The organism is Neisseria perflava (assembly GCF_019334725.1).
Lineage (GTDB): Bacteria > Pseudomonadota > Gammaproteobacteria > Burkholderiales > Neisseriaceae > Neisseria > Neisseria subflava_A.
In genome coordinates, this window is sequence record NZ_CP079818.1 from 2,070,511 (window position 1) to 2,128,181 (window position 57,671).

Sequence of the window (57,671 nt, forward strand, 5' to 3'; positions counted from 1 at the left end):
TAAAGGTTCATAAAGTCAGAGTGCACACCATCACCATGGATAACGGCAAAGAGTTCTACCAACACACCAAAATAACCAAAGCATTGAAAGCGGAGACTTATTTTTGCCGCCCTTACCATTCTTGGGAGAAAGGGCTGAATGAGAACACCAACGGACTCATCCGGCAATACTTCCCCAAACAAACCGATTTCCGCAACATCAGTGATCGGGAGATACGCAGGGTTCAAGATGAGTTGAACCACCGACCAAGAAAAACACTTGGCTACGAAACGCCAAGTGTTTTATTCTTGAATCTGTTCCAACCACTAATACACTAGTGTTGCACTTGAAATCCGAATCCAAGGCCGTCTGAAATCTATCTTTCAGACGGCCTTTTGAAATCAAGCAATCAATTAAAACACGGCTTGCAAAACCAAATAGCTGACAACAGACAAAACGGCAGCAGCAGGCAAGGTAATAACCCAAGCAAGGCCGATCGGTTTCATCAATTTCCAGTTGGCATTGCGGTTAACCAAGCCGATACCCAAAACTGCACCTACCAAGATATGGGTACTGGAAACAGGCAAGCCCATAAATGATGCGGCCATCACGACGGCGGCGGCCGAAAGCTCTGCTGAGAAGCCGGAGGCAGGGTGCATTTCTGCCAAGCTGGTGCCTACGGTTTTAATCACTTCTTTACCGACAAACCACAAGCCGACGATCAAAGCGATACCGAAAGTCAACATAGCAATCGGCGGCACGGCGTTTTGAGCAGTAATGCTGTTGGTACGCAACACATCCATAATCGCGGCAAACGGACCAATCGCATTGGCAATATCGTTCGCACCATGGCTGAATGCAAAACCGCAAGCGGTAAATACCTGCATCCATGAGAACATTTGGAAAGTCGATTTATCCAAATCTTTGCGTTTCAAACTTTTGGCAAATACAAACGTACCCATCCAAATAGCCGCGCCGATCATGAAAATGGTCAGGAAGCTGTTTACATTGCTCATGCCCAAATGCAGATTTTTCAGACCTTTGAAAATCAACATGGCCGCAATCATCATGCCGCCGACAGAAGCAATAAACGGTACCCAGGAATGCAGGGCTTTGTAAGAATCAACTTCACCCTTACGGCTATCAAAGCGGTGCAGACCGCGATAATACTCAGACTGCAATTCTTCAGGATCAAAGTCCGGCTCATCATAAATTTGGGCATCGTGCGCCATTTTGGTGGCGTATTCGACTTTTTCAGATTCACTTAAGGCTTCAAAAAACAGGCGATGCTCTTCTTTATAGGCTTTCTTCTCCAGCTTGATGCCTTTAAGCGTATTATCAGCCCAAGAGTTGTAGTCCAAAACGTTTTTCTTAATTCGTGAAAACAACAGATAGGAAACGATACCGCCCAATACGGGAGACAAAATCCAAGACAAGGCAATTTCGCCCAACTTGTCCCATTGAATCAACGCAACGGAATCCACACCGTTCAATGCCGCCATACACAAGGCGCTACCGACGATACCGCCGATAATGGCATGTGTCGTGGAAACCGGCAAGCCTTTGCGCGATGCAAAAAGCAGCCACAATGCGGCAGCCAAAAGCGCAGACATCATAATAAAGACAAACTGCATCGGATCCAGATGCATGCCATTCAAATCGACAATACCCTTACGGATGGTATCTGTTACCTCGCCGCCAGCAATCACTGCACCGCTGACTTCAAATACTGCCGCAATCAACAAAGCTTGAGGAATGGTCAATGTGCCGGAGCCGACACTTGTACCGAAAGAGTTGGCAATATCGTTACCACCCACATTAAACGCCATAAAGACGCCGAAAAAGGTAGCAAGGATAAACAGGCCGGAGTGGTTGTAGTGGGTATAACCCAAGCCCCAATAAATAAAATAGCCGACCATGCTCACAAGCATAGCGGCAAAAACCGTATTAATCAGCTTCAAGTTCGCACTCGACTGAGTTTGAGCCATGGAAAGTTTCCTTTTGGAAAACATGTTGAGTCGCGTTATTTTAACCTCTTTGTAATCTTTCTTGCACCAACTATTTACATTAAATGCCGAAATTCCCGTAAAAACGTCAAAAGGCGTTAAAATGTCGTTTTACCTTCTCTTTCTGTAACCGAAATGCAACCCCAATACTATATCGGCATCATGTCCGGAACCAGCATGGACGGTGCCGATGCCGTACTGATTCAAATGCAGGGTAAGCAATGGCAACGCGCCGTTGCTCATAGCTTTCTACCCTATTCAGACGGCCTGCGCCAAGAATTGTTGGCACTGCAAGACATAGGCGAAAATGAATTGCACAGAAGCAATATCCTGGCGCAAACACTCAGCCGCCTATACGCCCAAACCGTCCAACAACTATTGGCAGAACAAAACCTGTCGGCCAAAGACATTGCCGCGATCGGCTGCCACGGACAAACCATCCGCCATGCGCCTGAACACGGTTACAGCATTCAACTGGTCAACCTCTCCCTGTTAGCTGAACTGACCGGCATTTTCACTGTCGGCGACTTTCGCAGCCGCGACCTTGCCTGCAACGGCCAAGGTGCACCCCTCGTTCCAGCCTTTCACGAAGCGCTGTTTCAAGATGCGAATGAAACCCGCGCCGTACTCAACATTGGCGGTATTTCCAATATCAGTATCCTCCCACACGACAGCCCTTCTTTCGGCTTCGATACCGGCCCCGGCAATATGCTGATGGATGCATGGATGCAACATATTTGGCAGCAGCCTTACGACAAAAACGGGGAAAAAGCTGCACAAGGCAAAATCCTCCCTGATCTGCTCGCTTCCCTGCTCGACCATCCTTATTTCAGCCGCCCTTATCCCAAAAGTACAGGCCGAGAGTTGTTTTCCCTAAGCTGGCTTCAAGGCCATCTGAAAGGTAATGAAAAGCCGGAAGATGTGATACGTACATTGGTCTTTTATACCGCACAAACCATTTTTGACGCGGCCAAACAAGCTGCTCCGGTGATTCATCATCTTTATATCTGCGGCGGCGGCATCCGCAATCCTGTTTTGATGCAAGACTTGGAAACCCTGTTTTCTCCCGACACCAAATTGCACAGTACAGCCAAGCTCCATCTTGACCCGCAATGGGTGGAAGCCGCCGCTTTTGCCTGGCTTGCAGCCTGTTGGTGCAATCAAGTCCCGAGCAATCCCCACCATGCAACCGGCGCACATTCACACCGAATTTTAGGCTCAGGACATTACGGCAACTAAAGTTAAATCAATAAAAAGGCCGTCTGAACATTTTCAGACGGCCTTTACTATATTAGCCTTTCCTTATTCTTCTTCCGGCAAACGATTGATTTTCACACGGGCAATCCGTTGTCCGTCCTTCTCAACCACTTCAAAACGCCAGCCATGATAATCGATGAAGTCGCCCACATCAGGAATACTTTGCAATTCTTCCATAATCAAGCCGGCAACAGTATGGAAGTCCGCATCTTCTTCTTGAGCAGGCAGATTTAACTGGGAAGCCAATTCCACATACTCCAATGCACCATCCACAGACAGCGTTTCATCCTGGCTGGCTGGAGCAGCTTCTTCTTCCTCACGCTCGAATTCCTCTGGGAACTCACCGGCAATGGTTTCCAACAAATCTTTCATGGTCACCATACCCAACACCGCGCCAAATTCATCCACCACCAACGCATAATCCGCGCTGCTTTGACGGAACAATTCAATCGCATTTAACGCCGTCGTACTGTCCGGCAAAATCAATGGCTGGCGCAAGGCCGTCTGAATATTGATTTCTCCCGATTCAAGCAGCTGGTTCAGCAAATCTTTTTTACTGATATAGCCCAAAGGCTCATCTACACCTGCCTTACCGACAACCAACAAACGGCTATACGGCGTATTTTTCAACTGCGCATTTTGTTCTTCCCGACTTTGGGAAATATCCAATTTCTCGATTTCCCGACGCGGAATCATCACGCCCATAATCGGGCGTTCCGCCAAAGTCAGCACGCTGCGAATCATGGATTTTTCGTTTTCTTCAAAATGCTCGTCATCGCCGCCGTTGTCGCCTGCTTTTGCCAAAATGCTTTCGCGGATACCCATCATGCCCAACACATTTTCAGCGGTACGCTTACGCCAAGAAGTGCTGATATAGTCATTTTTACGGGCATTCTTTTGCGAAACCTGATTAAACAGTTCGATCAAAATCGAGAAGCCAATCGCCGCATACAAATAGCCTTTCGGAATATGGAAATGGAAGGCTTCTGCAATCAGGCTGAAACCAATCATCAACAAGAAACCCAAACACAACATCACAACGGTTGGATGCTTGTCCACAAAGGCAGTCAACGGTTTGCTGGCAGAAATCATCACCGTCATCGCCACAACAACCGCACCCATTGCCACCACAATATGATCCACCATCGCCACTGCCGTAATAACAGAATCGATAGAGAAAACTGCATCCAAAATCAAGATTTGCGCCACAACGCCCCAAAAAGAAGAATGCTTCTTCTGTCCTTCAGCAACCGCAAATTGATTGTGGCCCTCAAGGCGTTCGTGCAGCTCAGTAGTCGCTTTATAAAGCAGGAAAATACCGCCGGCAAACATAATCATGTCTTTGCCGGAAATCTCCAAGCCGCCCAACTCAAACAAAGGTCGAGTCAGCGTCATGATGTGCGCCATGAAGCCCAACATGAAAATCCGAATAACGACAGCCAAACCCAAGCCCGTTATCCGCGCCCTATCCCGTTGCGACGGTTTGACCTTGTTTGCCAAAATTGCTACGAAAACAAGGTTATCAATACCTAAAACAACTTCCAAAACCAGAAGCGTGGCAAAGCCTATCCAAGTATGCGGCTCTGCCAACCAACTGAAATCCATAATGATTGTGTTCCTTTAAAATACAAAAAGGCAGCCGTTCCGCTTAAAACGGACAGACTGCCAAAGTTCGGGCATAAATAAAGGGAAAGAAGCGGTATAACAACTACTCTGCTCTGCGTCTTTCATGAAAAATTTATGCCTCGGTCAACAATAATGGCAAACAGTTTATCAGTTTGAAGAAAGAAAGGCAAAGTCTAACAGCATATTTTCTTTTAAAAACAGCCTATACCAGCACTTACCAGCTTTCAGACGACCTTTTCTTACTTGATAAAACCATCAATCGGCGCATAACCCAAAAAATCTGCCTGCTCATTCAATATCACAACCCATTCTTTACTTCGCGCACTGGTAAATGGCAAGAAATACAACTCTTTCCCATCATTTCTCAGCGAAGCCTGTTCCAAAATTGACTCCTCATTCATGCCACGGGCTTTTGCCAAGACAGACAACGGTTTCATTGCTTTACGAATTTTCTCACGTTCCTGCTGCGAATCTGGCAACCACCAAGAAGGCCTCATACTTGGTTCAACACCTTTCAAAGACAAATCAAGACCTTGGTTAGCTTCGTCCGGGCTCATCGCTTCACGCAACCCAACACGGCGTACGCCAAACCAAGATAAATCCTGCAAATCCTTCGGAGCATGGCTCAAATCATTTACATCAATTTCTGCAGCAGTTACCACATTTATCCTATCGGTTTCGAATGCGGAAACCACTGGACGCGCCAAAGATACGTTGCACAAACCATAAATTAAAGCAGCCAGCTGAATCATGCCGATTAAGGAAAAATCAACAATCCTCTCTTTAAGTTTTTTGCTCGGACTGGCAAGAATCAAAGTCAGCAACGGGCCGCAAACAATATCTACTGAAATGACCAGTTTATATAAAGCCAATCCGCCTGTCAGCTCGGCATACGGATAAGGATACCAAACTCCAAATACTAACAAAGCGGCCAATCCTGCCAAAATCAGACTAATCAACAAATGCCATGCCGCATTTTTTAATGCGAACCGAAAGCGTGGTGAAGAATGTAATGTATGTGCGTTTTCCATAGATAACAATAAGATATTATTTCTTCTATAAATATTATGTAGCTAAAAAAATAAATGAGATATTTAAATATGCTGGTAGGCCGTCTGAAAATTGAAGCATTAACTGCAATCATCTCACCACGCATTATCAATATATTAAAAATACTAATAAATAGATAAAATAAAAACCACCATGTAACATGGTGGTTTTAAAATTTGGCTCCCCGACCTGGGCTCGAACCAGGGACCTGCGGATTAACAGTCCGTCGCTCTACCGACTGAGCTATCGGGGAATTAAAGATGGAATTATATAGAAAATATCAGAAACCTGTCAAGCAACAATCTATATAAAACAAAAATATTTTTATATCTTTTTAATTTATAAAAATTTTATAAGATTTCAGCAATTTGTTTGGCTGCACGTTTCGCATCCAACAAAATCAAGCCCAATTTACCGCTTTCTTTTGCCATCAATACCAACACTGCATTTTCACCTGCTTGACTCAACAGAATATAGCCATTTTTACCTTTAACCATTACCTGATCCAACTCACCGCAAGCCAACTCATGTACGGAACGATTGCCCAATGCCAAAAGCGTTGCCGACATCGCACCTACACGGTCTGCATTCAAGTGGGAAGGCAGCATGGTTGCGATCGGCAGGCCGTCTGTAGAAATAACTGCAGAGGCAGTGATATCCGCAGAAGTATTGTTCAAATCGCTTAATACAGAGATTAATAGTTGTTGCATAGTCGCTCCATTCTAAAATAAATATCGGTCAGGCAAAAATCAACGGCTGCCGTATCGGTGATACAGCACTTTAACCAAAGTAACAAAAGCCTCTTTATTTAAGTCAGGCATTCCACCAATTACCAAAATCAGCTTGGTCATGCCAATATACAGGGGGAAAAAGGTCAATTCACTTTGGCCTGAAGGATCACAAATACCCCATGCGCTATTATTGATATGTAGGTTATTGCGAATCAAAAGACGGTGTTTGTCTTCCATTTTGGCCACTTCACTCGCCAAAAGGCCCAACTCTTCCGCAGCCTCGTGATGGAAATTAGCATTGGCAAAATACAAACCGTTTTCATCAGCCAATAAAGCTTTGCCAGAATTAGACAACTGTTCCAACAATGTAGGCAATTGCTCGTCAGTCAAATGGATATCGTCTGTGCTGATTTCTTCATCACCATACAAAAATTCCAAGCGTTGGAGGCGATACAGTAGGTTCAAAGCGGTATTGATGTCGCTGGTATCCGCCCATGCCAAGATTTTTTCGCTGCTGATGGTTTCAGACGGCTCTGCACGCAACAGGCCATACAATAAAGTTCTGCTGGCACTGGGCGTATCATTTGAAACAGCATAATACGCACCCGCCGGTGTAATCTTAGGATATAAATTTGCTTGTAAAGAAAGTGTCGCTTCCATCTTATACCTCTAATCCGGGGTCAATTGAGAACAACATGGCAGTAACCAATTGTTTTACATCGTCTTCTCGACGCGCATCAATCTCAAAAACCGGTACATTAAAATTATTCTGTGCTAAATATTTTTGATAAACATCCACGCTTGGTAAGGATCGGATATCCATCTTTGTTACCCCTACAACCAGAGGCGCTTTTTTCAGCAACTCCCGAAATGCATCCAAGAAGAATTGCAGGTCTTTCAATGGATTGCTTCTTGTATTATCCAAAAGAAGCACCAAGCCCATACTGCCTTGGCTCAGAATTTCCCACATGAAATTAAAACGCTCCTGACCAGGCGTACCATACAGATGAACCTTGGTTTCCTCATCCAAATGAATGACACCGTAGTCCATCGCCACAGTCGTGTACCCCTTGCGGACAAGTGTCATATCGGATGCGGATGCATCGGTTTGAACCGGTGGTTCATCAGATAAAGCTGAAATTGCAGTGGTTTTACCTACGCCAACAGGACCGGTAAAGATAATTTTATTTTCTTTCATGACGTGTCCTTTACGATTTACCCAGCAACTTACGCATCAGGCGTTGCAACAGACCGCGAGGTTGTTCTTTCGACGGACCGGCAATTTTTTGAGCCTCTTTGCTCATTGCTGTTTCAGGTACGTCTTTGCTATTCACATCAATCTGTTCATTCAACGAAGGCGTATTGTTCGCATCAGTTGCAAACTCTGTATCTGTTGCCAAAAAGCCTGTCATATATGTTGCCGATAAATAATTTAAAATATCAGGCATTTCTAAAGGCATAACTTTATAGAGGATGTTCAGATTAACCGACGTTTTTGTCAGAAATGCCGACAGACGCATAGATTCCGGAACATGTGCCAAACGGGTTAAGTTTGGCCACCGCTTGAGTGTAAAGACAGTTTGCGGCGTCATCGGATAAATCAGACGGCCTGATGCAGTCCAAATAGCCATTTGCCACAAGCATGACATAATGGTGACTTTGGCTTTTTCTTTCCATTGAGGATTATCAGGAACGGCCTTACACACGACAGCCAAGTTATCGTTCTTACACAATTTCTCCAACTCATTGGCGCTGACTGTCAACAGTACTCGCTGGATACTAGGAAACACGATCAATATCGGCTTGCCTTCATGCAAGACGGCAATATCTTGGTGTCCTTGACTGGCAAATTTCAACGCACCCAACAAGCCTTTATTTGGATTAAATCGGCGAATGGTGGCTTTTCTTGCGCCATCAGAATTTGATTGTCCTTTATTCTCTTCAGCCGCTTGTTGTTCAGACGGCTCAAAAACATTCCCGCCCTGAGCCAGGCTGCGCAAAACAGGAAACAAGGTATCGAATTTAACCGGCTTGGCCAAATAAGGAGTCGTTACGGTTGGCAACTCGGAAGAAAACATCGCCACAGGTACTTCCGGATAAGTTTTCTTCGACTCTTTCCAAGCTTCTACACCTGCCGGCGTATCGGTATCAACCAATACCAAATCCGGTTTTTCATCAGAATCAGGAGAAACGATGACGTAATTCGTCGTATTGTGCATTTTAAATGCCATACGGAATACCGCCTGCTGTTGCTCACCCATCTCCTGTAACATAACCCGTATGGTTTTAATTTTTGGTAAATGATTATTCATTACTCGTACTTTCTACGATTATCTTATTTTTTTGAATATTGGTTCATTCGTTGCAAGAGACGGCTCATTGCCAAGACAACCTCTTCAGGCAGGCTGACAACACGCTCGCGCAACAGGCGCAGGAATTGTTCTAAACGTCCCCAGTCTTCGACGCGTTCGTACAAATCAAACAAGATGATGTACAGCTGCGATTCTTGAGGATACTGTAAAACAGCTTGTTCCAGAGTGCTGATAGCCAAATCCAACTGACCGTAAGCCAACAGAGATTCCACTTCTTTCAGAGCTTCATCAGCAGGTGAAGAGCTTGCACTGATGACAGAAGAATCTTTTTGAACCAAATCGCGATATTTGGCTTTCATCTGCAAAGAACTTGGCTGAATATAACCGCGCTTCAAACCAATCTCTTTAATTTGCTGTTCAGACGGCCCTTTTTCCAAATCATCAAAAATTTCGTGATAACCAAGGCTATAACCCCAACCAAGCATACGTTCTTTTACTTGACGGCCATATTGGCCCAAAGAGTGGTAAAGCTTCCACAGATGCTTGGCAAACTGCCCTACTTCTTCATTCTGATAATCCAGACGCAAGGCATCGATAATGAGACCAGCAGGTTTCGCAGAAGTTTGGATTGCTTTGTTGTATTGATGCAAAGCAGTCTCGTAACTAATCTTGTTTTTCAGGATTTTTGCACTACGCTCCGGCTTGGCAAAACCAATCACCGCACCCATCTCTTCAGGGCTGATTTCGCCAAAGTCTTTCTTGCCTAATACGATAGGCGCGCGTTTGCCCATACCTGGCATGACAATGCGTTCGGCCGAATCGTTCTCAAAGGCAATATGCTCATCGGAAGCAACTTCCAAACCGCTTTGTTCGCCAATTTGACGATCCACTTCCTGCATATTCCAACCGAGATGATGTTCGGCAAAAACGCGCAAGCGCAGGTTGGTTGAATCCAAAGCCAGACCGGCTTTCAAGTATTCGGCAACACTGTCTTCAGAAAGGGAAGCACTATGGCGCTCAAGCGTATCTGCGAGCATGTCGATATTGCCGACGCGCAGATTCAAACCGATTAATTCATGAACCAGTTTTTCCGGCGCACCGTCTTCCAAGGTATTGAGATAACCGGCCAAAGACTCTGCAGCCTTACTCTCATAACCGAATTGTTTATAAACCTGGTATTCGGTCAATGGATCGACTTCTTGCGCGGAGACAGAAGCTGTTGCATCGTTTGATCCGCTTCCGCCCCATTCCCAGTCTTGATTATCCGCATTGGAAACTGTCTGGTTGACTTTCTCAATCCAGTCGTTTCCATCCTCAGAGGAGGCTGTATGAGCAGCAGATGTACGGCCGCTTTTTGATGCATGTGCGCTTTGTTTGTCTGAATTGTTACTTTGTTTATGACGAACAAAAACCAACACCAGCAAAAAAAGCACCAGCAAAAGAATAGTTAAAAGTTGATAGTTCAAGAACACCTCCCGGTCTTGTGCTGCAAACTGCATTTATTAACATCTGTTGCTTTACACGCAACTTCAACGCTATTAATTCCCCAAACGAATGATGATAACATGAACGCACCCATTTTCACATTAGAAACCCTACCCCCATAAAGGACTTGATACCAATTTACAACTCAAACACACCAATGGATTCAACATGCGAGGTTTGTGCAAACATATTCATGATTCCTACCGCCTTAAACTTATAGCCCTTATCAACCAAGACACCGGCATCTCGTGCAAATGTTGATGGATTGCACGAAACATACACTATCTTCTGAGGCAAAAACGGCTTGTGTAGCGATTTGACAACAGCATAAGCCCCGTTTCTCGGAGGATCCAGCAACATCTTGTCAAATTGCCCCCACGACTCAACAGTTTTTTCATCGGTATCGAACAAGTCTGCAACAGAAAACGTCATATTCTCGGCACAACGATTCAGGCGTGCATTTTCCCTTGCCCTATCGACCAAATAATCGGCACCTTCAATACCGACAACCGATGCACCACTTTTTGCCAGCGGCAAACTAAAATTGCCCAAACCGCAAAACAAATCGGCAATCCTCTCCCCTTTTTGAGGGTTTAAAAGCCTGACCGCCCTTGCCACCATCACTTCGTTCAATTGCGCATTAATCTGCGTAAAATCACCCGGCTTGTAAGGCATTTCCACATCAAATTGAGCAAAAGTATAGTTCAGGGCAGGCGCGTTCTCAGGGTAAAACGGCAAAGACTCGGCATGATCCTGCAGCCATATTTGCCATGCCTTTTCAGCACCCGACAATATCTTATCAAACCAATTACGCAATTCGCTTAATATTTGTCCAAACGGTTGATTTACGAAACGAATGTTGAATACGGTCACATTTTTTCCGCAATAAAACTCAACAAATTTCACTTTCACACCGTCATCATGCAGCTTTTGCAGCAAATTGCGGACATCAGGCAACCTATCGGACACATGCTTAGGCAAAATATGGCAATGGCGGATATTGACGACATCATGGCTTTTTTTGGCCTGAAAACCGAGTTTCAGACGGCCTTGCTTATCCATCGAAACACTTAAACGTGCTCTATCGCGATAATACCAGGAGTAACCATATAAAGGGGGCAAAATTATCTCAGGCTTGACCTTACCTATCCGTTCCAACTGCTCTTCCAAAATCCGTTGCTTTAATGCAACTTGCGCGCCAAAGGAAACATGTTGAAGCGAACAACCGCCACATGTATCAAAATAGCAACAAGCTGGCTCAATGCGTTCGGAAGAAGGTTTTAAAACCGTTTCGACCTGAGCTTCTGCAAACTGCTTTTTTTCTTTATGAATGGCAAACGTTACACGCTCTCCGGGCAGCGCACCGCCGATGAATACAGTCTTCCCATCGACTCTGGCAACACCCCTGCCCTCATAATCCAAAGAAAAAACTTCCGCCTCTTGATACCGTTCTTTCACACTCATACCGTTTCCGTCAGACAGCCGCTTACCGGCCGTCTGACTGTCTTCCAATACCGAAAGCGCATATTTTCTCACAAAAACACAGAGTTTCAGGTATCATGCGCCAAAAACTTTCATTTCAAACCCTACAAAAAAAGACGACATGAAAAAAATACTGTTCGGCCTGACCGCCGCCCTTTTAACTTCAGCCGCTGCTGCAAACACACTTATTCCAGACGTCTCCCCCGCCTCTTCCGGACAACACGTCGTTATCAATATTACGCAACAGCGTTTGTTCCTCTACGACAACGGTAAACTGAGCAAAATTTATCCTGTTGCCGTCGGCAAAGCCATGACCCAAACCAATCTGGGCGAACATAAAATAGGCGCAAAAGCCTACAACCCGGTTTGGCATATCCCTAAATCCATCCAAAAAGAACGCAATGACGGAGTTAAAAGCGTACCGGCCGGCCCGAATAACCCGCTGGGCCCGGTATTTGTCCGTCTTGGCGACCCTAAATTAAGCCTTGGCATTCACGGCACCAATGCCCCTGCCAGCGTACCCGGCGTCCGCAGCCATGGTTGCGTGCGCATGAAATCGCCTGACGCATTGGAATTCGCCAAAACCATCGCAACAGGTTCTCCTGCCTCCGTTATCTATCAAATGGCAAGTCTGAACGAAGATGCCAACCAAAACTTGTGGCTGGCTGCCTATCGCGACCCATACGACAAGAAAAACCTTGATACGGCTGCCCTGAAAAAAAGCATTACTGCCTGGGCAAAAGCGCACGGCAAAACCATTCCTGCCGCACGTGTGGATGCAATCCTGAAAGGACGCACCGGCGCAGCAAACTGTCTGACCTGCGCCAAAGGTGTGAAACTCAAATCGCCTTTGAAGTCTTTGGCATGGACCAGCGGCACGGATGCTTACAGCAAACCTAAAGTCATGCCGAAACCGGCTCCTGCTAAAGATGTGGTATTGCCTCAAGGAACTGAAATCGAAGTCGATGCTACCGACGATACAAACAAGGCAGCATCCGAACCGAAACAAAGCGTTCGTCCGACTCCGGTGAAACCGGCAAAACCTGCTGCCAAACCGGCAACCACTCCGGCCGATACTCCTGCTTCTGTGCCTAAAGCCGCTTCCGAACCGGCTACTACCCCTGCCTCTTCCCCTGCGAAAGATGCTCCGACAAGCAGCGAACCTGCAGATTTGTTGTTCTAAGCAGAACAAAATACATAGCCAAAGGCCGTCTGAAATGAATTTTTCAGACGGCCTTTTCGTACAACTGGATATTGGAAATATATGCCCCTCTTAATTCAGACGGCCTTTTTACTTTCCAAATATTCCGACAAACCGCACTCGCGCAAAATACAGCTTGGGCATTCATGACAACCACCAACCACGCCGTTATAACAGGTATGCGTGTGCTCACGAATATAATCCAATGCACCCATTTCATCTGCCAGCGCCCATGTTTGCGCTTTGGTTAAATACATCAAGGGCGTATGGATTTGAAAAGCGTAATCCATGGCCAGATTCAGCGTGACATTCATCGACTTGACGAACACATCGCGGCAGTCGGGATAACCGGAAAAATCGGTTTCGCACACGCCGGCAATAATATGGCGTATTCCCTGCCCTTTGGCGTAAATGGCGGCATAAAGCAAAAACAAAGCATTGCGTCCATCTACAAATGTATTGGGCAGGCCGTCTGAAGCTGTTTCAATGGATGCCGTATCATCCATCAAGGCGTTATGTGTAATCTGTTGCATCAGGCTCAAATCGAGTACTGTCTGCTTCACGCCCAAATCTTGGGCAATCCAACGCGCGCGCTCCAATTCGATGGCGTGGCGTTGCCCATATTGAAAAGTGATGGCCTGCACATTTTCACGGCCATATGTTTGAATTGCCTGAATCAGGCAGGTTGTTGAATCCTGCCCGCCCGAAAAAATAACGAGGGCCTGCTGTTTTTCCATAGTAAATTCCTAGTTTTGTTAACGCGGGAGGTTTGCGAACCGCGTGATTCGAAGATTGACGGATTATAACGGATTTCGTCTATAATCACGGCACTTCATTTTCTTTTATATAGCATAATCATGAGCATTTACGCCCTGAAACCAAAATTCCAAAACCTATTGCGCCCCATTGTTAAGCGACTGTATCAAAAAGGTATTACTGCCAATCAGATTACCCTGTTTGCCTGCGCCGTTTCTATTTTGATCGGTTTGCTTTTAGCATTGTTTGCTGGTGTATCCACACTATTCTGGCTTTTACCGATCTGGTTGTTTGTCCGTATGGCGCTGAATGCGATGGACGGTATGCTGGCACGGGAGTTCGGCCAACAATCGGCATTAGGCGGTTATTTGAATGAAATCACTGATATTGCCGCAGATGCTGCTTTGTATCTGCCTTTTGCCTTTATCGCGCCCTTCGGCGGCGTACAAATTGCCCTGTTTATTTGGCTGGCGGCAATGACTGAATTTTGCGGCGTTTTGGGACAAGTCCATGGCAACGGCCGTCGTTATGACGGACCATTCGGCAAAAGCGATCGCGCATTCTTTATCGGCGCATTGGCAGTATGGTATGCAATTGCCGGCAGCTTCCATTCGCTTTTCTATATCCTTATGTGGCTGGCCTGCGCGGCATTGGTTTATACCTGCTACAAACGTGTCATCAATGGCTTGAAGGCCGTCTGAAACTTGTCCACGTTCTTGGGTTAATCATCATTGATTAAAATATTTAAACCCATCACCCCGTTTTACTGAAAACAAAAAAGGCCGTCTGAAACCATAAACTATCGGTTTCAGACGGCCTTTTATTCAGTAGCCAAGATAACTTATTGTTTACCCAGTTGGCTGTAATCTACCAACATATACTTGGCAGTAATTTTCTGCGAAGCATTGCCTTCATCGCCCATCAAAATCATTTGAGGCTTGCCGTTAACGGTAATTGAATCGACGGCTTCAACGTTGGTAATGTGTTGCAGATTAGGCAAAGAGATTTTTTGCGGTTCATCGGTCGGATTACCGCTCCAAGTCCACAGTTGTGAGAATTTCTGTCCATTCTCATCCTTCACTTCATTAGCGATCACGTAGGTTTTCAAAACAGGATCATAGTTGAGGGAACGGATACCGCCGCCATCAATATCAATCACGGCCACTTCGTCAAACTCAGGCTTGGCATTGCGCTCAAATACATCTTTCGGATTGCTGATAAACGCGACCAAAGCCATGTTGTTGAACTCAGGATCACGGAAGCCCAAAACAAGACGTTTTTTCACTGGATCAAACGCCATGCCCTCAATATTGATTTCTTCAAAAGAAACCTCTGCCTTGGTTCGCTCGCGAATCAAATCATGCAGCTTGTGATCGGTTTCCAAAACCTGCGTCAGATTGTCGTAGCTGGTCAGCCCCAACACATTGCCGTCTTGGATTTTAAAGCGCATCAGGTGTTCGCGGTCAGGCGATCGGTTGCCTTTACGGGTGCGTGAGTGTGAAGTCATTGCGTAGATAAAGCCTTCATCGTCGCGCGCCAAAGCCTCCAAGTCGCTGAGACGGCGTTTGAAACCGGTAATCACGCGCGTATCCAATGCCTCGTCTTCTACAAACCTGCCGGTTTTATCAATGCTGATGATACTGAATGCATGGTTGGGTTCGTCTTCCGCGATCAGCAACTTACCGTCCGGAAGCTGTTGTACGGCAGAAGGCTCAAATACGCCGTTAAACATATTGATACCCAGCGAACGCAACTCTGCCGCGTTGTTGGCCGGAGGCATCAGCAATGACGGCAATGTTTTTACGCCGATAAATGCCGCCAGCGAAGCCAGCAAGCCCCAGCGGAATACCGCGTAAGATAAGTTAATGTATTTGAACTGTTTATCCGCCAACAAACCGAGCCAGTAAAGATGGTCGCTCATCTTTTCATAGATTTGTTTACGATCGCCCATAATCTCCTGCATCATTTCCCAATATTGATCTTTTTGCAGTTTCACACGGTCTTCATAAATCAAAATATTGGGTTGGCTGCCGCCAAAAAAGCGCGTTTCGGTACTACTGAGGCGGGTTTTCAAATCCCGCAGTTTCGAACGGCCGCGGATGAAATCCTTAAACCATGTACGCGCCGCCTGCATTTTACCGATACGTTCCGGCGAAGCAGAAAGCAATGCAAACACGATAGATGCTGCGGCAGTAATCATAAACGTACTGGCCGGAATCAAAAATTCGGGCGACGATGAAAAAATAAACGCGCCCGAAATCATCAGCGCAGAAACAATAAAACCATTCAGCGAAATCATAATATTTGCTTTGGTTGCCGCCAGCGCCAACAATTCCATCTCCGAGCGTACGGCATTGCGGAACATGGTTTCCACGCCCTTATTCGTACCCAACAGATCAGACGCATTCAAATCCTCGGCTTTATTTTTTTTCTTTTTCGCCTTGTCTTTTTTGCGTTTGGCCTTCTTCTCGTTTTTTTCAGACGGCATTTCAGGATGTTCAACTACATCCTGACCTTCTACTGCTTCCTGAATTTCTACCGCGTCAGCCACAACCTCAACTTCGTTTTCAACAACACCGTTTTGCTTGTGATCCCACAAATCAACATCCTGTTGGGATTCTGCAGATGTGCCGTCGTTTAAAGGTTTGCCTTGGTCGCCCATCTGCTTCTGCCGGCCATTTTCCTTCCAATCATTCAAATCCATATCATGACTCCCAACATCAAACACTTTGAATTAAATGGAAAATAAAAAACATATTTAGTTCATTTATTTTAGGTAATTTACATGCCGCTTACATTCTTTAAATACCTAAATAGCAAACTGCCGCAGAACCCCAAAGTCCTGCGACAATCCGCCTTGCATCAAAATATTAATAGTCGATGCGTTCTTTAATAATTTTCAAATCAGGATAAGACAAAACAATGTCGTACTCACGACCATCTTTAAAAGCCTCGATATCCAACACAGGCTGGCCTCGACGGCTATCGGCTTCAACATCGTGAACTTGATAGCCGCGTTGCTCCAACATTTTTACGGCTTTAGCACGGTTTTGCTCGAAGTTTTTGTCGCTGTAGATTTTGTGTTCAATGTAATCGCTGGCACCGGCAGTAGCAGCAGACAAAGCAACGATGGCGGTCAATAAGAATTTTTTCATGTTTGATTTCCTTTTCAAATGTGTATTCGGGTTTCGATGGATGTATTAAAACACAGTAAAATTAGCAGTTAATTAGTGCTTGGTTAAACGCAGTAAAGGCCGTCTGAAAACTGTTCAGACAGCCTTTAACCTTAATTATCAAATTTCAAACGTATTGCCCAAGTGTAAATCCGGAGAGTTAGAAACAATGAAAAGCCTGCAGCGAATATTCACCCAACAAACGGACAAATCATGAACAAATTTTGCGAAATCACCTTTTGCCAACAAATCGGCAGCAACAAACAGCACAACCAAGATGCCCTTTTTAACGGCGAACAAGTGTTTCAATATAAACTCAAAACCGCTGAAACACGTCTTGAAACCCGTCCACGCTTTATCATCGGGATAGCCGACGGCATTTCCAATAGCAATCGTCCCGAAAAAGCCAGCAAATCAGCCATGCACCTATTAAGCCATACAACCAAACTCAGCCGTCAAACCATCAATCATGTACAAACCGCTTTATCTAAAGAGTTGGCAGAGGATTATTTTGGTTCCTCAACCACTTTTGTTGCCGCCGAAATCGACCAAACCACCGGCAAAACCGAAATCATCAGCGTAGGCGACAGCCGCGCCTATTTGATTGATACACAAGGAAAATGGAAGCAACTGACCCAAGATCACTCGATACTCTCCGAATTGCTGGATGGTTTGTCGGATAAAAAAGAAGAAGGGTTTGCCACCATATATGGCGGCGTTTCTTCTTATCTAGTAGCAGATTATTCCGATTTCCAAGACAAAATGTGCCATGTCGAGCTTACGCTTAAAGCAGGAGAAAGCCTGCTGCTTTGTTCAGACGGCCTAAGCGACGCTCTTTCAGAAGAAATAAGAGAAAAAATTTGGCAACAATATGATAACGATAAGTCCCGTCTGACTGTATTTCGTAAATTAATTGCGAAACAAAGAGTTTATGATGATATGTCGGTAGTAGTTTGCCGATTGTAGTCTATAATGTTTACCTATTTTTCATACTAAGGGGTATCTATATGAGCATAGAAAAAGCAGAAATACTCAAGATTGATGACATATTTAAATTAAATTTGAGTATCCCTAATTATCAAAGACCATACAAATGGACAATTAAAAATGTACAACAATTAATCGATGACCTGCTCCAAAATTTTAGAGAGGGGAAAAAAATATATCGCATCGGCACAATTGTTTTAAATAAGGATAAAGACTGTTCTGAAATATCTGAAATAGTAGATGGCCAACAACGGCTTATTACACTCTCGTTATTGCTTCATAAACTGGGGAAGGATGATGTGTCTCTTTTAGAAGAAAAACTGAATCATAGCATCAGCAAAAATAATATTACAACGAACTATAATTTTCTCAAAAACTATAATTTCACAAATAAATTTAAGGATTATCTCCTTAACAGGTGTGAAATGGTTTGTATCGAATTAGATGACTTAGATGAGGCTTTTCAATTTTTTGATTCACAAAATGCCAGAGGCAAACCTTTAGAATCTTATGACCTCTTAAAAGCTTATCATTTAAGAGACATGAGAGATAAAGACGAGAAGGTCATTCACCAATGTGTCGAACGCTGGGAAAAATCTGCAATGTCTAACGATATAAATAATTTAGATAAAATTATCAACTATATCTTATTTAGACTTCGCCGCTGGCATTATAAAGAGAATGCAGAAATATTTACATCAGATGAATTAGATACATTTAAAGGCGTTCATGAAAAAGTTGATTATCCTTACTTACATGGAATATTAGCTACTCATGCCATACAAAAATTATCACATGAAAATCCATTTTTATATCGATCGATATCAGCATTTCAAGCCACACAAGTGCTAATTAATGGAAAATATTTCTTTGATTACATTGAAAATTATACGGCCATCTATGAAAAACTATTTAAAGAAAAGGATGGGTTGTTAGATAAAATTCATTCTATTAATGGAATTGATTTAGAAAAAGGAGTAATGGCTTTTTTAAACAATCATAAATACAGTTATCGAACTGGTGATAAATACATTAGAAATTTATTTGAATGTACCGTATTGTTATACTTTGATAAATTTGGAGCAAGCCATTTTGAAGAATTTATAACAAAAGCTTTTCTATGGGCTTATCGTACTCGGGTAGAATCTCAGCGTATTACCTTTAAGACCATTGAAAATAAAGTTCATGATATAGCTGGATTAATTTCTTATATTGAAAAATCCATTACCCCCGAACAAGTCATGCGTTTTATTCAACAAACCGAAAAAGTCAATTTTTCAAAACATGTAGATCCTAAAATAAAAGAGATTTTGGAAATTAAAGATGAAAACAAATAATAATTACGTAAAAACATTAACCATAAATGAATTATTGAATAAAGACAGATATATTATTCCTATTTATCAACGTAATTACGCATGGGGAGATGATGAAATCAGCCTTCTTATCCAAGACCTATGGAATGCATATGAGAAAAATGAGAAAAATAAGAATAATTATTATATTGGCAGCTTAGTCATTTATAAAAGAGGAAATGGAGATTTAGAAGTCATAGACGGACAACAACGATTGACCACACTGACTTTAATCATGCACTACTTAAAATCAATGCACTACTTAAAATCAGATACCTTTGTTAGAAATGTATACTTTGAGCATAGAAATGACTCCGACTATGCCTTAGGACATCTTGACTCTGACTCCATACCTGATATTTTTAAAAATGCTTTAAAATCAATAAAAAAATATTGGGAAACTGAGAGAACAGAAAAAGAAGGAAGGTGTTTGGCAGAGTTCTTACAAGAAAACGTTAAAATTATTAGAACCGAAGTACCCAAAGACACCGACCTCAATCATTACTTTGAAATTATGAATACGCGGGGAGAGCAATTAGAAAAACATGAGATTATCAAGGCTACTTTGATGAAGGTTTTAGACACAGATAGTGAGCGCTCTATTTTTGCCAAAATTTGGGATGCGTGTTCTGACATGAGCCGATATGTTGTAATGGGAATTAACCCTTCACTTAGAGAAAATATTTTTGGCAAGAATTGGGAAAATACTATCCCAACAAAATTTAATGAAATTATTGAGAATATTGCTGATGCAGAAAAGACTCAACATTCAGATACCGGCCCCGCAAATGAAGAACAATCAATTCTTCAATTAATAATAGACGATAAGGAGCATCCCCACCCTTCACAGGAAAAAGAAAACGGGCTGACAGATGGGCGTTTTAATTCTGTTATTGATTTCCCTAACTTCTTAATGCATATCTTGAAAATTTATCTAGAAAAATTTCCTACCGGCATTAACAAAGTTACCTTTAAAAAGATTTCTCTGGATGAAAAAGAACTTTGGCATGCTTTTGACAATGAAGACTGGAACAAAGAAAAGATCGTAAATTTCATAGATACATTGCTATCTTGTCGGTATTTATTTGATAAATATATTATTAAATCAAACTCTTTACGCTCAGAAAATGAGCATTGGTCTTTATGGGAAATTAAAAAAGAAGAATCAAAGAATTATTCCTATAAAAATGTTTTTGGTATCGACAATGGCAATTCCACTGATACTGAAGAAACCAATGACAAAACTAAGAACGCAATAATGTTGCTTTCTATGTTTCATGTTTCTAATCCATCCCGAATATATAAAAACTGGCTATATGCTACATTGCGTTGGTTATTCGAGAATAAGAAAAGTATTACTCAAGAAACATATATTCAGTTTCTTGAAAATCTTTGCGATAAATTTTATTTTGAAAACAACTGCAATGGAAACAGGGATTTTATGAAAATTATCTTAAATGATAATTACACCATCTCTTCAGTACATAAGACTTGGAATGATGGAGTAAACGTCCCAAATTTTGTATTTAATCGATTGGATTATCAATTATGGAAATATCCGGAAAAAGTAGAAGACTTTTCAGACAAGAAACAATCTATCTGGAAAAATTTTAGATTTAGTTTTAGAAGCTCGGTTGAGCACCATTACCCACAAAATCCCTCTCAAGATTCTCGCCTAGATAAATTAGATACAAATGTCTTAGATAATTTTGGCAATCTTTATTTGTTATCTCAAAGTAAAAATTCCCGTTTAAGTAATTTACCTCCAAATTTGAAACGGCAGTATTACGAAAAAGAGGTTGCTTATGATAGTTTGAAACAAGCCATTATGATGAATTATCCAAACTGGACAGAAAGTGAGATAAAAGATCATGAGGAAAAAATGCTAAAAATCTTAAACGAACCACTGACTGACTCATCGTATCAACCATAATCGGCACTTAACACATCTCTTCGTCCGTCTATCGGATAATCATTGCATTTATTCGATATGTCATGATACTGTTCAAAAAATATGACTATTAGGAGTTTCTCATGTCCGAACAACAAAAATTCTTTTCTACCCAAGACGGGACTTCGCTTTTCTACCGCTATCGCCCTGCTGCCGATGGTTCTTTCGATAAAGCCATTGTGCTGTTTCATCGCGGGCATGAGCATTCCGGCCGGATGATGTTTGTTGCCGATGAGCTGGGTTTCAACGATTTTTCCTATTTTGCTTGGGATGCGCGTGGTCATGGTTACAGCCCTGGTGAACGTGGCGATAGTCCGAGTATCGGCACTTCGGTTGCAGACGTAGATGATTTTATCCGACACATTCAAAGCGAATACGGCATCAAACCTGAAAACATCTGCGTGATTGCACAAAGTGTCGGAGCGGTATTGGTTTCTACTTGGTTGCACGATTACGCGCCGAAAATCCGTTGCGCCGTATTGGCTTCGCCTGCGTTCAAAGTCAAACTCTATGTTCCGTTTGCCCGTACCGGTTTGAAAATGATGCAAAAATGGCGTGGCAATTTCTTTGTCAACAGCTATGTCAAAGCCCACTATCTGACCCACAATGTCGAACGTCAAAAAAGCTACGACAACGATCCGCTTATTGCCCGCGCTATTTCTGTGCGCATCCTGCTGGGTTTATATGAAGCGGCCGAACGCGTCGTTGCCGATGCACAAGCGATTACTACGCCTGTACAACTGTTGATTTCAGGCAGCGATTGGGTTGTTCATCACAAACCGCAACACGATTTCTACAACCGTTTGGGCAGCCATATTAAAGAACGCCATATCCTGCCCGGTTTCTACCACGACACTTTAGGCGAGCAAAACCGTGAAATCGCGTTTATCGAAATGCGCCGTTTTATCCGCGAGCGTTTCAATCAGCCTTTGCAACAAGTCGATCTGACTCAAGCGCACTTATTTGGAGACAGCCGTCGCGAAGCTGACGAACTGGCGACGCCTTTGCCTGTTTGTACGCCTCGCGGCGCATTCTGGGCAATATATCGCGCCTCGCTCAAACTGGGTTCGCGCTGGAGTGAAGGCTTGAGAATCGGTCAAGAAACAGGTTTTGATTCGGGCAGCACATTGGATTATGTCTACCGCAATCAACCGCAAGGCAGCAATGCTTTCGGTGTATGGGTGGACAAATACTATCTTAACGCTATCGGCTGGCGCGGCATTCGCCAACGCAAAGTCAATATCGGCAAAGCCATTCAGACGGCCTCAGCCAAACTGCGTGAAGCAGGCAAACCGGTACACGTTTTGGATATCGCATCCGGTCATGGCCGCTATGTATTGGATGCCCTGACTGCCGACACATTGCCTAATTCCGTACGCTTGCGCGATTACAGTCCGATTAATGTCGAAGCCGGTCGCAAGCTGATTGCCGAGCGCGGCTTACAAGACACGGTTACCTTCAATGAGGTCAATGCCTATGACCGCGCCAATTATCACGATTTACAGCCGCGTCCTACCCTGGGCATCGTCTCCGGCCTGCACGAATTGTTTGCCGACAATGATTTGATTTTGAACTCGCTCTACGGCTTTGGAGAAGCCATTGAAACCGGCGGCTACCTGATCTACACCGGCCAGCCGTGGCATCCGCAACTGGAAATGATTGCCCGCGCCCTGACCAGCCACAAAGCAGGCAACCCAAACTGGGTAATGCGCCGTCGCAGTCAGCAGGAAATGGATCAGCTGGTTGAAAAAGCCGGTTTTGAAAAAATCCATCAATGGATAGACGAAGACGGTATTTTCACCGTGAGCTTGGCAGTGAAGAAATAAAAAAATAAAGGCCGTCTGAACAATTCTTTAACTTTCAGACGGCCTTATTTAAACCATGTACCTATCCATGAAACCCTCCCTAAAAACCTCCCTGCTCAAGCTGATTTTAGTTGGCGCACTGTTCTACACCAGCTACGGCCTATCCAACCATTACGCGGCGTCGCTGGACTATGTGCCTGAAATCGCTTTTACATGGGAGAGCAATATTCCGTTTTGGGCATGGACGATTGTGCCTTATTGGTCGCTAAACCTGATGTATACCGCGGCATTTTTTCTTTGCCGTGATACACATGAACAAAACCGATATGTAGCGCACCTTGTAGCCGCCCAACTGATTGCAACTGTTTGCTTTGTACTGTTTCCGCTGCGTTTCGGGTGGCCTAAACCGCCTGCCGATGGGCTGTCAGGCTGGCTGTTTGATTCATTGGCTGCATTTGATTTGCCGTACAACCAAGCGCCATCTTTGCATATCGCGTTGGCGATTATCGTGGGTGCATTTTATTGGACGCGCTTTCCCAAAATCCGCCTGCCGCTTTTCTTATGGCAAAGCCTGATTGCCTTGTCGGTACTGACGACTTATCAACATCATTTTATTGACGTGCCGACCGGAGCATTGCTTGGCTGGCTGGTGTTGTGGGCTTTCCCGCGTCAGATGACTTCGCCGTTAAAACTGGGCTCGATTAATGTACACTCAAGAAAGATTGCGTTGCTGTATTTGCTTGGCGCGTATTTGATGGCTTTGCCTGCGCTGCTGGGTGGTGTGTGGCTGTGGTTGATATGGATTAGCGTGTCTTTGCTGATGGTGGCCTTTGCCTATTTGACTGGGAATGCAAACATATTCCAAAAACAGGCTAACGGTAAATTATCGGCGGCAGCGACGGTTTTACTATTGCCTTATCTGGTGGGCGTACGGCTAAACATGGCGTATTGGTTACGCGGTAAGGCGAAAACGGCACAAGTCCGCCATGATGTATGGATTGGCAGCGTTTTGGGAATTTCAAACCATCTGCCTGCCGTATTGGATGTATGCGCCGAATATCCCTGCCGTAGCTATCAAGGAGAATATCGCTCCCTACCTTTACTGGATATGGTAACGCCGTCTGAAAACGATTTGGTTCAGACGGCCTTGATATTGGAAACCTTGCGCCAAAAACACGGCAAAGTGCTGATATGCTGCGCTTTGGGTTATGGAAGAAGTGCCGCAGTGGTGCTGACGTGGCTGCTGGTCTATGGTGGCTGCAAAGACTTGGCACAAGCGAAGGCCGAACTCAAACAGGCTCGGCCGCAAATGGTATTATCGCCGGCCACTGCCCAAGCAGTCGAAGCTGCGGCCAACCGTTTAAAACAAGGATAATGATGGACAACGCAACCGATAGCCGTATTATTGCCCACCTGCTCTCTACCGCACATTATGTTGCCACCTGTAACGCCTTACTGCTCGCCTTGTCGGTAAAATATGGTGGTGCATGGTTTGCGGTGCAACTTGTCTTGGCAGCGGTTTTGCTGTACTGCCATATCCGCATTCACTTCGACCACCGCGTGTTCCAAGACTTTGCCGACAACCGCTACTCTCCTGAAGACTTTGACTACGCCTTACAGCAAAACGGTTTGCGTCAAATTTCAGGCAGCCGTACGTTGACCCAACGGATAAACGGTGCACTTTCCCTATGGCGCAACTGCTTATACCTGACCGCCGCCCAATTTTTAATTTTGCTTATCCAAAGCATTTGATTATTTTTGCTGATTTACCCAAACCGAATCCTTAGCGGTATCTCACTCCCAAAGGCAGAAACAATGAAAAACTTCCTCAAAAAACAACTTGCCTGGCTGACCGACCAAGCCTTGTGTCTGTCGGTCTCTTTTCTTACGGGCGTACGCCCTAAAAGTCCGCGCGAGCTGACATTCAATCAGCACCAAAAGGTCTATTACGCCAATCACGGCAGTCATGGTGATTTTGTGTTGGTGTGGATTTCCCTGCCCCGCCGCTGGCGCTTGTCCACGCGTCCAGTCGCCGGTTCGGATTACTGGCTGACAAGCAAACTCAAACGCTTCATCATTCAAAACGTTTTCAACGCCTTGCTGATTCCGCGCCATAGCGATAATCCGCAAGCAATTACCGAACAGATGAAAGACGCGCTAAACGCAGGCGACTCCTTGATTATTTTCCCTGAAGGCACGCGTAATACTGACGACAACACTATCCTGCTGCCGTTCAAGTCCGGCATTTATCATCTGGCAAAAAGCAAACCCGATACCGAATTTGTGCCGATTTGGATAGACAACATCAGCCGCGTACTGCCCAAAGGCAAAATCCTGCCTATCCCGCTTTTGTGTGAAGTATATATCGGACAGCCGCTCACCTTGCAGGAAAACGAAGACAAAGACAGTTTTTTGACACGCAGCCGTGAAGCACTGCTGGCACTCAGGCCGTCTGAAAACGACCGCAGCGAGCCTCGCCAAAATGAATCTGAAGTTCATCAAAATAAAGGAGGACAAGCATGAGCCTTTCTACGACTTCCCAAAAAATCATTGTCGAACAAGCCTCCACTCATTTGACTCCGCAAGCCAGCTATATTTTTGTCGGCGTGTTTGTCGTATTGTGTTTTGCCAGCATCATCGGACAATGGCTCAAGCGCAAAAATGGCGCAGATAATGCCACCATCGCCAACCTCAACGCCCGCATTTACGCATGGTGGCTGATGACGCTGGTGTTGCTGGGCGCGTTTTGGTTCGGCAAAATCGGGACGGTTGTACTGTTTTTCCTGATTTCATTTGCCGCACTACGCGAATTTATGACCCTCGTCTATCGCCGCCGCAGCGACTATTACAGCATGGTTGTCTGCTTTTACCTGCTGCTGCCGGTGCAATACTATTTCGTCTATGACGGCTGGTATGGCATGTTCAGCATTTTTATTCCGGTTTACGGCTTTTTGATACTGCCGATTATTGCCAGCCTCAGCGGCCAAACCGCGCATTTTTTGGAACGCGCCGCCAAAACGCAATGGATGGCGATGATTTGCATATTCTGTCTGTCCCATGTTCCGGCGCTGATGTTTCTGGACTTGGACGGCTTCGATAATAGCAACAATATCCTATTGCTGATCTTCCTGATTGGCGTAGTGCAAGTATCGGATGTGTTGCAATACGTTTGGGGCAAACTGATTGGCGGTGCAAAAATCATGCCTTCGCTTTCGCCGTCAAAAACTATTTCCGGCACTGTCGGAGGTATTTTGTCGGCCACAGCCATTGCCGCGCTAATGGCGCCGATTACGCCGTTCTCCCACGGCCAAGCGGCCGTTATTGGCTTTATCGTCTGCCTGATGGGCTTTTTTGGCGGCCTAGTTATGTCTGCCATCAAACGCGATTACGGTGTCAAAGACTGGGGCAATATGATACGCGGCCACGGCGGTATGCTTGACCGCGTGGATTCGATTTGTTTTGCCGCACCCGTGTTTTTCCACATCACCCGTTATTTCTGGAACGGCTAAACTTCAGGCCGTCTGAAAGCTGTTTTCAGACGGCCTTTAATGCATGAAACTGCCAGCCCTGCCGATTCGTTATACAATACGCGACATTGTTATTACATACACACAACATGAATAAACCCTCTCCAATCTTTCCCATTTTTCTTGCTACGATTATCTTTGCCCTCATTGTTTGGTCAGGCATCAATCCCCATGACCGCGCGGTTTGGTACGCCGAAATCATCCCTGTAGCATCCGTATTCTTCCTGCTGGTTGCCACCTACCGCATTTTCCGCTTCAGCAACCTGGCCTACTTATTCATGAGTTTCTGGCTCATCATGCATTCCATCGGTGCATACTACACTTTTGCCGATGTGCCATTTGAATCCATCAACCGCTTTGTCGAGCCAATTTTGGGCGAAAACCGCAATCATTACGACCGTATTGCTCATTACATCATCGGCTTTTATGCCTACCCGATGGCCGAGTGGCTGCTGCGCCGCAAGCTGTGCAATCTGCCGTTGGCCTTATTTTTCTCCCTGTTCTTCATTATGAGCGTAGCTGCCGCCTATGAAATCATCGAATGGCAATATGCCGTTATCGACGGTGGAGAAGCCGGACTGGAATTTTTGGGTTCTCAAGGCGATATTTGGGACGCGCAAAAAGACATGCTTGCCGATACTTTGGGCGCGTTAACCTCGCTGTTTATTTTTGTGTTTACCCGTCCCGATAAACGTTTGGGTTCCTCTTAAATATATCTCTTTAAAATAAAAGGCCGTCTGAAACAGATTTTCAGACGGCTTTTTTTCATTTTTCTATCGGTATTATTGTAAAAATTAATAAATGCGATAGTTAAAAACATAAGCTGATTTTGAAACAAAATCCGTCATCAAAATTTTAAGCACATGAAATATATAAAAAACAACATCTGTTAAGGTTTTGTAAACAATATGCCTACGTCAACCTGAATTTTTCGATTTGATTTAAGTCAGCATATCTTGTGTCATTAATCCATAAAATATTCGGAATTCTACAAAATATTGATTAACCCGATAGAGGTTATCATCAAGACGAGGAACACAAAATGCAAAAAATTCCAGAATTGGTCTGCCCCGCCGGCAACCTGCCTGCACTGAAAACCGCTGTGGACAACGGTGCGGACACGGTTTACATGGGTTTGAAAGATGCGACCAATGCACGAAACTTTCCGGGACTGAATTTCGATATGAAATCGGCACGGGAAGGCGTAGCTTACGCCCATGCGCGCGGACGCAATGTACTGATGGCCATCAATACATTCGCACAAGCCGGCCAAGTGGAGCGTTGGCACGCTGCTGTGGATACGGCGGCGGATTTGGGGGCCGATGCGATTATTGTTGCCGACCCCGCCATCATGGCGTATGCGGCAGACAAACATCCGAATTTACGCCTGCATATGTCGGTACAAGGTTCGGCCACCAATTACGAAGCCATCAATATGATGAAAGAGCTGTTCGGCATCCGTCGTGCCGTTTTGCCGCGCGTGCTGACCATCGATCAGGTCAAACATGTGATTGACAATACTGATGTGGAAATTGAAGTCTTTGGTTTCGGCAGTTTGTGTGTGATGGTGGAAGGCCGTTGCATCTTGTCGAGCTATGCAACAGGCGAATCGCCCAATATGCAAGGTGTCTGCTCTCCGGCAAAATCCGTCCGCTGGGAACAACTGCCCGACCGCATGAACGTACGTTTAAACCAGGTATTGATAGACCAATACAAACCCAATGAACCGGCAGGTTATCCAACCTTGTGCAAAGGCCGCTTTGAAGTCAATGATGAGACCTACTATGCTTTGGAAGAACCGACCAGCCTAAATGTTTTGGAAATGTTGCCCGAACTCATCAAAATCGGTGTATCCGCCATCAAAATCGAGGGACGCCAACGCAGTCCGATGTATACGGCGCAAGTAACCAAATCCCTGCGCCAAGCACTGGATGCAGCCGCAGCCGACCCGTCTCATTTCAAAGTCAATCCGTCCTGGAACAATGCCTTGAGCAAAGTTTCAGAAGGTCATCAGACAACTTTGGGCGCATACAACCGCCCATGGAAATAAGGGGAAAAAAATGAATTCATTGAAATTGTCGCTGGGCCCTATTTTATTTTTCTGGCAAAAAGAAGCACTACTGGAATTTTACGTTTCCATGCTGGATACGCCGTTGGACACTGTTTATTTGGGCGAGGTAGTCTGCTCACGCCGTCAGAAAATGCGCTTTGCTGACTGGTTCGGACTGGCTGAAGACCTGGCAGAAAGCGGTAAGGAGATTATTCTTTCCTCACAAGTCCTGCTCGAAAGTGAATCTGATCTGAAACGCCTACGCAAAATTACGGAGCAGGGAAAGTTTAAAGTTGAAGCCAACGACATGGGTGCGGTCAAATTGGCACGCGAACATGGCATCCCATTTGTTGCCGGTGCAAGCCTGAATATCTACAACGAAACTACTTTGGACGTATTCCGAAAATTAGGGGCATTCCGCTGGATTGCACCGTCCGAGCTGAGCCGCGATAAGGTTGCCGAAATCATCAAGGCTTCAGACGGCATTGAAACCGAACTCTTCGCTTGGGGTAAAATGCCGCTCGCCTATTCATCACGTTGCTTTACCGCCCGCCATTACAATTTGAATAAAGACAGTTGCGAGTTCCGCTGCCTCGACCACGAGCACGGTATGGCCATGAATACGCGCGAAGGCCAGCCGTTTCTCACCATCAACGGCATCCAAACCATGTCTTACGGCTGCCAAAACCTACTGCCCCACCATGAAGACTTAAATAAAATCGGCGTGAATATGCTCAGACTGTCGCCACAAATGCACGGCATGGCTGAAATTATCCAAATTCACCGCAATGTATTGGACGGAAAAGCCACATGGGAAGATGTCCGCCCCGAGTTGGAACGACTGACTACCGGAACACTGGTTGACGGCTATTGGCGCGGTCAGCCCGGTATTGAAACCGTGAAGGAGGCATATTATGGCGCTGCCTGAAATCATATTACCCAAATGGATGGCGAAAATCGGTACCAAACTTCCCGGCAAACCTCCGCGCTTTGTTTTAGTCTCCGTATTGAATACCATGCTGAAAAAAGGTTTACTGCCTGCCGATATGGAACTTTTTGCCGGAAGAAAATTCGAAATCGAAGTTTTGGATGCCGGCATTAAAGTGCGGTTTAGTGCCAATACGGAAAAATTCCTGGATGACAACTTCAGCGGTACCCCCGATCTGAGGCTGGCCGCCAACGGTATAGACTTCATGCGCATGATGATGCGCGAGGAAGATCCCGATACCTTATTTTTCAACCGTAAATTGCAAATTGAAGGCGATACGGAATTGGGATTAATTACCAAAAACTTACTCGACAGTGTCGAGTGGCCTTTCAGCGAATGGTTCCTGAAACGCAGTACATCCACTTTGGATTGATTAATTTTGGTTGAAACAAGAACAAAGGCCGTCTGAATGTTTCAGACGGCCTTATATATTTAGTCTCTTTAATATGTCTTTTCTTATCGGCTTTATCAAATATAAAAAAGCGTACCTTTCTAGGTACGCTTTTTTTCAATCTGACTCAAAATTAGAATTTCGCGCCAGACTCGTTTGCCATAAAGTCTACAGCTGCTTTAACTTCATCATCGCTCAGGCTGCCATTACCGCCTTTAGCCGGCATAGAATTAAAGCCTTCGATAGCATGTTTGTGCAGAGTGTCTTTACCTTGTTTGATGCGAGGAGCCCAGTCTTCTTTTTTACCTACGACAGGAGCACCTGGAATCATACCGCCATGACATGTTTTACAGTTGGCTTCAAAAACAGCTTTGCCATCTACCTTAACCGGAGCCGCTTCTGCTTTTTCAGCAGGTTTGGCTTCAGCAGCCGGAGCAGCTTTAGCATCTGAAGCAGCTTTATCGGCAGCAGGAGCTGAAGCAGCCGCCGGAGCAGAAGCATCGGCAGGTTGAGCTGCAGGAGCAGGCTCGGCTTTTTTAGCAGGAGCTTTTTTACCGTCTTTGTTGGATAAACCCCAAACATAGGCGGTCATGATGTGCAGCTTGTCTTTGTCGAGGAAGTGACCCCAAGCAGGCATTTGGCTGCTGCGGCCGTTGGTAATGGTTTCGGTAATCGCTTTTTGAGTACCGCCCCACAACCATACATCGTCGGTCAGATTCGGGCCGAGGCCTTGGATACCTTGACCTTTGTCGCCGTGACAAGTGAAACAGTTGGCAGGTGGGCCGCTAAACAGGGCTTTACCGCGTTCTGCACGTTCTTCGTCGTATTGACCTTTAGGTTTAGAAAGAGACATAACATACTGTGTTACGTTTTTCACACCTTCTTCACCCAAAGCAGGACCCCATGCAGGCATGGCGGCAGTACGGCCTTTTTCAATGGTTTCCTGAATTTTCTCAGGATCACCACCCCACAACCAGTCGTCGTCAGTCAGATTTGGGAAGCCTTTAGAGCCTTTGGCATCTGAACCGTGACATTGGATACAGTAGGTATTGAAAAGGTTTTGTGCAATAGCACGGGCTTCAGGATCTTTAGCCACTTTTTCAATCGGCATATTGGAAAATTTAGCATACACTTTACCGTATTGCTGATTGGCTTTGGCAACTTCTTCTTCATATTGACCATGGCTACTCCAGCCCCACAGGCCTTTGTAATCGCCGATACCGGGATACATAATCAGGTAGCCGACGCCAAACAGCCATGTGCAGACATAAAGCCAAAACCACCAACGTGGCAGAGGGTTGTTGTACTCCGAAATACCGTCCCACTCATGACCCGTGGTTTTTACTTCTTCGCCTTTTTTAGGGCGTTTCACAACATTTTGCGAAAGCAGAAGCCAAGCCAGGCCGATGAAGCTGAGCACGACGATAACGGCAATATATATACTCCAGAAACTACTGGTAAATTGGGATGTTGTGTTCATTATTTTGCTCCGTGATCACGGACTGACTGAGCTTGATCGTCCTTTTCAGACGGCCTTTGTTCGTCATTATCGAAAATACTGCTGGCTGCATCATCATAGTTTTTCTTATTGCGTCTATTGAACACAATATAGAGGACTAAAATAAAGCTGATGAATACCCAAACAGTAAAGAGCGAGCGAGCCCAGTTAGCGTCCATGATGTTACCTTACGTTTTTCAATGCCAAGCCCAAGCCTTGCAGGTAGGCGATAACAGCGTCCAGCTCTGATTTATTGGCCAGCATTTCAGGTGCTTTGGCAATTTCTTCATCGCTGTAAGGTGTACCCACTTTACGCAGGGCTTTCATATGCGCCACAGTTGCCTCGGCATCGACTTTATTGCGTGCGAGCCATGGGAATGCAGGCATATTGGACTCCGGCACAACGTCGCGCGGGTTCAGCAGGTGGATGCGGTGCCATTCATCGGAATAACGGCCGCCGACACGAGCCAAATCCGGACCGGTACGTTTAGAACCCCATTGGAACGGATGGTCATAAACAGACTCACCGGCAACGGAGTAGTGGCCGTAACGTTCAGTTTCTGCACGGAATGGACGAATCATTTGAGAGTGGCAGTTGTAGCAGCCTTCGCGTACGTAAATATCACGACCGGCCACTTGCAAGGCGTTGTATGGTTTCACGCCTGGCGCAGGTTCAGTAACTGCCTTGGAGAAGAACAGCGGGACGGCCTCGATCAGAAGGCCGACGCTGACTACAAGCAGGGTGAATACAATCAGTACACCGACTTTTTCTTCAGCTAATTGTTGTAATTTCATTTTGGTAGCCTATCTTTCTTATCATTAGTGGTGCTGAGTTTGAGAAACCGCAGGAATCTCAGCATCAACTGCTTTACCACTGATAGCAGTACGGTAAACGTTATATGCCATGATGCACATACCGCTCAGGTACAGAAGACCGCCGGTGAAACGAATCATGTAGTAAGGCATGGTACGTTTTACAGATTCGACAAAGGAATAAGTCAGTGTGCCGTCTTCGTTCAAAGAACCCCACATCAGGCCTTGCATCACACCGGCAATCCACATCGCGGCGATATACAGAACCACACCGATGGTTGCAATCCAGAAATGCGCTTCAACCAATTTGGTGCTGTACATTTCGTTTTTACCGAAGAGGCGTGGGATCATGTAGTAAACGGAACCGATGGTTACGAAGCCTACCCAACCCAATGCACCGGCATGAACGTGCGCAACAGTCCAGTCAGTATAGTGGCTCAGAGCGTTAACTGTTTTGATAGACATCATCGGGCCTTCGAAGGTAGACATACCGTAGAAGGACAGAGATACGATCAAGAATTTCAAAATCGGGTCGGTACGCAGTTTGTCCCATGCACCAGACAGAGTCATGATACCGTTGATCATACCGCCCCAAGAAGGTGCGAACAGGATCAAAGACAATACCATACCCAAAGATTGAGTCCAGTCAGGCAATGCGGTGTAGTGCAAGTGGTGTGAACCAGCCCACATATAAGTGAAAATCAAAGCCCAGAAGTGAACAACGGACAAGCGGTAAGAGTAAATAGGACGGCCTGCTTGTTTTGGTACGAAATAGTACATCATACCCAAGAAGCCGGCTGTCAGGAAAAAGCCCACCGCATTGTGGCCGTACCACCATTGAACCATCGCATCAATCGCACCTGCGTAAACCGGGTAAGATTTCATCAAACCGGCAGGGATGCTGATATTATTGACGATGTGCAACAGCGCAACGGCCAAGATAAAGCCGCCGTAGAACCAGTTGGCAACGTAAATATGTTTGATTTTACGTTTGGCAATCGTACCGAAGAATACGATGGCGTAGGCAACCCACACCAGCGTAATCAAAATGTCGATAGGCCATTCCAACTCGGCGTATTCTTTACCTTGGGTGTAACCCATAGGCAAGCTGATGGCCGCAGCCACGATAACAGCCTGCCAACCCCAGAAGGTAAATGCAGGCAGCCAACCGCCAAACAGACGGGTATTACATGTACGTTGAACAACGTAGTATGATGTACCGATCAAACCGCAACCGCCGAATGCAAAAATAACCGCATTGGTGTGCAGAGGACGCAGGCGACCGAAGTGGAACCAAGGTCCGATATTGGATAAATCGAGGGCCGGAGCAAAAAGCTGGGCAGCGACGATAACGCCGACCAACATGCCCACAATACCCCAAACTACAGTCATGATGGCGAACTGGCGCACCACTTTGTAGTTATAAGTTTGTGTGTCCATGGAAGTCTCCATAAATTATGGGTATAAAAAATTTTTATCTCACCCCAACCCCTGCATTTACGAAAAGCGCAATACGGCCAAGGCTCAAATTTTTCTAAATTTAACATAGACACCACAACATGCCAAGCAAAATTACATTCCACATTGCATAAAATATTTAGTAAGACATAAATTCATTTCTTTTATAATCAATAAATTATTAAAACATACGCATTAAATCAGACGTGGTATTTTTTCAAGCCCCCTTTTTCATACAGTTTTATTGATATAGATTAAGCCCACCCCTTAAACCCCCTTATTCTTAATAAACTTTAGCAAATTAACCAATAGTTATGATTAATTACAAAATTACTCCCAACTTTCTGTCTCATGAATGGCACATCACCTTATCATTCACTCAAACTGATGATTCAGAAACAGAAATCAGCTTACCCAACTGGGTTCCCGGCAGCTACCTCATCCGTGACTTTGCCCGCCATATCACGCACATCAGCGCGCGCTGCAACGGCAAAGCCCAGCTGCTGACACAAACCAGCAAAAACCATTGGCAAACCCCTGCTCTCAGTGGAGAGTGGGAAATTTACTACACTGTTTACGCATTCGACTTATCAGTTCGCGGCTCGTTCCTCAGCACCGAGCGTGGCTTTTTCGACGGCGCATGCCTATTCTTAAAAGTACACGGACAAGAGGAACAACCGCACCAAGTCGAATTTCCTACCCTGCCACACACATGGCAGATAGCCACAACCCTGCCACAAATTTCGGCGACCACTTTTCAGACGGCCTCATATGCCGAGCTTATTGATCACCCTGTTGAAACAGGCATCATCGAATTCCTCGACTTTGAAGCACAAGGTATTCCCCACCGTATTGCATTAAGCGGTATCTACCCCGATTTCGACCTCACCCGCTTCCTCGCCGATATTCAAAAAATCTGCGAAACCGAGTTGGCGATGTTCCCTTCCCCTGCCCCGTTTACCGAATACCTTTTCCTACTACATCTGGGAGACAACCTCTACGGCGGACTGGAACACATCAGCAGCACCGCCCTACTCGCCGACCGCCACAGTCTGCCATCTTACGATATGGGCGAAGCCGACAAAGCCTATACCGAATTACTCGGTCTATTCTCCCATGAATACTTCCACGCATGGAACGTCAAATCCATCAAACCGGCCGTCTTCGCACCTTACAATCTCGACCAAGAAAACTATACCGAGCAACTTTGGGCATTTGAAGGCATTACCTCCTACTACGACGACCTCTTTCTTGCTAGAAGCAAAACCATCAGCCCCGAAGCCTACCTTACCCTGCTTGCACAAGGCATCACACGCGTACAGCAAACACATGGCCGTCTGAAACAAACACTTGCCCAATCCAGTTTCAGCGCATGGGACAAGTTCTACAAACAAGACGAAAACAGCCCCAACGCCATCGTCAGCTACTATCAAAAAGGCGCACTGGCCGCACTTTGCCTCGACCTCATCATCCGTGAGAAAAGCCAAGGCAAATACACCCTCGACAGCGTGATGCAGCAACACTATCTCGATTGGTGCAACACCCATCAAGGCATACCCGAAAAACACTGGCAATCCCGTTGCCAAGAAATGACCGGTTTAGATTTAGAAACCTTCTTTCAGACGGCCTTATACAGTACCGATGATCTTCCGCTCGCAGAATGCCTGCAAAGCGTAGGTGTCAAACTCGACTTTATTCCCCTACCACGCCAGCACGGCGGAGCATTTGCCACCGAACCCCAATCGGTTGCCCCCGCCAACGATTTGGGCGCACGTTTCAAACAAAACAGCGATCATGCCGTCCTGACTCATGTATTTAATGGCGGTAGCGCAGAAAATGCCGGACTCTGCCCGCAAGATAAAATCATCGCCTTAGGCGGCTATGCCTGCAACGACCTTGCAGCGCAGTGGGGCAAACTGCCTATCGGCACGCGCACCACCATCCATTTCTTCCGCCAAGGCCTATTGCGTGAAACCAGCATCACAGTTCAAGCAGCAGAAGCCAATACTGCCCTGCTGCACATTACCGATCGCCAAAAACTCGAAAACTGGTTGTACAATCATTAAATAAAACTTCAAACGGCCTGCCACTTCCTAGGCCGTCTGAAATCAACATATCCATTTAATATAAAGAAAGGAAAAACTATGCCTATCCGTAAACTGACCGACACCCTCTATATCGCCCCTCAGCTGACCGAAGCCGACGTCCAAGAAGCCGTACGTCTCGACATCAAAACCATCATCTGCAATCGCCCGGACGGCGAAGAAGAAAACCAACCGGCTTTTGCCGAAGTACAAAACTGGTTTAAAGAGGCTGGCATCAACCAATTTTCCCACCAGCCCGTCGTTGCGCCTCAAATCACCGTAGCCGATGTTGCAGCCTTCCAAAATCTGTTGCAACAATCTCCGGCTCCCATTCTTGCCTTCTGCCGCACCGGCACTCGCTGCTCCCTGCTTTGGGGTTATCATCAAGTGCAACACGGCGCATCTGTAGCCGAAGTAGTTGCCGCAGCCGAACAGGCAGGCGTCAACCTCAGTAACTTTGAAGCCCGCCTGCAAGAAGCCAAAGATAAAGGTTTGGCTTAATACTTTATTTATATACTAAGTAGCAGCCTTCAAACCAATCAGGCCGTCTGAAACCCATTTTTCAGACGGCCTAATGACTTTTATTCACAATCAAACCTTATTTTTAATTTATTTCCACTATCCTAAAAATATATTTTCTAAATCAAGCCCGAATTGACCTGTATCAATACCCTAACCCTATTTTCATTTATAATGCCTTTCAATGCTTCAGGGTCAAGCCCGAATCATCCAGTTTTCCTCTATAAGAGCCAGCTCTCTTATTAAATGATTTTTCTTTCCTCTTGATGTGTGTGTGTTTGGGTGTGGCCGAAAGCCACCCCCTTTTTTTTATACCTACCCTCTTTAAGGCCGAGACCTTTGCAAAATTCCCCAAAATCCCCTAAATGTCTTGGTTGGAATTTAGGGAATTTTGGGGAATTTTGCAAAGGTCTCAATATGCCTGTGTTGGACGTGATTTCCGCCGGCGCGAAAGCCGCGCTGACAACGACGCGCAACAATAAAATCGGCATTATCGCCACCAATACGACAGTCAACAGCAATGCTTATGCGCGCGCCATCCATAGGAACAACCCTGATACGCTCGTCCGCACGCAGGCTGCGCCGCTGCTCGTCCCTTTGGTGGAGGAAGGTTGGTTGGAACATGAAGTTACCCGCCTGACCGTATGCGAATACCTCAAACCATTGCTTGCAGACGGCATCGATACGCTGGTGTTGGGCTGCACGCACTTTCCCTTGCTCAAGCCCTTAATCGGTAGGGAGGCGGGTAATGTCGCGTTGGTTGATTCTGCAATTACGACGGCTGAAGAAACAGCACGCGTCCTTGCGCAGGAGGGATTTCTCAATACTGACAACAATAATCCCGACTATCGTTTTTATGTCAGCGATATTCCTTTGAAATTCAGAATGATAGGCGAACGTTTTCTAAGTAGAACGATGGAGCAGATTGAAATGGTGTCTTTGGGTTAGTCAAGGTTTGCTCAAACACCCGCATATCCGGAGTAAGGATGTGCGGGTGTTTTTTGTGAAGGTACGTCAGAAAATGTTTGCAAATTACATTTTAAGTTAATAAAATATAAACTATTATCATTTTTAAAAAAGTTGATATGAAAAATTCACTTATTGCCCAAGCAGCCGGTATCCTGCCTGTGCTGCTGCTTTCTGCCTGCGCGGGTGGCGGCAGTTTCGATTTGGACAGCGTGGAAACGAAACAGCACAACCCGCAGTCCGAAGCACCGAAATACCAAGACGAACAGACTGAAAAACCGGCAAAACCCGATGAAGCGCAGGCGGCGGAAAACGACCGTCCGGTTTACGGTTTTGCAGCCAAAATACCGCGTCGGAACTGGCACCCGAAAAATAAAGAAGATCATAAGGCATTATCAGAAGCGGATTGGGAGAAATTAGGTGCGGGTGAGCCGGGTGAGTTTCCCCAAAAGAATGAGATTTTTGCGATGGATAAGGGTACGCTGAACGAATCCATCACAACGGGCGATGGCAAAAGCCGTGTGGAAGGATACACGGATTTCCAATATGTCCGCTCGGGCTATATCTACCGCAACGGTGCCAATAAAATCGATTTCAAAAACAATATCGCCCTTTCCGGCGCGGACGGCTACCTTTTCTACAAAGGCAGCAATCCTTCCCAAGCTCTGCCGATGGGCAAGTCGATTTACAAAGGCACTTGGGATTATGTAACCGATGCCAAGGAAAAACAGAAGTTTTCCCAGTTGGGTAATTCGCAAGCGGGCGATAGGTACGGGGCTTTGTCTGCCGAGGAAGCGGATGTGTTGCGCAATAAAAGCGAGGCACCGGAAGGTCAGACCGATTTTGGGCTGACCAGCGAGTTTGAGGTGGACTTCGCCGCCAAGACCATGACCGGCGCGCTCTACCGCAATAACCGGATTACCCATAACGAAACCGAAAATAAAGCCAAACAAATTAAACGTTACGACATTCAGGCTAACCTGCACGGTAACCGTTTCAAAGGTAAGGCGTTGGCTGCAGATAAAGATACTGGGAACGGTCATCCCTTTGTTTCTGATTCTGATAGTCTGGAAGGTGGTTTCTACGGGCCTCAGGGCGATGAGTTGGGCGGCAAGTTTTTGGCAAACGATAAGAAAGTGCTTGCCGTATTCAGCGCGAAACAGAAAGACGGTGCAGAAAAACCATTGGCTGAAACCTTTATGGACGCTTACCGCATCGGTGCGGATTTTGTGAAAAAACAGATAGACAGCTTTGGCAACGTGGCCAAACTGCTGATTGACGGCGTAGAGCTTGCGCTTGTGCCGTCCGAAGGCACTCAGACGGCATTCCAGCATGTATTTGAGAAAGACGGTGTGAAGGTGTCGGTATGCTGCTCCAATTTGGATTACCTGCATTTCGGGGTGTTGGAACACGGCGGTTCGCACGATATGTTCCTGCAGGGCAGCCGTACGCCGGTTTCCGATATGCCTGTAACGGCGGGAGAGGCGGTATATCGCGGTACATGGTCGGGTACTATTGTTAATGGTACGAGCTGGAGTGCCGAACCTTCCAATAAGGAAGGCGGTAACCGGGCGGAGTTTAAAGTTAATTTTGCCGAGAAAACCCTCAACGGTATGCTGACGGCGAAAGACCGCATTGCCCCCGTATTCACCATCACTGCCACGATTCAGGGCAACGGTTTTTCAGGTGTGGCGAAAACCGGTGAAAACGGCTTTGCATTAGATCCGAAAAATACCATCGATCCGAAACGGACGAATATCCGTGCAGATGTGTCCGGCGGCTTCTACGGCAAAACCGCCATTGAGATGGGCGGATCGTTCTCCGGAAATACATTGGAGGGAGAAAGCGGCAAGGCGGCAGTGGTATTCGGTACGAAACGCCAACAGCTTGTCCGGTAAACTGGGCTGCCGGTTGACAGAGGAAAGTTCTTCAGACGGCATATCGGTTTTAAATGCCGTCTGAAGGCAGTAAGTAGAGAAATGATATGAAACAGCAACATTTGTTCCGATTAAATATTTTATGCCTGTCGCTGATGACTGCGCTGCCTGCTTATGCGGATGTTTTACCGTCTGGACAAGTGTGGGAAAAGCAGCTCGATACCGTGCAGGTCAATGCGAAAAAACAGAAAACCCGCCGTGATAACGAAGTAACCGGGCTGGGCAAGCTGGTCAAATCTTCCGAGACGCTAAGTAAAGAACAGGTTTTGAATATCCGAGACCTGACCCGTTACGATCCGGGTATTGCCGTGGTCGAACAGGGTCGGGGCGCAAGTTCCGGCTATTCAATACGCGGCATGGATAAAAACCGCGTTTCCTTAACGGTAGACGGCGTTTCGCAAATACAGTCCTACACCGCGCAGGCGGCATTGGGTGGGACGAGGACGGCGGGCAGCAGCGGCGCAATCAATGAAATTGAGTATGAAAACGTTAAGGCCGTTGAAATCAGCAAGGGTTCGAATTCATCAGAATACGGAAACGGCGCATTGGCAGGTTCGGTCGCATTTCAAACCAAAACCGCAGCCGACATTATCGGAGAGGGAAAACAGTGGGGCATTCAGAGTAAAACTGCCTATTCTGGAAAAGACCATGCCCTGACACAGTCCCTTGCGCTTGCAGGACGCAGCGGCGGCGCGGAAGCCCTCCTTATTTATACTGAACGGCGGGGGCAGGAAATCCATGCGCATAAAGATGCTGGTAAAGGTGTGCAGAGTTTCAACCGGCTGATGCCGGTCGAGGATACCCATCCGTACGCAAATTTCATTGTCGAAGAGGAATGTTCCAATGGATATGCGGCCTGTAAAGACAATGCGAAAAAAGATGCTTTGGCCAAAGATGAGCGCAAAACCGTCAGCACGCAGGATTATACCGGCCCCAGCCGCTTCCTTGCGGACCCGCTTGAGTATGGCAGCCAATCATGGCTGTTCCGACCGGGTTGGCATTTGGACAACCGCCATTATGTCGGAGCCGTTCTTGAACGTACGCAGCAGACCTTTGATACACGGGATATGACTGTTCCTGCCTATTTTACCGAGGCCGATCTGAATGAAAGTGTCCGGAGAAACGGTACGCCGAGCGGCTTTGGCAAATATTCGGGCAATAATAAGGCCGAAAGGCTGTTTGTTCAGGGAGAGGGCGGTACATTGCAGGGTATCGGTTACGGTACCGGCGTGTTTTATGATGAACGCCATACTAAAAACCGGTACGGGGTCGAATATGTTTACCATAATGCTGACAAGGATACCTGGGCCGATTACGCCCGACTTTCTTATGACCGGCAAGGTATAGATTTGGACAACCGTTTGCAGCAGACGCATTGCTCTCACGACGGTTCGGATAAAAATTGCCGTCCCGACGGCAATAAACCGTATTCCTTCTATAAATCCGACCGGATGATTTATGAAGAAAGCCGAAACCTGTTCCAAGCAGTATTTAAAAAGGCATTTGATACGGCCAAAATCCGTCACAATTTGAGTATCAATCTAGGGTACGACCGCTTTAAGTCGCAATTGTCCCACAGCGATTATTATCTTCAAAACGCAGTTCAGGCATATGGATCGAAAATCCCGGAAGGGGCGCAGTCACCCAACGGAAGCCAAGGCAAACCGTATTGGGTGTCTATCGGCAAGACCACGGTCAATACATCGCCGATATGCCGTTTCGGCAATAACACCTATACAGACTGCACACCGAGGAATATCGGCGGCAACGGTTATTATGCAGCCGTTCAAGACAATGTTCGTTTGGGCAGGTGGGCGGATGTCGGAGCAGGCATACGTTACGATTATCGCAGTACGCATTCGGAAGATAAGAGTGTCTCTACCGGCACTCACCGCAACCTTTCTTGGAACGCAGGCGTAGTCCTCAAGCCTTTCACCTGGATGGATTTGACTTATCGCGCTTCTACGGGCTTCCGTCTACCGTCGTTTGCCGAAATGTACGGCTGGAGAGCCGGGGAGTCTTTGAAAACGTTGGATCTGAAACCGGAAAAATCCTTTAATAGAGAGACAGGTATTGTATTTAAAGGGGACTTCGGCAATTTGGAAGCCAGCTATTTCAACAATGCTTATCGCGACCTGATTGCATTCGGTTATGAAACCCGAACTCAAAACGGGCAAACTTCGGCTTCTGGCGACCCCGGATATCGAAATGCTCAAAATGCACGGATAGCCGGTATCAATATTTTGGGTAAAATCGATTGGCACGGTGTATGGGGCGGGTTGCCGGACGGGTTGTATTCCACGCTTGCCTATAACCGCATCAAGGTCAAAGATGCCGATATACGCGCCGACAGGACGTTTGTAACTTCATATCTCTTTGATGCCGTCCAACCTTCACGATATGTATTGGGTTTGGGTTACGACCATCCTGACGGAATATGGGGTATCAATACGATGTTTACTTATTCCAAGGCAAAATCTGTTGACGAACTGCTAGGCAGCCAGGCGCTGTTGAACGGTAATGCCAATGCTAAAAAAGCAGCATCACGGCGGACGCGGCCTTGGCATGTTACGGATGTTTCCGGATATTACAATATCAAGAAACACCTGACCCTGCGCGCAGGCGTGTATAACCTCTTCAACTACCGGTATACCACTTGGGAGTCTGTAAGGCAGACTGCCGAAGGAGCGGTCAATAGGCACAATAATGTCGGCAGGTATAACCGCTACGCCGCACCGGGACGAAATTACACCCTGACTTTGGAGATGAAGTTTTAACCTAAGCAACCGTGCATCAAGGCAATAGGAGACCTTTGCAAAATTCCCCAAAATCCCCTAAATTCCCACCAAGACATTTAGGGGATTTTTCATGAGTACCTTCTTCCAGCAAACCGCGCAAGCTATGATTACCAAACACATCGACCGCTTTCCACTATTGAAGTTGGATCAGGTGATTGATTGGCAACCGATCGAACAATACCTGAATCGTCAAAAAACCCGTTACCTTCGAGACCACAGCGGCCGTCCCGCCTATCCCCTGTTGTCCATGTTCAAAGCCGTCCTGCTCGGACAATGGCACAGCCTCTCCGATCCCGAACTTGAACACAGCCTCATCACCCACATTGATTTCAACCTGTTTTGCCGTTTTGACGAACTGAGCATCCCCGATTACAGCACCTTATGCCGCTACCGCAATTGGCTGGTGCAAGACGACACCCTGTCCGAATTGCTGGGACTGATTAACCGACAACTGACCGAAAAAGGCCTAAAAGTAGAGAAAGCATCTGCTGCCGTCGTTGACGCCACCATTATTCAGACTGCCGGCAGCAAACAGCGTCAGGCCATAGAAGTCGATGAAGAAGGACAAGTCAGCGGCCAAACCACACCGAGTAAAGACAGCGATGCCCGTTGGATAAAGAAAAACGGCCTCTACAAACTCGGTTACAAACAACATACCCGTACCGATGCGGAAGGCTATATTGAGAAACTGCACATTACCCCTGCCAATGCCCATGAATGCAAACACCTGTTGCCTTTGTTGGAAGGCCTATCCAAAGGTACGACCGTCTATGCCGACAAAGGCTACGACAGTAAGGAAAACCGGCAACATCTGAAAGAGCATCGGCTGCAGGACGGTATTATGCGCAAAGCCCACCGCAAACATCCGCTGTCGGAAGCGCAAACCAAACGCAACCGATATTTGTCGAAAACCCGTTATGTGGTCGAACAGAGCTTCGGTACGCTGCACCGTAAATTCCGCTATGCGCGGGCAGCCTATTTCGGGCTGCTCAAAGTGAGTGCAAAAAGCCATCTGAAGGCGATGTGTTTGAACCTTTTGAAAGCCGCCAACAGGCTAAGTGTGCCTGTTGCCGCCTAAAAGGCGGCCCGGATGCCTGATTATCAGGTATCCAAGGGGGATTAAGGGGGTATTTGGGTAAAATCAGGAGTAATTAGGAGCGGAAATAAACGAAAACCTGTGTTTGGATTTCGGCTGTCGGGGGAAAAGGAATTTTGCAAAGGTCTCAGGCCGTCTGAAAACTTTCAGACGGCCTTTCCTTTCCCCTCACAAAAATAGTATAAAATCTCCTTATCGTTCAAACCACAAACTCAAAATACCATGGTCAACAAACTCACTCCCCCTCCAAGCCTGCCCGATCCGCAAGACCTCCGTGCCGTTATCGCTTACAACATGCGCCTCTACCGCGTCAACCACGGCTGGTCGCAAGAAGAACTCGCACGCCAATGCGGACTCGACCGTACCTACGTCTCCGCCGTCGAGCGCAAACGCTGGAACATCGCCCTTTCCAACATCGAAAAAATCGCATCCGCACTCAAAATCGCCCCTTACAAACTTCTCCTTCCGCCGCAAGAAATGCTCCGCCAAATGACCGAGCCTGCCGACACCCAAGCCTAATTCACAGCCAGACACCATCATGACCGCCGCCCAACAAGCCATCCAAACCTACCGGCAGCAAAAAGCCGCAGCAGAAGCCGCCTACCGCCAAAACAACCGCCCTACCGCTTACTTCCGCGACCATATCGCCGCTGCCGAAACCCTACTGCAAACCCTCTGGCAAATCCACTTTCCCGACAGCGACGACATCAGTCTGATTGCCATCGGCGGCTTCGGGCGTTGCGAACTCTATCCCCATTCCGACTGGGATTTAGCGATTATTTCCTCTACCCCATTTTCAGACGGCCTGCAACAGCAAACCGCCCAATTTATCCAAACCCTTTGGGACGCACGCCTCAATCCCGCCATCAAAAGCGGTAGCATAGAAGAAATCCTCCAAAGCACCCAAAACGACATTACCGGCGAAACCGCCTTTCTTGAAGCACGCCATCTACAAGGCAATCCCAACCTTACCGCCCAACTTCTAAACAAACTCAACACACGCCGCAACACAGCTGCCTTCATCGAAGCCAAACTCCTCGAAATGGAGCAACGCCACACCAAATCCCAAGGCACAGGCGCACAACTCGAACCCAACATCAAAACCTGCCCCGGCGGCCTGCGCGACATCCACACCCTGATTTGGACAGCCAAAGCACAAGGCATAGACAGCAACCCCACCGCCCTCGTTACCGCCGGCGTCCTCACCCGCGCCGAAGCCGGCATGCTGGCCCACGGCTACCGCCGCCTCGCCAACATCCGCATTCACCTCCACCTTACCGCCGACCGCCCCGAAGACAGGCTGCTTTTCGACTACCAGTCCCAAGTTGCCGAAAGCTTAGGCTATACCCAACCCGACATCCGCGGCAGAAGCGAAGCCCTGATGCACACCTTCTACCGCGCCACCAAAGCCATCAAACAACTCAACGGCATCCTCATTCCGATTCTCAAAAACCATCAAACCCCCGGCCGCCTCCAGCACATTCACTCCATCGACAACCACTACAAACGCATCGGCCACCAAATCGCCGCCAACGACCTTGCCCTGTTCGAGCAAAATCCCGAACACATCTTCACTATCATCCAAACCATGCAGGAGCAAAACATCATCACCATCGAGCCGCAAACCCTGCGCGCATGGTGGGCGGCCACACGGAAAATCAACGCCCGTTTCACCCAAAATCCAGAAAACCGCCTCCGCTTCATCCAATTCTTCAAACACGGCACCGGCCTCACCCAAACCCTCCGTTTTCTCAACCTCTACGGTGTACTTGGCCGCTATCTCCCCGCCTGGGAAAAAATCACCGGCCTGCTCCAACACGACCTCTTCCATATTTACCCCGTAGACGACCACATCCTGACCGTCGTCCGCAATATGCGCCGTCTCGCCATCGAAACCCACAGCCACGAAATGCCCGAGGCCAGCGCCATCATGCAGGCCTACCCACGACCGCACATCCTCTACACCGCCGCCCTGCTGCACGACATTGCCAAAGGCCGCGGCGGCGATCACGCCAAAGAAGGCATCAAAGACGCACAACAATTCGCCGCCGACCACTACTACACCGAAGAAGAAAGCCACCTCCTCGCATGGCTGGTTGAAAACCACCTGCTCATGTCCACCGTTGCCCAAAAAGAAGACATCCAAGACCCGCACGTCCTCCAAGCCTTCTGCCGCCGTATTCCCACACGCGAATACCTCGACGCACTCTACCTGCTTACCATTGCCGACATCCGCGGCACCAACCCCAAACTTTGGAACACATGGCGCGCCAGCCTACTCCAAACCCTCTACCACAGCACCGCCGCCGTTTTAAACAGCAAACACCACGATCCCGAACGCCTCCCCAACCGACGCGAACAAGCCTCGACCGATCAGCTCACGCGCGCGGCCGTTCCCCTCAAAAACCAACAAAAACTCCGCCGCATCCTCGGCAGCGCATACTACGTTCGCCATCAAACGCGGGAAATCCTCTGGCACACCGCAAACCTCGCCTACGACACCCAAAGTCCGGCCGTCCGCAGCCGCATCCTTCCCCAAAGCAACAGCCTTCAAGTCATGGTGTTCATGCCCAATGGCGACCGCCTCTTCGCACGCCTCTGCCGCATTTTCAGCAGCCACCGCTTCGACATCCAAGCCGCCCGCGCCTTCATCACCGAGCACGACTACATCCTTGACACCTTTATCCTGCAACTCCCCGACAATCTCCCGCCCGAAGAATATCCCGACCGCCAAAGCGCACTTGAAGCCGAACTCAACAGCTTCATCCACGGCAATACCACCGTCCAAAAACAAAGCGGCCGCCCGCACATCAGCCGCCGCATCCGCCACATCCCCATTCCGCCTACCGTAATCATCACCCCCGAAGAAGATTATCCCGGCTGGCACACCATAGACATCACCGCCGTCAACCGCCCCCACCTCCTCGCCGACATCGCCGAGACCTTCTTCGCACACAACATCAGCCTGCGCTACGCCAAAATTACCACCTTGGATCAGCGCATTGAGGACAGCTTCATCACCTACAGCCCATCCCTACAAGACCCACAAACCCAAAATACCCTAAAACAGGCATTGATCGAAGTCTTGACCCCATAAAGGCCGTCTGAACATCTTAAAAACATAGGGTGAGCATTTTTTGCTCACCCTAATCACACTCAAAAATATAAACATCCTGAATATACCCTTTTAAAACACTCAAGGAATCCAAAGCCTTAAAATTCGAAACCAGAACTTCCTTCTGACATAAAACTACATACCAAAATCATAACCCAAATGAATATAATTCCAATAACAAAATTTCATTCACCTATTACGCCAAATCCTCTTCAAAAATCCTTCCTTCCAAATTTTCTCCTTATCCGTATTCAAACAAAATACGCATCCAAAATAAAACCCATAAAAAACAAAAAAATAAAATCACAAAATATTAAACCCACCGATTAATCCATAAAAACACCGCCCATCTAAATCAATTAACATATTATTAACCAAGCCAAATTTCTGACAAAAAACGTCACATGACCAAACTTGCACACACTCTCTGTCACAAAAAACACAAAACTGACAAAAAACGTCAACCCCCTAATTTCCCTAAAATCCTGAAACTTTCAAACAAAACCTCACAAAATCTAAAAATTAAAAAATAATCCCAATAAAAACAATGAATAAAAAATAAAAAATAAAATTTTTAATCAGTTTTGCGCACTTGGCACACAGACTGCTTGTAACAACACATCCGATAAGGCCCAAGCCTCAAAGCAGCAAGCCCGACGGAAGCTGTATATTCCTTCTTACTTATGGTTTACTCATAATACATAGTGCCAAGCACATTACGGACTTTTTACTTAAACACAATTATTCACACTTTCAAACTGGAGTTTTAAACAATGAAAGCAATCCAAAAAGGTTTTACCCTGATCGAATTGATGATCGTCATCGCCATCTTGGGCATTCTGGCCGTAATCGCTCTGCCTGCATACCAAGACTACACCATCCGCGCTAAAATTTCAGAAGGTCTGAGCTTAGCTGAGCCTGCCAAGTTGGCTGTAGCAGAAACTTCTGCAGCTTTAGGTGGTTTAGATAAGGTTACTGCTACTAATACTGGTTATACTTTTCCTACTAAAGGTACCGATTACGTTAAAAGCATTGTAATTACACCTAAAACTGGTGTAATTACAGTAACTACTCAAAATACTGGTGCTAGTAAACAGCCTGTCTTTACTCTGACCCCTAACCAAGAAAAACCTGAGTTTCCTATCACTTGGAAATGTAAATCTACTGGTGGTGAAACCAAACACGTTCCTGCTAACTGCCGCTAATATTGGTATTGCAGTCTAAATAAAAGCAAATCCCATAAGGCAATTATGGGATTTGCTTTATAAAAATAAAAAAACTTAAAAACGATACACTCAAATGAATACCCCATTTCAAGCCCAAAAAGGTTTTACCCTGATTGAGCTGATGATAGTGATCGCCATCCTCGGTATTCTGGTTGTTGTCGCCATACCCACTTACCAAAACTATATCGGCAGGGCGCAAGCCTCCGAAGCACTATACCTTGCCGATGACCTGAAAACCGAAATCAGCATCGCTTCAGCGGTAAATAACCGCCTGCCCAATGCAGAGGATGTCAGCAAACAAGGCACAATCGGCGTTACCGCTCAACGCATCGGCGGCACATACATCCAAAACGGTGGCGTAACGGTAGAAGCAGATACAGGCAAAATCAGCATTCCTTTCGATAAAGGCCAAAACAAAGGCAAAGTCCTGACCCTGACCCCTTATCGAATTAACAATGACTCGACTTGGTTGTTTAACTGGCAATGCGGCGGAACACTGGATCCGATGATGGTTCCCGCCATGTGCCGTGACAACTCACACGGATAAGAACCAAGCATATACCCTAAGAAAAACACACAAATACATTGCAAAGAAAACACCCCAAACAAAGCCAAATACAAACGCGGAAAGCGAACAAAGCAAAAGAACAAAACTCTCCAAAACAAGGTCCTTAAGAGCCTGAATGATCACATTACGAAAATAAATGCCGTCTGAAATCATTTTCAGACGGCCTCTTTATATCCAATCCTAATATGACATAAAACTTTGGTCTTGATTAGTTTCAGACGGCCTTCATCTTTTCACAACTACATAAAACAAATTCGCAACACCCCTGATAAGACAATTTGTCGCACATCTGAACTCAATATATAATTTAACCATGCAAGTCTTTATTTTTAAGCATTTTTCATTTTCAAAACATATATTATCGACACTGGGAGAACCATCATGCCTCATCTAAACTTGGATAAAACGGATTTAAAGATTCTGCAGGTTTTGCAGGAAAATGGGCGGTTGAGCAATGTTGAGCTTTCTGAAAAGGTGGCGCTCTCCCCTTCTCCCTGCCTGCGCCGTCTCAAACAGCTTGAAGATGCGGGCATTATTCAAAAATACGCGGCCCAGCTTTCTCCTGTATCTTTGGGCTTGGGTTTGCAGGCTTTTATCCGTGTTTCAATTAGCAAGGCAAAAGATGCGCGTGAGGATTTTTCCGAATCTGTCCGCGCTTGGCCGGAAGTATTGAGCTGCTTTGCTTTAACGGGTGAAACCGACTATCTGCTCCATGCCTTTTTTACCGATATGAACGCGTTTTCCCATTTTGTTTTGGACACGCTACTTTCGCACCACGGCGTGCAAGATGCGCAATCAAGTTTTGTGTTGAAAGAAATTAAAAACACGACTGCTCTGCCTTTGGTTCATTTAGTTCAGGATTGATGATTTGAAACTGATAAAGGCCGTCTGTTGTTCAGACGGCCTTTTAAATTCCAATGGTTTGCTTTCACGTCCATACACTTGTATACTTTTTAAGAATAATTCACATAAGCTTTTACTATGACTGACACCGCCCATCTCGATATCAATACTGTTTCAGAACATACCAAACAATGGTTGGAAAAAGCCGTTATCGGCCTGAATCTCTGCCCGTTTGCCAAAGCGCCGCACGTTAAAAACCTAGTTCGCATCGTTGTCAGCGAAGCCCGTCATTTGGATGGTTTCCTTGAAGACTTGGATCGTGAATTGCAGCTTCTGGGCAATACGCCCGCTTCGGAATTGGAAACCACTTTACTGGTTCATCCAACGCTGTTCCCTGATTTTGAAACCTTCAACCAAATGCTGGAAATTGCCGACGATGCCGTTGTAGAAAACGAATTGGAAGGCATTGTCCAAATTGCGCCGTTCCATCCCGATTTTCAATTTGAAGGCACGGAAGCTGACGACATCAGCAACTACACCAACCGCTCGCCCTATCCGACTTTGCACTTGATTCGTGAAGACAGTATTGCCAAAGCAGCTGAAGCATTTCCCGATGCCTCGGCAATTTTCGACCGCAATATCGCGCTGCTGGAAAAAATGGGGCATGAGGGCTGGGATAAATTAGACATTCCGCGTTGTCCATTTCCACATCACAAGCCGTCTGAAAACAAATAATTGGTGATGGGAAGATGGTTCGCTATTTATTGATTTTTTGCGGCGCATTGTCGCTCGTCTTAGGCATTATCGGCATTTTCCTGCCATTACTGCCAACTACGCCTTTCATTTTATTGACCGCCGCCTGCTGGGCAAAAGCTTCTCCGCGCTTTCACAATTGGCTGTATCATCACCGCCATTTCGGCCCTATCATACAGAACTGGGAAAACAACGGCGCCGTGCCGCGCAAGGCAAAGTTCTTCGCTATCGGCATGATGGCCCTTTCTTGCCTGTTTATGTTTTGGCAATTTCCAGAACGCTGGTGGATTGGTGCCGTATCATCAATCTTCTGTAGCTGCGTGGCAGTGTGGATGTGGTTACGGCCGGAGGCATAAAATAAAACAGGTGGGCATTTTCGCTCACCTGTTTTTTATTTTCATACCTAATTTATCCATAAAAACAATCAGTAAGAACCAAAACACCCTATTCAACCCTCATTTTTCAGACGGCCTCCATGTATTCAATCAAATGTAAATTTTAGCTAAAATTAATTTAAAGTATTTTTTCGATAGTATTATTTTCGATATTTTAAACTCCTGTTTCAAAAACATTTTTTTACTACTTCCAACTACGCCCATCGCTTTTATTTCTTTATTTGTATCAACATTTCTTTAGATTCCAACACTCTAAACCGTCCCTTAACACTTGCTTTGCGTTATACTTTCCCCTGGCACAACCGCGCAGTTCGTCTGGATATTTTCAAACGGCCTGAATATTTCACCGCCGTGCTTTCTCAACGAAGTTTCTAACGGCGCAACAGAATAAAAAGGAAATACTATGCGCTCTCTCTTATTTTTACTGCTTCTTGCCGCCTTTCCTGCTGCGGCATCCGATTTTGACGGCTCATCCGCAAGCCTGCTTTGGGGTCTGCCGTTTGCACTTATTCTCTTGTCCATTGCACTCGGACCTCTGTTTTTCTCCCGTATTTGGCACCACCACTTCGGCAAAATTACAGCGTTTTGGACACTGCTGTTTTTAACGCCGTTTATCGTAACCTTTGGTTTCGGAGCAGGCGTGCATACCGTTGCCCATGCGTTGGTTGAAGAATATATCCCCTTTATCCTGCTGCTTTTGGCGCTCTATACCATTTCAGGCGGTATTTTTGTCAGCGGCGATTTGCACGGCTCGCCCAAATTGAACACAACCCTGTTGGCAGTCGGTACGGCTTTGTCGTCCATTATGGGGACGACAGGCGCGGCGATGTTGATGATTCGTCCGCTTTTGAAGGCCAACCATAAACGCCACTACCGCGTTCACATCGTGATTTTCTTCATTTTCTTGGTGGCGAATATCGGCGGCGGTCTGACTCCTTTAGGCGATCCTCCTTTGTTCTTAGGCTTTCTGAAAGGCGTAGATTTCATGTGGACGGTCAAACACATGCTGATGCCTGTATTGATTAGTTCTGTGATTTTGCTGGCCGTTTTCTACATCATCGACAGCCGACACTTCAACCGTGAACAAAGCGAACACCTTGCTCCCGCTCCTTCCGATAAAGAAGAAAAAGTCAAAATCTACGGCAAATGGAATTTCCTGTTGCTGGCCGGTGTTGTCGGCGCGGTTTTATTGTCCGGCTTGTGGAAACCAAATCATCCGGGCTTTGAAATCTTGGGCAGCCATTACGCCTTGCAAAACCTGATGCGCGATGGCATTTTGCTGGCTTTGACCGCCGTATCTTGGATTATTACGCCCAAACAGGTACGCGCAGGCAATGAGTTCAACTTCGAGCCGATTGCCGAAGTGGGCAAACTGTTTTTGGGTATTTTCATTACCATTTCCCCCGTCTTGGCGATTTTGAAAGCTGGTGAAACAGGCGCATTGGCTTCTGTTGTTTCTTTGGTTCACGACGCGGCAGGCAATCCGATTAATGTGATGTATTTCTGGATGAGCGGTTTGTTGTCGGCATTCTTGGATAACGCGCCGACTTATTTGGTGTTCTTCAATATGGCCGGTGGCGATGCCCAAGCTTTGATGACAGGCCATCTGTTCCATTCGCTGCTGGCAGTATCCATGGGTTCCGTATTTATGGGCGCGCTCACTTATATCGGTAATGCACCGAACTTCATGGTCAAAGCTATTGCCGAACAACGCGGCGTGCCGATGCCTTCCTTCTTCGGCTATATGGCATGGTCGGTAATTGTATTGGTACCGCTGTTTGCCCTGCATACGATGATTTTCTTCGTTTGGCAGCTCTTTTAAACTTAGAGGCCGTCTGAATTTCAGACGGCCTTTTATTTTCAGCTATATCATCAAATATAGCATTTAAATATCAATCAGTTAAAATTTATTCCCCTTAACACTCGATTACACATTCCTACTTTTTTCCCACTTTTCCCGTAAAAATAAGCGTAAAACTGACATAAAGCAGCCCATACCTGATAAAATCTAAAGCTTTGTTGTTTGCGTTTATTCGTTGTTTTTATAGCAAACCTCTGCTTTTTTCAGACGGCCCATCCTTTGTTTCAAAGCATTACATGCCGTCTGAAAAAACAATCCGACATCCGAATCTCAACCCACCAAAAAGTAACGCATCCTTATGATTAAGATAAAAAAAGGCTTAGACCTGCCTATCGCGGGCAGACCGGAGCAAGTCATTTATGACGGCCCGGCCATTACCGAAGTCGCGTTGCTTGGCGAAGAATATGTCGGCATGCGCCCCTCGATGAAAATCAAGGAAGGCGAAGCCGTCAAAAAAGGCCAAGTGCTGTTTGAAGACAAAAAGAATCCGGGCGTAGTATTTACTGCCCCGGCTTCAGGCAAAATTGCCGCGATTCACCGTGGCGAAAAGCGCGTACTTCAGTCAGTCGTGATTGCCGTTGAAGGCAACGACGAAATCGAGTTCGAACGCTACGCACCTGAAGCGCTGGCAAAATTGAGCAGCGAAGAAGTGCGCCGCAACCTGATTCAATCCGGTTTGTGGACTGCGCTGCGCACCCGTCCGTTCAGCAAAATCCCTGCCGTCGATGCCGAGTCGTTCGCCATCTTCGTCAATGCGATGGACACCAATCCGCTGGCTGCCGACCCTACGGTCATTATCAAAGAAGCCGCCGAGGACTTCAAACGCGGCCTGTTGGTATTAAGCCGCCTGACCGAGCGTAAAATCCATGTATGTAAAGCAGCCGGCGCAGATGTGCCGTCTGAAAACGCTGCCAACATCGAAACACATGAATTCGGCGGTCCGCATCCTGCCGGTTTGAGTGGCACGCACATTCATTTCATCGAGCCAGTCGGTGCGAACAAAACCGTTTGGACCATCAATTATCAAGATGTGATTGCCATTGGCCGTTTGTTTGCAACAGGCCGTCTGGACACCGAGCGCGTGATTGCCTTGGGTGGCTCTCAAGTCAACAAACCGCGCCTCTTGCGTACCGTTTTGGGTGCGAAAGTATCGCAAATTACTGCGGGCGAATTGGTTGATGCAGACAACCGCGTGATTTCCGGCTCAGTATTGAACGGCGCGATTGCACAAGGCGCGCACGATTACCTCGGCCGCTACCACAATCAGATTTCGGTTATCGAAGAAGGCCGCAGCAAAGAGCTGTTCGGCTGGGTTGCGCCACAACCGGACAAATACTCCATCACGCGCACAACCCTCGGCCATTTCCTGAAAAACAAACTCTTCAAGTTCAACACAGCCGTCAACGGCGGCGACCGCGCCATGGTACCGATCGGCACTTACGAGCGCGTGATGCCGTTGGATATCCTGCCTACCCTGCTCTTGCGCGATTTAATCGTCGGCGATACCGACAGCGCTCAGGCACTGGGTTGCTTGGAATTGGACGAAGAAGACCTCGCTTTGTGCAGCTTCGTCTGCCCGGGCAAATACGAATACGGCCCGCTGTTGCGCAAGGTGCTGGAAACCATTGAGAAGGAAGGCTGATTATGGGCTTGAAACATTTTCTTGAAAAAATCGAACCGCACTTCCTGCCGGGCGGCAAACATGAAAAATGGTATGCCCTCTACGAAGCTGCGGCGACGATTTTCTATACATCCGGCGCGGTAACGCTCAAAGCGGCCCACGTCCGCGATGCGCTCGACTCCAAGCGCATGATGATCTTGGTGTGGCTGGCTTTGTTCCCTGCCATGTTCTACGGTATGTACAACGTCGGCGTACAGGCATTCGGTGCGTTAACGCCTGATTTGCTGCAACAAAATATCGCCAACGACTGGCATTACGCCCTTGCCAACGCTTTGGGCATCAATATGTCGTCTGAAGCGGGTGTGTTGGGCAAAATGCTCTTCGGCGCGATTTTCTTCCTGCCGATTTACGCGACTGTATTTGTCGTGGGCGGCTTCTGGGAAGTTTTGTTCGCATCCGTACGCAAACACGAAATCAACGAAGGTTTCTTCGTGACTTCGATTCTGTTTGCTTTGATCGTTCCCCCCACCCTGCCTTTGTGGCAAGCGGCTTTGGGTATTTCTTTCGGCGTTGTGGTTGCGAAAGAAGTATTCGGCGGTACAGGCAAAAACTTCATGAACCCTGCTCTTGCAGGCCGTGCGTTCCTGTTCTTCGCCTACCCTGCCAATATTACCGGCGATACCATTTGGACTGCGGTTGACGGCTATTCCGGTGCCACTGCTTTGGCGCAATGGGCGGCACACGGTGCAGACGGCCTGAAAAACGCTGTAACCGGTCAAAACATTTCTTGGATGGATGCGTTTATCGGTAATGTACCCGGCTCAATCGGCGAAGTGTCCACTTTGGCGCTCTTAATCGGCGGCGCGTTTATCGTGTTCACCCGTATTGCCTCTTGGCGCATTATTGCCGGTGTGATGATCGGTATGATTGCCATGTCTTCTCTGTTTAACTTCATCGGTTCAGACACCAACGCCATGTTCTCCATGCCTTGGTACTGGCACTTGGTAGTCGGCGGCTTCGCCATCGGTATGCTGTTTATGGCGACCGACCCGGTTTCCGCTTCCTTTACCAATGTCGGCAAATGGTGGTACGGCGCGCTTATCGGTGTGATGTGCGTGTTGATCCGCGTGGTCAACCCTGCTTACCCCGAAGGCATGATGTTGGCGATTCTGTTTGCCAACCTGTTTGCCCCGATTTTCGACTATTTCGTTGCACAAGCGAACATCAAACGCAGAAAGGCGCGCAGCAATGGCTAAGAAATTCGATAAAGACAGCTTCAGCGGCACGCTGATTGTGGTATTGGTTGTCAGCCTGATTTGTTCCATCATCGTTGCTGGTGCGGTCGTCGGCTTAAAACCCATCCAAGAGAAACAAAAGCTCCAAGACAAACAAGGCTATATCTTGAGCGTAGCCGGTTTGATGGATAAAAACACTGACATCAGCAAAACCTTTGCCGAGCGTATCGAGCAACGTGTCGTGGATTTGGCAACCGGCGAATACGTCGCCGATGCGCCTAAAGACTTCAGCGCACGCGTTGCCGGCAAAGACCCTGCCCAAAGCATCCAAATCAAACCTGAAGACGATTTGGCAGGCATCAAAAGCCGTGCCAAATACACTGAGGTTTACTTGGTAAAAGGCGAAGACGGCAAAGTCAGCCAAATCATCCTGCCTATGCACGGCAACGGTTTGTGGTCTGTCATGTACGGTTTTGTCGCCATTCAACCTGACGGCAACACCATCAACGGCATTACCTACTACGACCAAGGTGAAACCCCGGGTTTGGGCGGCGAAATCGGCAACCCTCTGTGGCAAAAAAAATTCGTCGGCAAAAAACTGTTTGACGAACAAGGCAAATTTGCCCTGCATGTCGGCAAAGGAGCAAGCTCAGACAAAGAACACGGCGTAGATGCCCTCTCCGGCGCATCGCTGACGTCTAAAGGTGTGCAAGGTTCGTTCGACTACTGGTTCGGCGAAAACGGCTATATCCCCTACCTGAACAAATTGAAATCAGCAGGAGCACAATAATGGCTGACATGAAACGCTTGAAACATTTGATGTTTTCACCCTTTATCGACAACAACCCGATTGCTTTGCAGGTTTTGGGTATTTGTTCGGCTTTGGCGGTTACCACCAAACTTCAGACGGCCATCGTGATGGGTATTTCCGTGAGTTTGGTAACCGGTTTTTCCAGCTTTTTCATCTCATTGGTACGCAACTACATCCCTAATAGCATCCGTATTATTGTGCAAATGGCGATTGTTGCTTCCTTGGTAACGCTGGTTGACCAACTGCTCCAAGCCTTTGCTTATGAGCTGTCCAAGCAGCTGTCCGTATTCGTCGGCCTGATTATTACCAACTGTATCGTAATGGGCCGCGCCGAAGCATTCGCCATGAAAGAGCCTCCTTTGGAAAGCTTGGTTGACGGTATCGGCAACGGCGCAGGTTACGGCATGATGCTGATCATCATCGCCACCATCCGCGAACTGATCGGCTCAGGCAAGCTTTTTGGCTACACCATTTTCCAAACCGTACAAGATGGCGGCTGGTATCAAACCAACGGCTTGTTCCTGCTCGCCCCTAGCGCGTTCTTCATCATCGGCTTCTTGGTATGGGGTCTGCGCACTTGGAAACCTGAACAGGCGGAGAAATAACACATGGAACATTACTTAAGCCTCTTTGTAAAATCCGTCTTTCTGGAAAACATGGCACTGTCCTTCTTCTTGGGGATGTGTACATTTTTGGCGGTATCTAAAAAAGTATCCACCGCATTCGGTTTGGGCGTGGCCGTAACTTTCGTACTCGGCCTGTCCGTCCCAGCCAACCAACTTGTTTACTCGCTGTTGAAAGACGGCGCGCTGGTTGAAGGTGTGGACCTGACCTTCCTGAAATTCATCACCTTCATCGGCGTGATTGCCGCTTTGGTGCAGATTTTGGAAATGTTCTTGGATAAATTCGTCCCTGCCCTCTACAACGCATTGGGTATCTACCTGCCCCTGATTACCGTAAACTGCGCGATTTTCGGTGCCGTATCGTTTATGGCGCAACGCGAATACAACTTCGGCGAGTCCGTTGTATACGGTTTCGGTGCAGGTCTGGGCTGGCTTTTGGCTATTGTCGCTTTGGCGGGCATTACCGAAAAAATGAAATATTCGGATGTCCCTAAAGGCCTCAAAGGCTTGGGCATTACCTTTATCGCCGCTGGCCTGATGGCAATGGCGTTTATGTCGTTCTCCGGCATCCAGTTATAAGAAAGGAATCGGCATGGAGATTATTCTAGGTATCGTGATGTTTACCCTCATCGTCTTGGTTTTGGCACTGATGATTCTGTTTGCCAAATCCAAGTTGGTGAGCGAAGGCGACATCACCATCAAAGTCAATAATGAAAAAGAGCTGACGATGCCTGCCGGCGGTAAACTGCTGGGTGCGCTTGCCAGCCAAGGCATCTTCGTTCCTTCCGCCTGCGGTGGTGGCGGCTCATGCGGCCAGTGCCGCGTTATCGTAAAAAGCGGCGGCGGCGACATTCTGCCAACCGAGTTGTCCCACATCAGCAAACGCGAAGCGCGCGAAGGCTGCCGTCTGTCTTGTCAGGTCAACGTTAAAACCGACATGGACATCGAAGTACCGGAAGAAGTATTCGGCGTGAAAAAATGGGAATGTACTGTCATCTCCAATGACAACAAAGCAACGTTCATTAAAGAACTCAAGCTTGCCATTCCCGAAGGCGAAGAAGTTCCTTTCCGCGCCGGTGGCTACATCCAAATTGAAGCCCCTCCTCACACTGTTGCCTACAAAGACTTCGACATTCCTAAGGAATATCACGAAGACTGGGACAAATACAATCTGTGGCAATATGTTTCCAAAGTGGACGAGCCGATTTTGCGTGCCTACTCTATGGCTTCATACCCTGAAGAAAAAGGCATCATCATGCTGAACGTGCGTATCGCTACGCCTCCTCCACGCGTACCTGATGCGCCTCCAGGACAAATGTCGTCTTATATCTGGTCGCTT

General features: G+C 46.8%; 51 protein-coding genes, 1 tRNA gene, 1 pseudogene and 1 riboswitch (2 of these 54 only partly in view). Of the genes and pseudogenes, 36 read left to right on the forward strand and 17 right to left on the reverse strand.

The features are described from left to right. A protein-coding gene (locus LPB400_RS09915) for an IS30 family transposase (protein ID WP_219088846.1) crosses the window boundary here: on the forward strand, window positions 1-317 show its final stretch. Its footprint begins 649 nt before the window's first position; only the last 317 of its 966 coding nucleotides appear in the window; its start codon lies off the left edge, out of view; its stop codon occupies window positions 315-317. 75 nt (window positions 318-392) lie between these two features. Here LPB400_RS09915 and LPB400_RS09920 read toward each other — a convergent pair whose 3' ends face one another. After that, window positions 393-1,967: an inorganic phosphate transporter gene (locus tag LPB400_RS09920; protein WP_070584891.1), complete on the reverse strand. Its 1,575-nt coding sequence runs from the start codon at window positions 1,965-1,967 to the stop codon at window positions 393-395. Window positions 1,968-2,120: 153 nt separating this feature from the next. On the opposite strand from LPB400_RS09920, the gene LPB400_RS09925 reads away from it, so the two are divergent. Continuing rightward, window positions 2,121-3,224, forward strand: a complete 1,104-nt coding sequence (locus LPB400_RS09925; protein WP_070460125.1) for an anhydro-N-acetylmuramic acid kinase — start codon at window positions 2,121-2,123, stop codon at window positions 3,222-3,224. Window positions 3,225-3,287: 63 nt separating this feature from the next. Here LPB400_RS09925 and LPB400_RS09930 read toward each other — a convergent pair whose 3' ends face one another. From LPB400_RS09930 to rlmD, 9 genes are all read right to left on the reverse strand, one after another. Beyond that, on the reverse strand, window positions 3,288-4,847 hold the full coding sequence (locus tag LPB400_RS09930) for a TerC family protein (RefSeq protein WP_049331125.1): 1,560 nt from the start codon (window positions 4,845-4,847) through the stop codon (window positions 3,288-3,290). Window positions 4,848-5,107: 260 nt separating this feature from the next. Further along, a complete protein-coding gene (locus LPB400_RS09935) occupies window positions 5,108-5,899 on the reverse strand; it encodes a fimb protein (RefSeq protein WP_070460121.1) in 792 nt (263 codons plus the stop codon). A gap of 196 nt (window positions 5,900-6,095) precedes the next feature. Beyond that, window positions 6,096-6,171, reverse strand: a tRNA-Asn gene (locus LPB400_RS09940). Between the two features lie 97 nt (window positions 6,172-6,268). Further along, the gene (locus LPB400_RS09945) at window positions 6,269-6,628 is read right to left on the reverse strand and encodes a roadblock/LC7 domain-containing protein (protein ID WP_070460119.1); all 360 of its coding nucleotides are present in this window, start codon (window positions 6,626-6,628) and stop codon (window positions 6,269-6,271) included. Window positions 6,629-6,667: 39 nt separating this feature from the next. Continuing rightward, window positions 6,668-7,309: a peptidase M23 gene (locus tag LPB400_RS09950; RefSeq protein ID WP_070646666.1), complete on the reverse strand. Its 642-nt coding sequence runs from the start codon at window positions 7,307-7,309 to the stop codon at window positions 6,668-6,670. A gap of 1 nt (window position 7,310) precedes the next feature. Beyond that, a complete protein-coding gene (locus LPB400_RS09955; protein WP_003748733.1) occupies window positions 7,311-7,847 on the reverse strand; it encodes a GTP-binding protein in 537 nt (178 codons plus the stop codon). Window positions 7,848-7,857: 10 nt separating this feature from the next. Beyond that, window positions 7,858-8,961 carry a response regulator gene (locus LPB400_RS09960; protein ID WP_219088848.1) on the reverse strand — a complete coding sequence of 368 codons (1,104 nt, stop codon included), beginning with the start codon at window positions 8,959-8,961 and terminating at the stop codon, window positions 7,858-7,860. 23 nt (window positions 8,962-8,984) lie between these two features. Further along, a complete protein-coding gene (locus LPB400_RS09965) occupies window positions 8,985-10,460 on the reverse strand; it encodes a 23S rRNA methyltransferase (protein WP_219088850.1) in 1,476 nt (491 codons plus the stop codon). Window positions 10,461-10,584: 124 nt separating this feature from the next. Then, entirely contained in the window at window positions 10,585-11,910 is a 1,326-nt protein-coding gene (rlmD, locus tag LPB400_RS09970) for a 23S rRNA (uracil(1939)-C(5))-methyltransferase RlmD (protein WP_070460107.1), read from the reverse strand. A 139-nt stretch (window positions 11,911-12,049) separates the two neighbouring features. On the opposite strand from rlmD, the gene LPB400_RS09975 reads away from it, so the two are divergent. Then, window positions 12,050-13,111, forward strand: a complete 1,062-nt coding sequence (locus LPB400_RS09975; protein ID WP_107792332.1) for a L,D-transpeptidase — start codon at window positions 12,050-12,052, stop codon at window positions 13,109-13,111. A gap of 95 nt (window positions 13,112-13,206) precedes the next feature. Here LPB400_RS09975 and queC read toward each other — a convergent pair whose 3' ends face one another. Further along, window positions 13,207-13,866, reverse strand: coding sequence for a 7-cyano-7-deazaguanine synthase QueC (gene queC, locus LPB400_RS09980; RefSeq protein WP_107792331.1), 660 nt, complete (start codon window positions 13,864-13,866; stop codon window positions 13,207-13,209). A 3-nt stretch (window positions 13,867-13,869) separates the two neighbouring features. After that, window positions 13,870-13,915, reverse strand: a riboswitch (PreQ1 riboswitch). A 71-nt stretch (window positions 13,916-13,986) separates the two neighbouring features. Between queC and LPB400_RS09985 the strand changes: the two genes are divergently transcribed. Further along, window positions 13,987-14,586, forward strand: coding sequence for a CDP-alcohol phosphatidyltransferase family protein (locus LPB400_RS09985; RefSeq protein WP_219088852.1), 600 nt, complete (start codon window positions 13,987-13,989; stop codon window positions 14,584-14,586). A gap of 140 nt (window positions 14,587-14,726) precedes the next feature. On the opposite strand, the gene LPB400_RS09990 is transcribed toward LPB400_RS09985, so the two are convergent. Beyond that, the gene (locus LPB400_RS09990; RefSeq protein ID WP_413231330.1) at window positions 14,727-16,373 is read right to left on the reverse strand and encodes a Pycsar system effector family protein; all 1,647 of its coding nucleotides are present in this window, start codon (window positions 16,371-16,373) and stop codon (window positions 14,727-14,729) included. 382 nt (window positions 16,374-16,755) lie between these two features. Next, window positions 16,756-17,040, reverse strand: coding sequence for a PepSY domain-containing protein (locus LPB400_RS09995; RefSeq protein ID WP_003684382.1), 285 nt, complete (start codon window positions 17,038-17,040; stop codon window positions 16,756-16,758). A gap of 231 nt (window positions 17,041-17,271) precedes the next feature. Between LPB400_RS09995 and LPB400_RS10000 the strand changes: the two genes are divergently transcribed. The 12 genes from LPB400_RS10000 (at window position 17,272) to ubiT (ending at window position 30,094) form a co-directional block, all read left to right on the forward strand. After that, window positions 17,272-18,024, forward strand: coding sequence for a PP2C family protein-serine/threonine phosphatase (locus tag LPB400_RS10000; protein ID WP_070814881.1), 753 nt, complete (start codon window positions 17,272-17,274; stop codon window positions 18,022-18,024). A gap of 41 nt (window positions 18,025-18,065) precedes the next feature. Next, window positions 18,066-19,382: a DUF262 domain-containing protein gene (locus tag LPB400_RS10005; protein ID WP_070814883.1), complete on the forward strand. Its 1,317-nt coding sequence runs from the start codon at window positions 18,066-18,068 to the stop codon at window positions 19,380-19,382. Next, window positions 19,369-21,333: a DUF262 domain-containing protein gene (locus LPB400_RS10010; protein ID WP_070814884.1), complete on the forward strand. Its 1,965-nt coding sequence runs from the start codon at window positions 19,369-19,371 to the stop codon at window positions 21,331-21,333. The genes LPB400_RS10005 and LPB400_RS10010 overlap by 14 nt, the downstream gene beginning before the upstream one ends. Window positions 21,334-21,434: 101 nt before the next feature. Next, a complete protein-coding gene (locus tag LPB400_RS10015) occupies window positions 21,435-23,177 on the forward strand; it encodes a bifunctional alpha/beta hydrolase/class I SAM-dependent methyltransferase (RefSeq protein WP_219088854.1) in 1,743 nt (580 codons plus the stop codon). Window positions 23,178-23,244: 67 nt separating this feature from the next. Continuing rightward, window positions 23,245-24,531 (forward strand): phosphatase PAP2/dual specificity phosphatase family protein, encoded by a 1,287-nt coding sequence (locus tag LPB400_RS10020; RefSeq protein ID WP_225905465.1) that lies wholly within the window; start codon window positions 23,245-23,247, stop codon window positions 24,529-24,531. 2 nt (window positions 24,532-24,533) lie between these two features. Then, window positions 24,534-24,908, forward strand: a complete 375-nt coding sequence (locus LPB400_RS10025; RefSeq protein WP_219089731.1) for a hypothetical protein — start codon at window positions 24,534-24,536, stop codon at window positions 24,906-24,908. Window positions 24,909-24,971: 63 nt separating this feature from the next. Further along, window positions 24,972-25,679: a lysophospholipid acyltransferase family protein gene (locus LPB400_RS10030; protein WP_219088859.1), complete on the forward strand. Its 708-nt coding sequence runs from the start codon at window positions 24,972-24,974 to the stop codon at window positions 25,677-25,679. Then, on the forward strand, window positions 25,676-26,665 hold the full coding sequence (locus LPB400_RS10035) for a phosphatidate cytidylyltransferase (RefSeq protein ID WP_219088861.1): 990 nt from the start codon (window positions 25,676-25,678) through the stop codon (window positions 26,663-26,665). Before LPB400_RS10030 ends, LPB400_RS10035 begins: the two co-directional genes overlap by 4 nt. A gap of 107 nt (window positions 26,666-26,772) precedes the next feature. After that, window positions 26,773-27,393, forward strand: a complete 621-nt coding sequence (locus LPB400_RS10040; RefSeq protein WP_049348280.1) for a DUF2238 domain-containing protein — start codon at window positions 26,773-26,775, stop codon at window positions 27,391-27,393. 332 nt (window positions 27,394-27,725) lie between these two features. Then, on the forward strand, window positions 27,726-28,733 hold the full coding sequence (gene ubiU, locus LPB400_RS10045) for a ubiquinone anaerobic biosynthesis protein UbiU (protein WP_003748766.1): 1,008 nt from the start codon (window positions 27,726-27,728) through the stop codon (window positions 28,731-28,733). Window positions 28,734-28,743: 10 nt separating this feature from the next. Then, window positions 28,744-29,661, forward strand: a complete 918-nt coding sequence (locus LPB400_RS10050; protein ID WP_219088863.1) for a U32 family peptidase — start codon at window positions 28,744-28,746, stop codon at window positions 29,659-29,661. Further along, window positions 29,648-30,094, forward strand: coding sequence for a ubiquinone anaerobic biosynthesis accessory factor UbiT (gene ubiT / locus LPB400_RS10055; RefSeq protein ID WP_219088866.1), 447 nt, complete (start codon window positions 29,648-29,650; stop codon window positions 30,092-30,094). Before LPB400_RS10050 ends, ubiT begins: the two co-directional genes overlap by 14 nt. 151 nt (window positions 30,095-30,245) lie before the next feature. Here the strand turns inward: ubiT and ccoP are convergent, their stop codons facing one another. From ccoP to ccoN, 4 genes are read right to left on the reverse strand one after another with little or no spacing between them, the layout of a single operon-like run. Next, window positions 30,246-31,592: a cytochrome-c oxidase, cbb3-type subunit III gene (ccoP, locus tag LPB400_RS10060; RefSeq protein WP_219088874.1), complete on the reverse strand. Its 1,347-nt coding sequence runs from the start codon at window positions 31,590-31,592 to the stop codon at window positions 30,246-30,248. Continuing rightward, the gene (locus LPB400_RS10065) at window positions 31,592-31,789 is read right to left on the reverse strand and encodes a cbb3-type cytochrome oxidase subunit 3 (RefSeq protein WP_003748776.1); all 198 of its coding nucleotides are present in this window, start codon (window positions 31,787-31,789) and stop codon (window positions 31,592-31,594) included. Before LPB400_RS10065 ends, ccoP begins: the two co-directional genes overlap by 1 nt. 4 nt (window positions 31,790-31,793) lie before the next feature. After that, on the reverse strand, window positions 31,794-32,405 hold the full coding sequence (ccoO, locus tag LPB400_RS10070) for a cytochrome-c oxidase, cbb3-type subunit II (protein ID WP_063075589.1): 612 nt from the start codon (window positions 32,403-32,405) through the stop codon (window positions 31,794-31,796). 24 nt (window positions 32,406-32,429) lie between these two features. After that, window positions 32,430-33,863 carry a cytochrome-c oxidase, cbb3-type subunit I gene (gene ccoN / locus LPB400_RS10075; protein WP_199900391.1) on the reverse strand — a complete coding sequence of 478 codons (1,434 nt, stop codon included), beginning with the start codon at window positions 33,861-33,863 and terminating at the stop codon, window positions 32,430-32,432. A 332-nt stretch (window positions 33,864-34,195) separates the two neighbouring features. Here ccoN and LPB400_RS10080 point away from each other — a divergent pair, with 332 nt between their 5' ends. The 20 genes and pseudogenes from LPB400_RS10080 to nqrF form a co-directional block, all read left to right on the forward strand. Next, the gene (locus tag LPB400_RS10080) at window positions 34,196-35,947 is read left to right on the forward strand and encodes a M61 family metallopeptidase (RefSeq protein WP_070460061.1); all 1,752 of its coding nucleotides are present in this window, start codon (window positions 34,196-34,198) and stop codon (window positions 35,945-35,947) included. A gap of 78 nt (window positions 35,948-36,025) precedes the next feature. Beyond that, on the forward strand, window positions 36,026-36,466 hold the full coding sequence (locus tag LPB400_RS10085) for a TIGR01244 family sulfur transferase (protein WP_070460058.1): 441 nt from the start codon (window positions 36,026-36,028) through the stop codon (window positions 36,464-36,466). A 432-nt stretch (window positions 36,467-36,898) separates the two neighbouring features. Beyond that, window positions 36,899-37,432: pseudogene (locus LPB400_RS10090) on the forward strand (glutamate racemase); the annotation flags it as partial. A 137-nt stretch (window positions 37,433-37,569) separates the two neighbouring features. Further along, entirely contained in the window at window positions 37,570-39,348 is a 1,779-nt protein-coding gene (locus LPB400_RS10095; RefSeq protein ID WP_070460055.1) for a transferrin-binding protein-like solute binding protein, read from the forward strand. 86 nt (window positions 39,349-39,434) lie between these two features. After that, on the forward strand, window positions 39,435-42,164 hold the full coding sequence (locus tag LPB400_RS10100) for a lactoferrin/transferrin family TonB-dependent receptor (protein ID WP_219088877.1): 2,730 nt from the start codon (window positions 39,435-39,437) through the stop codon (window positions 42,162-42,164). Window positions 42,165-42,255: 91 nt separating this feature from the next. After that, window positions 42,256-43,263, forward strand: coding sequence for an IS5 family transposase (locus LPB400_RS10105; RefSeq protein ID WP_219088879.1), 1,008 nt, complete (start codon window positions 42,256-42,258; stop codon window positions 43,261-43,263). Window positions 43,264-43,503: 240 nt separating this feature from the next. Then, entirely contained in the window at window positions 43,504-43,800 is a 297-nt protein-coding gene (locus LPB400_RS10110; protein WP_003680870.1) for a helix-turn-helix domain-containing protein, read from the forward strand. 19 nt (window positions 43,801-43,819) lie between these two features. Then, window positions 43,820-46,378, forward strand: coding sequence for a [protein-PII] uridylyltransferase (gene glnD, locus LPB400_RS10115; RefSeq protein WP_219088881.1), 2,559 nt, complete (start codon window positions 43,820-43,822; stop codon window positions 46,376-46,378). Between the two features lie 791 nt (window positions 46,379-47,169). Continuing rightward, a complete protein-coding gene (locus tag LPB400_RS10120) occupies window positions 47,170-47,601 on the forward strand; it encodes a pilin (RefSeq protein ID WP_219088883.1) in 432 nt (143 codons plus the stop codon). A 94-nt stretch (window positions 47,602-47,695) separates the two neighbouring features. Next, window positions 47,696-48,169 (forward strand): pilin, encoded by a 474-nt coding sequence (locus tag LPB400_RS10125; RefSeq protein ID WP_219088885.1) that lies wholly within the window; start codon window positions 47,696-47,698, stop codon window positions 48,167-48,169. A gap of 402 nt (window positions 48,170-48,571) precedes the next feature. Beyond that, a complete protein-coding gene (locus tag LPB400_RS10130) occupies window positions 48,572-49,054 on the forward strand; it encodes an Lrp/AsnC family transcriptional regulator (RefSeq protein ID WP_003684427.1) in 483 nt (160 codons plus the stop codon). 117 nt (window positions 49,055-49,171) lie between these two features. Beyond that, entirely contained in the window at window positions 49,172-49,768 is a 597-nt protein-coding gene (locus tag LPB400_RS10135) for a DUF1415 domain-containing protein (RefSeq protein WP_219088887.1), read from the forward strand. 14 nt (window positions 49,769-49,782) lie between these two features. Further along, complete coding sequence (locus LPB400_RS10140) at window positions 49,783-50,142, forward strand: YbaN family protein (RefSeq protein ID WP_070824330.1); 360 nt, start codon at window positions 49,783-49,785, stop codon at window positions 50,140-50,142. A 442-nt stretch (window positions 50,143-50,584) separates the two neighbouring features. Beyond that, on the forward strand, window positions 50,585-52,003 hold the full coding sequence (locus LPB400_RS10145) for a sodium:proton antiporter (RefSeq protein WP_219088889.1): 1,419 nt from the start codon (window positions 50,585-50,587) through the stop codon (window positions 52,001-52,003). A gap of 337 nt (window positions 52,004-52,340) precedes the next feature. Next, window positions 52,341-53,684, forward strand: coding sequence for a Na(+)-translocating NADH-quinone reductase subunit A (locus LPB400_RS10150; protein WP_219088899.1), 1,344 nt, complete (start codon window positions 52,341-52,343; stop codon window positions 53,682-53,684). Window positions 53,685-53,686: 2 nt separating this feature from the next. Beyond that, a complete protein-coding gene (locus tag LPB400_RS10155; RefSeq protein WP_219088901.1) occupies window positions 53,687-54,919 on the forward strand; it encodes an NADH:ubiquinone reductase (Na(+)-transporting) subunit B in 1,233 nt (410 codons plus the stop codon). After that, window positions 54,912-55,688 (forward strand): Na(+)-translocating NADH-quinone reductase subunit C, encoded by a 777-nt coding sequence (locus LPB400_RS10160; RefSeq protein WP_070615830.1) that lies wholly within the window; start codon window positions 54,912-54,914, stop codon window positions 55,686-55,688. Before LPB400_RS10155 ends, LPB400_RS10160 begins: the two co-directional genes overlap by 8 nt. Continuing rightward, on the forward strand, window positions 55,688-56,314 hold the full coding sequence (locus LPB400_RS10165; RefSeq protein ID WP_049352534.1) for an NADH:ubiquinone reductase (Na(+)-transporting) subunit D: 627 nt from the start codon (window positions 55,688-55,690) through the stop codon (window positions 56,312-56,314). The genes LPB400_RS10160 and LPB400_RS10165 overlap by 1 nt, the downstream gene beginning before the upstream one ends. A 3-nt stretch (window positions 56,315-56,317) precedes the next feature. Beyond that, entirely contained in the window at window positions 56,318-56,911 is a 594-nt protein-coding gene (gene nqrE / locus LPB400_RS10170) for an NADH:ubiquinone reductase (Na(+)-transporting) subunit E (RefSeq protein ID WP_003684365.1), read from the forward strand. Window positions 56,912-56,924: 13 nt separating this feature from the next. Continuing rightward, window positions 56,925-57,671, forward strand: the 5' portion of a protein-coding gene (gene nqrF / locus LPB400_RS10175; RefSeq protein ID WP_049323894.1) for an NADH:ubiquinone reductase (Na(+)-transporting) subunit F. It continues 471 nt past the right edge of the window; only the first 747 of its 1,218 coding nucleotides appear in the window; it begins with the start codon at window positions 56,925-56,927; the stop codon falls past the right edge of the window.

Excerpts from the sequence above, each read along its gene's own strand:
- LPB400_RS09920 (WP_070584891.1), bottom strand. The coding sequence starts at position 1,967 with ATGGCTCAAACTCAGTCGAGTGCGAACTTGAAGCTGATTAATACGGTT.
- LPB400_RS09925 (WP_070460125.1), top strand. The coding sequence starts at position 2,121 with ATGCAACCCCAATACTATATCGGCATCATGTCCGGAACCAGCATGGAC.
- LPB400_RS09930 (WP_049331125.1), bottom strand. The coding sequence starts at position 4,847 with ATGGATTTCAGTTGGTTGGCAGAGCCGCATACTTGGATAGGCTTTGCC.
- LPB400_RS09935 (WP_070460121.1), bottom strand. The coding sequence starts at position 5,899 with ATGGAAAACGCACATACATTACATTCTTCACCACGCTTTCGGTTCGCA.
- LPB400_RS09945 (WP_070460119.1), bottom strand. The coding sequence starts at position 6,628 with ATGCAACAACTATTAATCTCTGTATTAAGCGATTTGAACAATACTTCT.
- LPB400_RS09950 (WP_070646666.1), bottom strand. The coding sequence starts at position 7,309 with ATGGAAGCGACACTTTCTTTACAAGCAAATTTATATCCTAAGATTACA.
- LPB400_RS09955 (WP_003748733.1), bottom strand. The coding sequence starts at position 7,847 with ATGAAAGAAAATAAAATTATCTTTACCGGTCCTGTTGGCGTAGGTAAA.
- LPB400_RS09960 (WP_219088848.1), bottom strand. The coding sequence starts at position 8,961 with ATGAATAATCATTTACCAAAAATTAAAACCATACGGGTTATGTTACAG.
- LPB400_RS09965 (WP_219088850.1), bottom strand. The coding sequence starts at position 10,460 with ATGCAGTTTGCAGCACAAGACCGGGAGGTGTTCTTGAACTATCAACTT.
- rlmD (WP_070460107.1), bottom strand. The coding sequence starts at position 11,910 with ATGAGTGTGAAAGAACGGTATCAAGAGGCGGAAGTTTTTTCTTTGGAT.
- LPB400_RS09975 (WP_107792332.1), top strand. The coding sequence starts at position 12,050 with ATGAAAAAAATACTGTTCGGCCTGACCGCCGCCCTTTTAACTTCAGCC.
- queC (WP_107792331.1), bottom strand. The coding sequence starts at position 13,866 with ATGGAAAAACAGCAGGCCCTCGTTATTTTTTCGGGCGGGCAGGATTCA.
- LPB400_RS09985 (WP_219088852.1), top strand. The coding sequence starts at position 13,987 with ATGAGCATTTACGCCCTGAAACCAAAATTCCAAAACCTATTGCGCCCC.
- LPB400_RS09990 (WP_413231330.1), bottom strand. The coding sequence starts at position 16,373 with ATGCCGTCTGAAAAAAACGAGAAGAAGGCCAAACGCAAAAAAGACAAG.
- LPB400_RS09995 (WP_003684382.1), bottom strand. The coding sequence starts at position 17,040 with ATGAAAAAATTCTTATTGACCGCCATCGTTGCTTTGTCTGCTGCTACT.
- LPB400_RS10000 (WP_070814881.1), top strand. The coding sequence starts at position 17,272 with ATGAACAAATTTTGCGAAATCACCTTTTGCCAACAAATCGGCAGCAAC.
- LPB400_RS10005 (WP_070814883.1), top strand. The coding sequence starts at position 18,066 with ATGAGCATAGAAAAAGCAGAAATACTCAAGATTGATGACATATTTAAA.
- LPB400_RS10010 (WP_070814884.1), top strand. The coding sequence starts at position 19,369 with ATGAAAACAAATAATAATTACGTAAAAACATTAACCATAAATGAATTA.
- LPB400_RS10015 (WP_219088854.1), top strand. The coding sequence starts at position 21,435 with ATGTCCGAACAACAAAAATTCTTTTCTACCCAAGACGGGACTTCGCTT.
- LPB400_RS10020 (WP_225905465.1), top strand. The coding sequence starts at position 23,245 with ATGAAACCCTCCCTAAAAACCTCCCTGCTCAAGCTGATTTTAGTTGGC.
- LPB400_RS10025 (WP_219089731.1), top strand. The coding sequence starts at position 24,534 with ATGGACAACGCAACCGATAGCCGTATTATTGCCCACCTGCTCTCTACC.
- LPB400_RS10030 (WP_219088859.1), top strand. The coding sequence starts at position 24,972 with ATGAAAAACTTCCTCAAAAAACAACTTGCCTGGCTGACCGACCAAGCC.
- LPB400_RS10035 (WP_219088861.1), top strand. The coding sequence starts at position 25,676 with ATGAGCCTTTCTACGACTTCCCAAAAAATCATTGTCGAACAAGCCTCC.
- LPB400_RS10040 (WP_049348280.1), top strand. The coding sequence starts at position 26,773 with ATGAATAAACCCTCTCCAATCTTTCCCATTTTTCTTGCTACGATTATC.
- ubiU (WP_003748766.1), top strand. The coding sequence starts at position 27,726 with ATGCAAAAAATTCCAGAATTGGTCTGCCCCGCCGGCAACCTGCCTGCA.
- LPB400_RS10050 (WP_219088863.1), top strand. The coding sequence starts at position 28,744 with ATGAATTCATTGAAATTGTCGCTGGGCCCTATTTTATTTTTCTGGCAA.
- ubiT (WP_219088866.1), top strand. The coding sequence starts at position 29,648 with ATGGCGCTGCCTGAAATCATATTACCCAAATGGATGGCGAAAATCGGT.
- ccoP (WP_219088874.1), bottom strand. The coding sequence starts at position 31,592 with ATGAACACAACATCCCAATTTACCAGTAGTTTCTGGAGTATATATATT.
- LPB400_RS10065 (WP_003748776.1), bottom strand. The coding sequence starts at position 31,789 with ATGGACGCTAACTGGGCTCGCTCGCTCTTTACTGTTTGGGTATTCATC.
- ccoO (WP_063075589.1), bottom strand. The coding sequence starts at position 32,405 with ATGAAATTACAACAATTAGCTGAAGAAAAAGTCGGTGTACTGATTGTA.
- ccoN (WP_199900391.1), bottom strand. The coding sequence starts at position 33,863 with ATGGACACACAAACTTATAACTACAAAGTGGTGCGCCAGTTCGCCATC.
- LPB400_RS10080 (WP_070460061.1), top strand. The coding sequence starts at position 34,196 with ATGATTAATTACAAAATTACTCCCAACTTTCTGTCTCATGAATGGCAC.
- LPB400_RS10085 (WP_070460058.1), top strand. The coding sequence starts at position 36,026 with ATGCCTATCCGTAAACTGACCGACACCCTCTATATCGCCCCTCAGCTG.
- LPB400_RS10095 (WP_070460055.1), top strand. The coding sequence starts at position 37,570 with ATGAAAAATTCACTTATTGCCCAAGCAGCCGGTATCCTGCCTGTGCTG.
- LPB400_RS10100 (WP_219088877.1), top strand. The coding sequence starts at position 39,435 with ATGAAACAGCAACATTTGTTCCGATTAAATATTTTATGCCTGTCGCTG.
- LPB400_RS10105 (WP_219088879.1), top strand. The coding sequence starts at position 42,256 with ATGAGTACCTTCTTCCAGCAAACCGCGCAAGCTATGATTACCAAACAC.
- LPB400_RS10110 (WP_003680870.1), top strand. The coding sequence starts at position 43,504 with ATGGTCAACAAACTCACTCCCCCTCCAAGCCTGCCCGATCCGCAAGAC.
- glnD (WP_219088881.1), top strand. The coding sequence starts at position 43,820 with ATGACCGCCGCCCAACAAGCCATCCAAACCTACCGGCAGCAAAAAGCC.
- LPB400_RS10120 (WP_219088883.1), top strand. The coding sequence starts at position 47,170 with ATGAAAGCAATCCAAAAAGGTTTTACCCTGATCGAATTGATGATCGTC.
- LPB400_RS10125 (WP_219088885.1), top strand. The coding sequence starts at position 47,696 with ATGAATACCCCATTTCAAGCCCAAAAAGGTTTTACCCTGATTGAGCTG.
- LPB400_RS10130 (WP_003684427.1), top strand. The coding sequence starts at position 48,572 with ATGCCTCATCTAAACTTGGATAAAACGGATTTAAAGATTCTGCAGGTT.
- LPB400_RS10135 (WP_219088887.1), top strand. The coding sequence starts at position 49,172 with ATGACTGACACCGCCCATCTCGATATCAATACTGTTTCAGAACATACC.
- LPB400_RS10140 (WP_070824330.1), top strand. The coding sequence starts at position 49,783 with ATGGTTCGCTATTTATTGATTTTTTGCGGCGCATTGTCGCTCGTCTTA.
- LPB400_RS10145 (WP_219088889.1), top strand. The coding sequence starts at position 50,585 with ATGCGCTCTCTCTTATTTTTACTGCTTCTTGCCGCCTTTCCTGCTGCG.
- LPB400_RS10150 (WP_219088899.1), top strand. The coding sequence starts at position 52,341 with ATGATTAAGATAAAAAAAGGCTTAGACCTGCCTATCGCGGGCAGACCG.
- LPB400_RS10155 (WP_219088901.1), top strand. The coding sequence starts at position 53,687 with ATGGGCTTGAAACATTTTCTTGAAAAAATCGAACCGCACTTCCTGCCG.
- LPB400_RS10160 (WP_070615830.1), top strand. The coding sequence starts at position 54,912 with ATGGCTAAGAAATTCGATAAAGACAGCTTCAGCGGCACGCTGATTGTG.
- LPB400_RS10165 (WP_049352534.1), top strand. The coding sequence starts at position 55,688 with ATGGCTGACATGAAACGCTTGAAACATTTGATGTTTTCACCCTTTATC.
- nqrE (WP_003684365.1), top strand. The coding sequence starts at position 56,318 with ATGGAACATTACTTAAGCCTCTTTGTAAAATCCGTCTTTCTGGAAAAC.